At 68.4% G+C, this 54,527-nt stretch carries 56 protein-coding genes, 2 pseudogenes and 2 riboswitches (2 of these 60 only partly in view); of the genes and pseudogenes, 30 read left to right on the top strand and 28 right to left on the bottom strand.

What is annotated here, in order from left to right:
- A protein-coding gene (locus FGL25_RS12785; protein WP_138141900.1) for a methyl-accepting chemotaxis protein crosses the window boundary here: on the top strand, positions 1-1,606 show its 3' portion. 218 nt of this gene lie to the left of the window's left edge; only the last 1,606 of its 1,824 coding nucleotides appear in the window; its start codon lies off the left edge, out of view; its stop codon occupies positions 1,604-1,606.
- A gap of 49 nt (positions 1,607-1,655) precedes the next feature.
- On the opposite strand, the gene metB is transcribed toward FGL25_RS12785, so the two are convergent.
- A complete protein-coding gene (metB, locus tag FGL25_RS12780) occupies positions 1,656-2,834 on the bottom strand; it encodes a cystathionine gamma-synthase (protein WP_138141899.1) in 1,179 nt (392 codons plus the stop codon).
- The gene (gene metX, locus FGL25_RS12775; protein ID WP_138141898.1) at positions 2,831-3,940 is read right to left on the bottom strand and encodes a homoserine O-succinyltransferase MetX; all 1,110 of its coding nucleotides are present in this window, start codon (positions 3,938-3,940) and stop codon (positions 2,831-2,833) included. Before metX ends, metB begins: the two co-directional genes overlap by 4 nt.
- Before the next feature lie 76 nt (positions 3,941-4,016).
- Positions 4,017-4,143: riboswitch (SAM riboswitch) on the bottom strand.
- Positions 4,144-4,596: 453 nt separating this feature from the next.
- Here metX and FGL25_RS12770 point away from each other — a divergent pair.
- The 3 genes from FGL25_RS12770 to FGL25_RS12760 are packed head-to-tail and all read left to right on the top strand — an operon-like array spanning position 4,597 to position 7,814.
- Positions 4,597-6,333 (top strand): amino acid kinase family protein, encoded by a 1,737-nt coding sequence (locus FGL25_RS12770; RefSeq protein ID WP_138141897.1) that lies wholly within the window; start codon positions 4,597-4,599, stop codon positions 6,331-6,333.
- Positions 6,334-6,335: 2 nt separating this feature from the next.
- Positions 6,336-7,298 carry a homoserine kinase gene (locus tag FGL25_RS12765; protein ID WP_088411148.1) on the top strand — a complete coding sequence of 321 codons (963 nt, stop codon included), beginning with the start codon at positions 6,336-6,338 and terminating at the stop codon, positions 7,296-7,298.
- Positions 7,299-7,337: 39 nt separating this feature from the next.
- A complete protein-coding gene (locus tag FGL25_RS12760; RefSeq protein WP_138141896.1) occupies positions 7,338-7,814 on the top strand; it encodes a hypothetical protein in 477 nt (158 codons plus the stop codon).
- 20 nt (positions 7,815-7,834) lie between these two features.
- Here the strand turns inward: FGL25_RS12760 and thrC are convergent, their stop codons facing one another.
- Positions 7,835-9,223 (bottom strand): threonine synthase, encoded by a 1,389-nt coding sequence (thrC, locus tag FGL25_RS12755; protein ID WP_138141895.1) that lies wholly within the window; start codon positions 9,221-9,223, stop codon positions 7,835-7,837.
- A gap of 177 nt (positions 9,224-9,400) precedes the next feature.
- Here thrC and FGL25_RS12750 point away from each other — a divergent pair, with 177 nt between their 5' ends.
- Together FGL25_RS12750 and FGL25_RS12745 are read left to right on the top strand one after the other, a co-directional pair.
- Positions 9,401-10,345 (top strand): retropepsin-like aspartic protease, encoded by a 945-nt coding sequence (locus FGL25_RS12750; protein WP_167493348.1) that lies wholly within the window; start codon positions 9,401-9,403, stop codon positions 10,343-10,345.
- Between the two features lie 65 nt (positions 10,346-10,410).
- Positions 10,411-11,715: a DUF418 domain-containing protein gene (locus FGL25_RS12745; RefSeq protein WP_138141893.1), complete on the top strand. Its 1,305-nt coding sequence runs from the start codon at positions 10,411-10,413 to the stop codon at positions 11,713-11,715.
- A gap of 10 nt (positions 11,716-11,725) precedes the next feature.
- On the opposite strand, the gene ypfJ is transcribed toward FGL25_RS12745, so the two are convergent.
- From ypfJ to FGL25_RS12730, 3 genes are all read right to left on the bottom strand, one after another.
- Positions 11,726-12,577, bottom strand: a complete 852-nt coding sequence (gene ypfJ / locus FGL25_RS12740; RefSeq protein ID WP_003163749.1) for a KPN_02809 family neutral zinc metallopeptidase — start codon at positions 12,575-12,577, stop codon at positions 11,726-11,728.
- Between the two features lie 85 nt (positions 12,578-12,662).
- Positions 12,663-13,049: a hypothetical protein gene (locus FGL25_RS12735; RefSeq protein ID WP_252970175.1), complete on the bottom strand. Its 387-nt coding sequence runs from the start codon at positions 13,047-13,049 to the stop codon at positions 12,663-12,665.
- A gap of 54 nt (positions 13,050-13,103) precedes the next feature.
- The gene (locus FGL25_RS12730; protein ID WP_167493388.1) at positions 13,104-13,451 is read right to left on the bottom strand and encodes a HesB/IscA family protein; all 348 of its coding nucleotides are present in this window, start codon (positions 13,449-13,451) and stop codon (positions 13,104-13,106) included.
- Positions 13,452-13,559: 108 nt separating this feature from the next.
- On the opposite strand from FGL25_RS12730, the gene FGL25_RS12725 reads away from it, so the two are divergent.
- The 10 genes and pseudogenes from FGL25_RS12725 (at position 13,560) to FGL25_RS12680 (ending at position 20,992) form a co-directional block, all read left to right on the top strand.
- On the top strand, positions 13,560-14,747 hold the full coding sequence (locus FGL25_RS12725; RefSeq protein WP_088411153.1) for a deoxyguanosinetriphosphate triphosphohydrolase: 1,188 nt from the start codon (positions 13,560-13,562) through the stop codon (positions 14,745-14,747).
- An 87-nt stretch (positions 14,748-14,834) separates the two neighbouring features.
- Entirely contained in the window at positions 14,835-15,638 is an 804-nt protein-coding gene (locus tag FGL25_RS17815) for an SPOR domain-containing protein (RefSeq protein WP_138141891.1), read from the top strand.
- Between the two features lie 13 nt (positions 15,639-15,651).
- A complete protein-coding gene (gene nagZ, locus FGL25_RS12715; protein WP_138141890.1) occupies positions 15,652-16,701 on the top strand; it encodes a beta-N-acetylhexosaminidase in 1,050 nt (349 codons plus the stop codon).
- 17 nt (positions 16,702-16,718) lie between these two features.
- Positions 16,719-17,543 carry a segregation and condensation protein A gene (locus tag FGL25_RS12710; RefSeq protein WP_003163745.1) on the top strand — a complete coding sequence of 275 codons (825 nt, stop codon included), beginning with the start codon at positions 16,719-16,721 and terminating at the stop codon, positions 17,541-17,543.
- Positions 17,540-18,222 (top strand): annotated as a pseudogene (gene scpB / locus FGL25_RS12705) (SMC-Scp complex subunit ScpB). The gene FGL25_RS12710 and the pseudogene scpB overlap by 4 nt, the downstream one beginning before the upstream one ends.
- 154 nt (positions 18,223-18,376) lie before the next feature.
- Positions 18,377-18,748: an AtpZ/AtpI family protein gene (locus tag FGL25_RS12700; protein WP_138141889.1), complete on the top strand. Its 372-nt coding sequence runs from the start codon at positions 18,377-18,379 to the stop codon at positions 18,746-18,748.
- Between the two features lie 5 nt (positions 18,749-18,753).
- Complete coding sequence (locus tag FGL25_RS12695; protein ID WP_138141888.1) at positions 18,754-19,542, top strand: F0F1 ATP synthase subunit A; 789 nt, start codon at positions 18,754-18,756, stop codon at positions 19,540-19,542.
- A gap of 58 nt (positions 19,543-19,600) precedes the next feature.
- Positions 19,601-19,825: a F0F1 ATP synthase subunit C gene (locus tag FGL25_RS12690; RefSeq protein WP_003163741.1), complete on the top strand. Its 225-nt coding sequence runs from the start codon at positions 19,601-19,603 to the stop codon at positions 19,823-19,825.
- Positions 19,826-19,950: 125 nt separating this feature from the next.
- Positions 19,951-20,475 (top strand): F0F1 ATP synthase subunit B family protein, encoded by a 525-nt coding sequence (locus FGL25_RS12685; RefSeq protein WP_040344710.1) that lies wholly within the window; start codon positions 19,951-19,953, stop codon positions 20,473-20,475.
- 1 nt (position 20,476) lies between these two features.
- Positions 20,477-20,992 carry a F0F1 ATP synthase subunit B gene (locus tag FGL25_RS12680; protein WP_138141887.1) on the top strand — a complete coding sequence of 172 codons (516 nt, stop codon included), beginning with the start codon at positions 20,477-20,479 and terminating at the stop codon, positions 20,990-20,992.
- A 103-nt stretch (positions 20,993-21,095) separates the two neighbouring features.
- Here FGL25_RS12680 and FGL25_RS12675 read toward each other — a convergent pair whose 3' ends face one another.
- The 6 genes from FGL25_RS12675 to gcvT form a co-directional block, all read right to left on the bottom strand.
- The gene (locus tag FGL25_RS12675) at positions 21,096-21,563 is read right to left on the bottom strand and encodes a DUF6789 family protein (protein WP_312163102.1); all 468 of its coding nucleotides are present in this window, start codon (positions 21,561-21,563) and stop codon (positions 21,096-21,098) included.
- 121 nt (positions 21,564-21,684) lie between these two features.
- Positions 21,685-22,089, bottom strand: a complete 405-nt coding sequence (locus FGL25_RS12670) for a PGPGW domain-containing protein (RefSeq protein WP_052747942.1) — start codon at positions 22,087-22,089, stop codon at positions 21,685-21,687.
- A 174-nt stretch (positions 22,090-22,263) separates the two neighbouring features.
- A complete protein-coding gene (gene gcvPB / locus FGL25_RS12665; protein WP_164917997.1) occupies positions 22,264-23,841 on the bottom strand; it encodes an aminomethyl-transferring glycine dehydrogenase subunit GcvPB in 1,578 nt (525 codons plus the stop codon).
- 15 nt (positions 23,842-23,856) lie between these two features.
- The gene (gene gcvPA, locus FGL25_RS12660; RefSeq protein ID WP_138141886.1) at positions 23,857-25,203 is read right to left on the bottom strand and encodes an aminomethyl-transferring glycine dehydrogenase subunit GcvPA; all 1,347 of its coding nucleotides are present in this window, start codon (positions 25,201-25,203) and stop codon (positions 23,857-23,859) included.
- 121 nt (positions 25,204-25,324) lie between these two features.
- The gene (gcvH, locus tag FGL25_RS12655) at positions 25,325-25,690 is read right to left on the bottom strand and encodes a glycine cleavage system protein GcvH (RefSeq protein WP_123155206.1); all 366 of its coding nucleotides are present in this window, start codon (positions 25,688-25,690) and stop codon (positions 25,325-25,327) included.
- Positions 25,691-25,704: 14 nt separating this feature from the next.
- Positions 25,705-26,817 carry a glycine cleavage system aminomethyltransferase GcvT gene (gcvT, locus tag FGL25_RS12650; RefSeq protein ID WP_138141885.1) on the bottom strand — a complete coding sequence of 371 codons (1,113 nt, stop codon included), beginning with the start codon at positions 26,815-26,817 and terminating at the stop codon, positions 25,705-25,707.
- Between the two features lie 164 nt (positions 26,818-26,981).
- Positions 26,982-27,078: riboswitch (glycine riboswitch) on the bottom strand.
- 115 nt (positions 27,079-27,193) lie between these two features.
- Here gcvT and FGL25_RS12645 point away from each other — a divergent pair.
- Together FGL25_RS12645 and pncA are read left to right on the top strand one after the other, a co-directional pair.
- A complete protein-coding gene (locus FGL25_RS12645; RefSeq protein ID WP_138141884.1) occupies positions 27,194-28,162 on the top strand; it encodes a class 1 fructose-bisphosphatase in 969 nt (322 codons plus the stop codon).
- A 4-nt stretch (positions 28,163-28,166) separates the two neighbouring features.
- The gene (gene pncA / locus FGL25_RS12640) at positions 28,167-28,805 is read left to right on the top strand and encodes a bifunctional nicotinamidase/pyrazinamidase (protein WP_138141883.1); all 639 of its coding nucleotides are present in this window, start codon (positions 28,167-28,169) and stop codon (positions 28,803-28,805) included.
- Here pncA and FGL25_RS17645 read toward each other — a convergent pair.
- The 5 genes from FGL25_RS17645 to FGL25_RS12620 form a co-directional block, all read right to left on the bottom strand.
- A complete protein-coding gene (locus FGL25_RS17645) occupies positions 28,796-29,059 on the bottom strand; it encodes a DUF4113 domain-containing protein (RefSeq protein ID WP_252970173.1) in 264 nt (87 codons plus the stop codon). The genes pncA and FGL25_RS17645 overlap by 10 nt on opposite strands.
- Positions 28,992-30,098 (bottom strand): Y-family DNA polymerase, encoded by a 1,107-nt coding sequence (locus FGL25_RS12635; RefSeq protein ID WP_252970172.1) that lies wholly within the window; start codon positions 30,096-30,098, stop codon positions 28,992-28,994. Before FGL25_RS12635 ends, FGL25_RS17645 begins: the two co-directional genes overlap by 68 nt.
- A 71-nt stretch (positions 30,099-30,169) precedes the next feature.
- Positions 30,170-31,180 carry an adenosine deaminase gene (locus tag FGL25_RS12630; protein WP_138141882.1) on the bottom strand — a complete coding sequence of 337 codons (1,011 nt, stop codon included), beginning with the start codon at positions 31,178-31,180 and terminating at the stop codon, positions 30,170-30,172.
- A gap of 38 nt (positions 31,181-31,218) precedes the next feature.
- A complete protein-coding gene (gene argS / locus FGL25_RS12625) occupies positions 31,219-33,018 on the bottom strand; it encodes an arginine--tRNA ligase (protein WP_138141881.1) in 1,800 nt (599 codons plus the stop codon).
- Positions 33,015-33,671, bottom strand: a complete 657-nt coding sequence (locus FGL25_RS12620; protein ID WP_354702807.1) for a hypothetical protein — start codon at positions 33,669-33,671, stop codon at positions 33,015-33,017. The genes argS and FGL25_RS12620 overlap by 4 nt, the downstream gene beginning before the upstream one ends.
- Positions 33,672-33,830: 159 nt before the next feature.
- On the opposite strand from FGL25_RS12620, the gene ispH reads away from it, so the two are divergent.
- The 3 genes from ispH to FGL25_RS12605 all read left to right on the top strand — a co-directional run bounded on the left by ispH (position 33,831) and on the right by FGL25_RS12605 (position 35,642).
- Positions 33,831-34,802 carry a 4-hydroxy-3-methylbut-2-enyl diphosphate reductase gene (ispH, locus tag FGL25_RS12615; RefSeq protein WP_138141880.1) on the top strand — a complete coding sequence of 324 codons (972 nt, stop codon included), beginning with the start codon at positions 33,831-33,833 and terminating at the stop codon, positions 34,800-34,802.
- A gap of 34 nt (positions 34,803-34,836) precedes the next feature.
- Complete coding sequence (locus tag FGL25_RS12610; RefSeq protein WP_128719566.1) at positions 34,837-35,292, top strand: Lrp/AsnC family transcriptional regulator; 456 nt, start codon at positions 34,837-34,839, stop codon at positions 35,290-35,292.
- A gap of 110 nt (positions 35,293-35,402) precedes the next feature.
- The gene (locus FGL25_RS12605; protein WP_138141879.1) at positions 35,403-35,642 is read left to right on the top strand and encodes a DUF6356 family protein; all 240 of its coding nucleotides are present in this window, start codon (positions 35,403-35,405) and stop codon (positions 35,640-35,642) included.
- 47 nt (positions 35,643-35,689) lie between these two features.
- Here FGL25_RS12605 and hmpA read toward each other — a convergent pair whose 3' ends face one another.
- Both hmpA and FGL25_RS12595 read right to left on the bottom strand, forming a co-directional pair.
- Positions 35,690-36,892: an NO-inducible flavohemoprotein gene (gene hmpA, locus FGL25_RS12600; protein ID WP_128719568.1), complete on the bottom strand. Its 1,203-nt coding sequence runs from the start codon at positions 36,890-36,892 to the stop codon at positions 35,690-35,692.
- Positions 36,893-36,947: 55 nt separating this feature from the next.
- The gene (locus FGL25_RS12595) at positions 36,948-37,277 is read right to left on the bottom strand and encodes a DUF1971 domain-containing protein (protein WP_252970171.1); all 330 of its coding nucleotides are present in this window, start codon (positions 37,275-37,277) and stop codon (positions 36,948-36,950) included.
- A 124-nt stretch (positions 37,278-37,401) separates the two neighbouring features.
- Here FGL25_RS12595 and FGL25_RS12590 point away from each other — a divergent pair, with 124 nt between their 5' ends.
- From FGL25_RS12590 to adhP, 4 genes are all read left to right on the top strand, one after another.
- Positions 37,402-37,827 (top strand): RrF2 family transcriptional regulator, encoded by a 426-nt coding sequence (locus tag FGL25_RS12590; protein ID WP_088411165.1) that lies wholly within the window; start codon positions 37,402-37,404, stop codon positions 37,825-37,827.
- 75 nt (positions 37,828-37,902) lie between these two features.
- Positions 37,903-38,874 carry a GAF domain-containing protein gene (locus FGL25_RS12585; RefSeq protein ID WP_076223448.1) on the top strand — a complete coding sequence of 324 codons (972 nt, stop codon included), beginning with the start codon at positions 37,903-37,905 and terminating at the stop codon, positions 38,872-38,874.
- A gap of 148 nt (positions 38,875-39,022) precedes the next feature.
- On the top strand, positions 39,023-40,540 hold the full coding sequence (exaC, locus tag FGL25_RS12580; RefSeq protein ID WP_128116387.1) for an acetaldehyde dehydrogenase ExaC: 1,518 nt from the start codon (positions 39,023-39,025) through the stop codon (positions 40,538-40,540).
- Positions 40,541-40,607: 67 nt separating this feature from the next.
- A complete protein-coding gene (gene adhP, locus FGL25_RS12575) occupies positions 40,608-41,642 on the top strand; it encodes an alcohol dehydrogenase AdhP (protein ID WP_088411168.1) in 1,035 nt (344 codons plus the stop codon).
- Between the two features lie 40 nt (positions 41,643-41,682).
- On the opposite strand, the gene FGL25_RS12570 is transcribed toward adhP, so the two are convergent.
- The 5 genes and pseudogenes from FGL25_RS12570 to FGL25_RS12555 all read right to left on the bottom strand — a co-directional run bounded on the left by FGL25_RS12570 (position 41,683) and on the right by FGL25_RS12555 (position 45,183).
- Entirely contained in the window at positions 41,683-42,483 is an 801-nt protein-coding gene (locus tag FGL25_RS12570; protein WP_138141878.1) for a sulfite exporter TauE/SafE family protein, read from the bottom strand.
- Positions 42,483-43,760, bottom strand: coding sequence for an NAD(P)/FAD-dependent oxidoreductase (locus FGL25_RS12565; RefSeq protein ID WP_138141877.1), 1,278 nt, complete (start codon positions 43,758-43,760; stop codon positions 42,483-42,485). Before FGL25_RS12565 ends, FGL25_RS12570 begins: the two co-directional genes overlap by 1 nt.
- 3 nt (positions 43,761-43,763) lie before the next feature.
- Complete coding sequence (locus tag FGL25_RS12560) at positions 43,764-44,042, bottom strand: TIGR01244 family sulfur transferase (RefSeq protein WP_252970170.1); 279 nt, start codon at positions 44,040-44,042, stop codon at positions 43,764-43,766.
- Positions 44,043-44,118: 76 nt separating this feature from the next.
- Positions 44,119-44,178 (bottom strand): annotated as a pseudogene (locus FGL25_RS17640) (TIGR01244 family sulfur transferase); the annotation flags it as partial.
- A 48-nt stretch (positions 44,179-44,226) separates the two neighbouring features.
- A complete protein-coding gene (locus FGL25_RS12555) occupies positions 44,227-45,183 on the bottom strand; it encodes an MBL fold metallo-hydrolase (RefSeq protein WP_138141876.1) in 957 nt (318 codons plus the stop codon).
- A gap of 92 nt (positions 45,184-45,275) precedes the next feature.
- Between FGL25_RS12555 and FGL25_RS12550 the strand changes: the two genes are divergently transcribed.
- From FGL25_RS12550 to FGL25_RS12535, 4 genes are all read left to right on the top strand, one after another.
- Positions 45,276-45,917, top strand: a complete 642-nt coding sequence (locus FGL25_RS12550; protein ID WP_112999513.1) for a peroxiredoxin — start codon at positions 45,276-45,278, stop codon at positions 45,915-45,917.
- Positions 45,914-46,321 carry an ArsR/SmtB family transcription factor gene (locus FGL25_RS12545; RefSeq protein ID WP_138141875.1) on the top strand — a complete coding sequence of 136 codons (408 nt, stop codon included), beginning with the start codon at positions 45,914-45,916 and terminating at the stop codon, positions 46,319-46,321. Before FGL25_RS12550 ends, FGL25_RS12545 begins: the two co-directional genes overlap by 4 nt.
- A gap of 113 nt (positions 46,322-46,434) precedes the next feature.
- Positions 46,435-47,574 (top strand): ABC transporter substrate-binding protein, encoded by a 1,140-nt coding sequence (locus FGL25_RS12540; RefSeq protein WP_138141874.1) that lies wholly within the window; start codon positions 46,435-46,437, stop codon positions 47,572-47,574.
- 20 nt (positions 47,575-47,594) lie between these two features.
- Positions 47,595-48,665: a YncE family protein gene (locus tag FGL25_RS12535; RefSeq protein ID WP_138141873.1), complete on the top strand. Its 1,071-nt coding sequence runs from the start codon at positions 47,595-47,597 to the stop codon at positions 48,663-48,665.
- Between the two features lie 233 nt (positions 48,666-48,898).
- Here FGL25_RS12535 and FGL25_RS12530 read toward each other — a convergent pair whose 3' ends face one another.
- Together FGL25_RS12530 and FGL25_RS12525 are read right to left on the bottom strand one after the other, a co-directional pair.
- Positions 48,899-49,684, bottom strand: a complete 786-nt coding sequence (locus FGL25_RS12530) for an ABC transporter ATP-binding protein (protein WP_138141872.1) — start codon at positions 49,682-49,684, stop codon at positions 48,899-48,901.
- The gene (locus FGL25_RS12525) at positions 49,681-50,739 is read right to left on the bottom strand and encodes a FecCD family ABC transporter permease (protein ID WP_138141871.1); all 1,059 of its coding nucleotides are present in this window, start codon (positions 50,737-50,739) and stop codon (positions 49,681-49,683) included. The genes FGL25_RS12530 and FGL25_RS12525 overlap by 4 nt, the downstream gene beginning before the upstream one ends.
- 356 nt (positions 50,740-51,095) lie before the next feature.
- Between FGL25_RS12525 and FGL25_RS12520 the strand changes: the two genes are divergently transcribed.
- Complete coding sequence (locus FGL25_RS12520) at positions 51,096-51,578, top strand: hypothetical protein (protein ID WP_138141870.1); 483 nt, start codon at positions 51,096-51,098, stop codon at positions 51,576-51,578.
- A gap of 50 nt (positions 51,579-51,628) precedes the next feature.
- Here the strand turns inward: FGL25_RS12520 and FGL25_RS12515 are convergent, their stop codons facing one another.
- Both FGL25_RS12515 and FGL25_RS12510 read right to left on the bottom strand, forming a co-directional pair.
- On the bottom strand, positions 51,629-53,050 hold the full coding sequence (locus FGL25_RS12515) for a YncE family protein (RefSeq protein ID WP_138141869.1): 1,422 nt from the start codon (positions 53,048-53,050) through the stop codon (positions 51,629-51,631).
- Between the two features lie 18 nt (positions 53,051-53,068).
- On the bottom strand, positions 53,069-54,527 hold the 3' portion of the coding sequence (locus FGL25_RS12510; RefSeq protein ID WP_138141868.1) for a TonB-dependent receptor domain-containing protein. 647 nt of this gene lie beyond the right edge of the window; 1,459 of the gene's 2,106 nt are visible here — the last part of the coding sequence; its start codon lies beyond the right edge, outside the window; it ends in the stop codon at positions 53,069-53,071.

The raw sequence follows: 54,527 nt of genomic DNA, 5'->3' as shown, positions 1-54,527 counted from the left end.
CCGCGATCCCGGCTTCATCGAGTCCTTCAACCAGGGCGGCGCCGACGTGAAGTCGCGGATGGCGGACCTGGCTGCGTCCGATGTCGAGGGCGCCTACGCCGCCGAGCAGACGGCGCTGATCGCCGCCACGGCCGACTTCGAGAAGAGCGCGGAAGGCGTCATGGCCCTGGCGCGCGACCCGGCGACGCATCAGGAGGCCCTGGCTCAACTGGCCACGGCGGCGCGCCTGTCGGACATTCGCCAGGCGGTCGGTTCGATCCGCGAGAAGGAGGCCGTTCACGCCCAGGCTCGCGCCGAGGCCAAGGCCTTCGCCTTCACTGAGGCCTATGTCGCCTTTGCTGTGGGCGGGGTGCTGGCCCTGGGCATCGCCGTGGGCGCGGCCCTGTGGCTGATCGGGGCGTTGAGCCGCCCTGTCGAGGCCATGACGCGCGCCATGACCCGTCTGGCCGGCGGCGATCTGAACGTCGCCATTCCGGCGATCGGCCGTCGCGACGAGATCGGCCGCATGGCCGACGCCGTCCTGACCTTCAAACAGAACGCCGAGGAGAAGGTGCGCTTGGAAGCCGAGGCCGAGGCCGCCCGCGCCGCCGCCGAGGTCGAACGCCAGGCCCAGGCCGAACGCGACGCCGAGGCCGCCCGCCAGCAGGCGCGCGTGGTCGAGGGCGTGGCCAAGGGGCTGGACCGGTTGTCGCACGGCCAACTGGCCTTCCGCCTCAATGATCCGTTCGCGCCTGAGTATGAGGGGCTGCGCGCCGACTTCAACGCGGCGATGGACAAGCTGCAGGGCGTGATGCGGGTGATCGTCGAGCGCGCCGCCGCCATCGGCGCCAGCGCCCGTGAGATCTCACAGGCGTCCGACGACCTGTCGCGCCGCACCGAACAGCAGGCCGCCAGCCTGGAAGAAACCGCCGCCGCCCTGGAGCAGATCACCGCCACCGTAGCCCGTTCGGCCGAAGGGGCGATTGAGGCGGGCGGCGTGGTTCGCGGCGCTCAGTCTGAAGCCGTCGAAGGACAGGCCGTGGTGGGTCGCGCCATCGCCGCCATGGGCGAGATCGAACGCTCTTCCTCCGAGATCGGCGCCATCATCGGCGTGATCGACGAGATCGCCTTCCAGACCAACCTGCTGGCGCTGAACGCGGGCGTCGAGGCGGCGCGGGCGGGCGACGCGGGGCGCGGCTTCGCCGTTGTGGCGTCGGAGGTTCGCGCCCTGGCTCAGCGTTCGGCCTCGGCCGCCAAGGAGATCAAGACCCTGATCACCGAGTCGGGTCGTCAGGTCGGCGTGGGCGTGGCCCTGGTCGGCGACACCGGCCATGCGCTGGAACGGATCGCCGGTCAGATCCAGCGCCTGACGGTCATCGCCGAAGAGATCGCCGCTTCCTCGCACGAGCAGTCCAGCGGCCTGCAGCAGGTCAACATCGCCGTGAACCAGATGGATCAGGTGACGCAGCAGAATGCGGCCATGGTCGAGGAATCGACCGCCGCCAGCCACGCCCTGGCCTCCGACGCGGTCGAGTTGGACCGCATGATGGGTCAGTTCGCTCTGGACGATGCGCGCGACCTGGATGCGCGCGGACGGATGGAAGCCCTGGCGCGAGCCGTGGCTTAAGCGAGGAATTCTCCCTCCCGATCATGGGAGGGAGAAGCGCGCCTCGCGCTTACGCGGCCGCCTTCAGCGTCACCGCGTCCAGGGCCTGGGTCAGGTCGGCCAGGATGTCGTCCTGATCCTCCAGCCCGACTGACAGGCGCAGCAGGCCGTCGGTGATGCCGGCCGTCACGCGGGCCTCGGGCGTCATGGCGGCGTGGGTCATGGTGGCCGGGTGGGCGACCAGGCTTTCGACGCCGCCCAGGGATTCCGCCAGGGTGAAGACCTCCAGCCGTTCGATCACCTGGCGCACCGCCTCGGTCCCGCCGTTCAGTTCGAAGCTGAGCATGGCGCCCGGCCCCGACTGTTGCCGCGCAGCCAGGTCGTGGCCAGGGTGGCTGGTCAGGCCCGGATAGTGGACGGCCTTGACCGCCGGGTGCAGCTCCAGCACCGCCGCGACCAGGCCGGCCGTCGCCTGCTGGCGCTCGATGCGGGTGAACAGGGTCCGCAGGCCGCGCAGGGTCTGATAGGCGTCGAACGGCGAGCCGGTGACGCCCAGACAGTTGGCCCACCAGGCCAGCTTTTCATGATCGGCCGGATCTGCCGCGACCACGGCGCCGCCGACCACGTCGGAATGGCCGTTGATGTATTTGGTGGTCGAGTGGACCACGATGTCGGCGCCCAGCTCCAGCGGCCGTTGCAGGGCGGGCGACAGGAAGGTGTTGTCGCACGCCACCTTGGCCCCCGCGGCATGGGCGCGGCGACAGACCTCGGCGATGTCGGTGACGCGCAGAAGGGGGTTGGACGGCGTCTCGACCAGCACCAGCTTGCACCCGTCGGCCAGGGCGGCGTCCAGGGCGGGGCCGTCGTTCTGATCGACGAAGGCGACGCGGAAGTGGCCCTTTTTCGCGCGGGCGGTCAGCAGGCGGTGGGTGCCGCCGTAACAGTCATGGGGGGCGATCAGCAGGTCGTCCGGCTCCAGCAGGCTGAGCGGCAGGTCGACCGCCGCCATGCCGGTGGCGGTGATGACGGCGCCGGCGCCGCCTTCCAGCTCGGCCAGGGTCTCGGCCAGCACGTCGCGGGTCGGATTGCCCGAGCGCGAATAGTCGTATTTGCGCGGCTGGCCGAAGGCGGCGAAGGAGTAGTTGGACGACAGATACAGCGCCGGCATGACCGCGCCGTGAGCCGTGTCCGTATCGACGCCCGAGCGGGCGGCGATGGTGCGGGGATCGGCGGGACGGGCGCGGCTCATTGGTCGATGTCCTTCAGTACGGAGGTGAGGATGTCGGCGACCAGCTTGTCTTCCTTCAGGAAGGCGTCGTGGCCGTAGACGGAGGCGTGTTGTTCAAAGCGCCAGAGGTTGGGCAGGCGGTCGGCCAGCTCCCTCATGTCCTCGATCGGACACAGGCGGTCGGTGGTGAAGCCGATCAGGGTGACGGGGGCGCTGATGGCCTCGGGCTCGACGCGGTGGCGGTCGATGGAGTCCGACAGGCTGAGCCAGCGCGAGGGGGTGGTGCGGTCGCGATAGGCCCGGCCGCGCGCCTGCAGATAGTCGCACACCGGATAGGCCTGGCCCGCATGGCTGGGGGCTTCGGAATCGAAGCGGTCGCCGAACTCTTCCTGGGTGCGGTAGGTGGTCATGGCCAGTTCGCGCGCCAGACCGACGGCCTGATCGATGCGGCCGGTTTCAAGACCCAGTTGCAGGATGCGGCGCTGGATGCCGCGCCAGGCCGTGGCCAGCGGGTGCGGGCGGTGGGCGGCGGACACCACCACCAGCTGCTCGGCCCAGTCGGGAAACAGCTCGCCGAAGGCCAGGGCGATCATGCCGCCGTAGGAACAGCCGATGAAGGCGGCGACCTTCTCGACGCCCAGATGGTCCAGCAGCAGGGCCAGCAGCCGCGCCTGATCCTGGGTGGTGATGGTCAGCGGGGTCTTGGCGTCCTTGACGCCTTCGCCGAATTCCGGCGCGAAATCAAAGGCCAGGACGCGGAAACGGGTCAGGTCGATCGGGGCGCGCACGCCCACGGCGCCGGACCACCAGCCCAGCCCCTTGGTCTCGGTGCGGTGGACGTAGCGGTCGGCCGAGATGCCGCCCGCGACCACGATCAGCGGGGCGTTGGCCTTGCCGTGCAGGCGGCCGATGACTCGCTTCTGGGTCAGGGTTCCGCCGAAATCCAGTTCGAAGTCGTCGGGGATCGCAACCGCGACGTCATGGGCGCCGTCGCGCTGAAGCAGTTCCGACGGACGGCGCGCGGCCCGGGCGCCGATCTGGGCGCAGCCCTTGGGCGCAGGCGCAGCGACGGAGGCCTTACAGGAAGGCTCTTCGGTGGTTTCGGTGGAAATCAGGGCCAAGGTCATCGCATCACTCAAAGGTTCGGCTCACCGGCGAAACCCATGCGTGACAGACCTGTGGCGCGTCGCCTTATCGACGCTCCACCCATCTCTCGCGGTCCATTCAGGCAAGCCCGAAGAACCCCGCAGGAGTTGGCACCGTTTCGGGCGGAACCCGATGGTTGCCCCGGCGTCAAAGGGCCTAATCCCTCAGCCGGTCTTGATGAGTGAGCTTACGGTGCGGTTGCGAAGAGCGCCGGTCAAGCGAAAAATTTCACCCCATTTCGTCGCTGGTGGCACATGTAGGTGGCGAAAACGGCGTCCTGAGACGATGTTGCGAAAAATTCTTTCGAGACGGGGTTGACGCGGCGCGGCGCCCTGGCTCACCCTAAGGCACGATTTTCAACCGGACGCCGCCTGTGCCTTACCGCCTCGCCAGCATGAAGACGACCCTGATCGCCGCCTCGGCGACGGGCCTCTTCGCGTCCATGATTACCACCACCGGTACCACCACCATGCCCTTGCGGGCGGGGACCGGATGATGCGCGCCGTCTAGGCGAGAAAACGCAGAAAACCGATCACCCGCCCGGACCTCCGGGCGGGTTTTTTATTGGCCCGAACCCACCTCGATCACCCCCGACCCTCCCGAAATCCTCCCATACCCAGCCTTCAGGAAACCGCCCATGCCCGCCTCTCTCGCCCTCGTCGCCGATCAGTCGAAACCGGTCGAAGCCCTCGCTTCCGCCGCCGAAGTGGTGGTGCTGAAGTTCGGCTCCTCGGTCCTGCGCGACGCGTCCCAGGCCCCTGCGGTCGCCAGCGAAATCTACGGCCACGTCCGCGCCGGCCGTAAGGTTGTGGCGGTGGTCTCGGCCCTGGCCGGACAGACGGATCAGCTGCTGGCCGACGCCCGCAGCCTGGGTCTGGATCACGAGAACGAGCTGTTGCCCGCCTATGTCGTGCTGGGCGAGGAAAAAGCCGCCGCCCTGGTCGCTGTCGCCTGCGACCGGGTGGGGCTGGACGCGGTGGGTTTGTCGGTGCGCGAACTGGGCATCGTCGCCGAAGGCCCGGCCCAGCACGCTCGCCCCGTGTCGCTGAAGGGCGAGCGTCTGCATCAGGCCCTGGCCGAGCATGAGGTGGTGGTGGTGCCGGGCTTCGGCGCGGTGCGCGCGAACGGCCGGACAGCCCTGCTGGGGCGCGGCGGATCGGACCTGACTGCGGTGGTTCTGGCCGCTGAACTGGGCCTGAAGCGGGTGCGTCTGGTGAAGGACGTCGACGGCCTCTACGACCGCGATCCGGCCTCGGAAACGGGCACGCCGCTGCGCTATCGCCGGGCCAGCTGGGACACGGCGCGTCAGGTCGGCGGCGCCCTGGTCCAGCACGATGCGATCGACCTGGCCGAGGCGCGCGGCGTCGATATCGAGGTCGCCGCCCTGGGCCGCGCCGAGGGCACGATCGTCGGCGAACGCGGGGCGCCTCCGGGCCCAGTGCAGGCGGCGGCGCCGTTGAAGGTCGCCGTGGCCGGCTGCGGGGTCGTGGGCGGCGGCCTGCTCAGCCGCCTGCTGCCGGACGACCGCTTTGAAGTGGTCGGCGTCCTGGTGCGCAACCCGTTGAAAAAGCGCGACGTCTCGGCGCCCGCCGAACTGTTCACCAATGACGTCGAAGCCCTGCTGGCCAAGAAGCCGGATCTGGTGCTGGAGGCCCTGTCCGAGGGCGAGGCGGGCCACGCCCTGATCCGCCGTGCGCTGGAGGCGGGCTGCGACGTGGTCAGCGCTAACAAACAGGCGGTCGCCCGTGATCCCAAGGGGCTTCAGGCCCTGGCCGACGCCAACGGCTGTCGCGTCGCCTGGTCGGCCTCGGTCGGCGGCGGCTCGCCGATGATTGAGACGCTGCGCGCCGCCCGCGCTGCCGGTCCGGTGGCCGGTTTCGAGGCGGTGCTGAACGGCACGGTCAACTTCATGCTGCAACGTCTGGGCGAGGGGGCGACCTTCTCGGACGCCCTGGCCGACGCGCGCGCCGCCGGCTTCGCCGAAGAAGATCCCTCGTCCGATCTGGAAGGCTTCGACGCCGCGGCCAAGGTCAAGCTGCTGTCGTTCGAGGCGTTCGGCCGCTCGCCCGACGATCTGCCGCGCGACGTGCTGGCGGCGGAGACGGTGCTGGGCGACCGCCCGGTGCGTCAGATCGGCGCCTGTTTCGAGCGCGACGGCGAACTGGACCCCTATGTGCGTCTTGACGGCGAACTGGAAGACGCGCTCTTCCTGTCGCTGAACGGAGAGCGCAACGCCTTGAAGGTCTATGGTCAGGACGGCCGGGTGTGGACGTGCAAGGGGCGCGGCGCCGGGCGCTGGGCCACGACCGAGAGCGTCCTGGCCGATGTGGCCGATGTCATGCGCGCCCGCCGCGCCGCTGCGGAGCTTGTCTAGTCATGGCCGTCTTCACGCCCGTCACGCCGCAACAGGCCGACGACTATCTCATGCGCTACCCTCTCGGCGGGCTGGTCGAACTGACCCCGATCGCCGAGGGGGTCGAGAACACCAACTATCGTCTGGTGACGGAGAAGGGCGCCTATGTCCTGACCCTGTTCGAGGGGCGGACCGAGGCCTCGGCCCTGCCGTTCTGCCTGGGCCTGACCGGGCGGTTGGCGACGCAGGGCTTTCCGACGCCCGCGCCCGTCGCGGATCATCGAGGCCAGGTGATCGGCCGTCTGAACGATCGCGCGGCCGCCATCGTCGAATGGACGCCCGGCGCCTGGAAGCGCCAGCCGACGGACAAGGATCAGTATCGCGCCGGTCAGGTGCTGGCCCTGCTGCATCTGGACGCGGCCGACTATGACGGCGTGCGCGAGAACCCGGTCGGGCCGCGCGCCTGGGCGGACCTGGCCGCGCGCTGCGATACGGTGGCCAGAGGCGAGGACCGCCGGATGCTGGAGCAGATGCAGCGCCTGCTGCCCGATCTGGCCCGGCCGTGGAGCGACCCTTCGCTGCCGCGCGGGCCGATCCACGCCGACTACTTTCCCGACAACGTCCTGTTCGCGACCAACGAGCATGGGGCGACGGATGTGGGCGGGGTGATCGACTTCTATTTCGCCTGCGTCGACGTGCTGGCCTATGACCTCGCCATCGCGCTGAGCGCCTGGGGGTTCGACGCCGAGGGGCGGCCCATGCCCTCTGCCCTGCGCGCCTTCCAGAAGGGCTATGAGTCGGTGCGGCCTCTGTCGGACGCCGAGCGCCAGGCCCTGCCGGAACTCGGCGCGGCGGCGGCGGTGCGCTTCACCCTGACGCGTCTGCACGACCGCCTGTTCCACGACCCTTCCAACCTGGTCACGCCCAAGGATCCGGCGCCCTTCTTCCGGCGGCTGGACTACTGGAAGGCGGCGGAGCCGGCTTAGGCGCATCGGAGAGCGTATCGGCTAGACAGGCGCGAGCTGATGTTGGCGTATTCGTGGTTTCCAGCCAAGGGTATCACGATGGTCTGCTTTCGCCTGCCTCTAGTGGTTTTGTTTGTCGGAGCGAATCTCGCTTCGACGGCCTCCTTGGCGTCTTCAATATCCTTACAGGACGTGTCGGCGGCCCATATCCTGCAACTTCTTGATCTTACTTCGTTCCAGAACTCGACGGGGCCGTCGCGAGAGGCTGGCCGTAGACGCCCACGCGATTGGTCCTTCACGCAGATGAACGTTGCAGATGGTGTCGCAACGCTGGAGCGGCCGAATGATTGGGCATTGAGTTTGCGCATCATCCGAATAACGCCAGACGGCGTCATCGCTTGTTTTCAGGATCGCGCCCTGAATGGCGGATCATACGCGACCCAGTCGGCGCTTCGAGTTGTCGGCGACAGCTTGGCCGGATACCGCGTTGCCGAAGAGGGGCTTGTCGAACCGACCTGTTCGACGCTGCCCGGCTAAGGCTGAAACTGGACTGTTTCTTACCCGGCGAACCCCTTCACCGCCGCCAGGGCCGCTTCGGGCGTGTTCTCGATCACCGTCAGGCGCTCCGGCCGGTCGCCGAGGGCGCGGATGACGGGGGCCGGTTCCGGCTCGACGCCGATGACGTCGGAGACGAAGGCGCCGAACTTGGAGGGATGGGCGGTGGACAGGGCGACGATGGGCGCGCCGTTGCGGTCCAGCCGGCGCGCAGCGGCCAGGGCCACGGCCGTGTGCGGACAGACGACGCGGCCCCAGGCGGCGTGGGCGTGGGCGATTTCGGCCTTGGTCGTCGCCTCGTCGACCGAGACGGCCGAGACCTCGGCGCGCAGGGCGGCCAGCAGGTCGGAGGACAGGGCGACAGACCCCTCGCGGGCGAAGGTCTCGAATACGGCGCGGGTCGTCTCGGCGTCGCGGCCGGAGGCTTCATAGACCAGCCGTTCAAAATTGGACGGCGCCTGCACGTCCATCGACACGCTGCCGCTCTCGACCGCCGGGCGGCGGGCGTAGACGCCGTCGTTGATGGCGCGGGCCAGGGCGTCGTTCTGGTTGACGGCGGCGACGAAGCCGGCGGCGGGCAGGCCCATCTTCTTGGCGGCGATCCCGGCGAAGGCGTCGCCGAAATTGCCGGTCGGCACCACGAAGGTCGCGGCCTGGCCCAGCTGGGCGGTGGCCGAGACGTAATAGGGAATCTGACCCGCCAGACGGCCCCAGTTGATCGAGTTGACCGAGGACAGGCGGCCCTGTTCGCGCAAGGATTCCTCGGCCAGCAGCCCCTTCACCAGACGCTGGCAGTCGTCGAAGTCGCCGCGCACGGCCAGGTTCAGGACGTTGTCGGCCTGGACCGTCGTCATCTGCTTGCGCTGCACCGGCGAGACGCGGTCCAGCGGGTGCAGGACGATCAGCTTGATGCGTTCGGCGCTCGCGAAGGCGCGCACGGCGGCGGCGCCGGTGTCGCCGCTGGTGGCGGTCAGCAGGGTCAGGGTCTCGCCCGTCGCGGCCAGGGCCTCGTCCGACAGGGCGGCGACCAACTGCATGGCAAGATCCTTGAACGCCGCCGTGGGGCCGTGGAACAGCTCCAGTACGAACAGGCCCGGCTCCAGCTCGACCAGGGGCGTCACCAGCGGATGGTCGAAGCCCTTGGTCAGGCGTTCCAGAGCGCGGTCCAGCGCGCCCGCAGGCAGGGCGTCGCCGATGAAGGGCGCCATCGCCGCCTTGGCGATCTCGGCGTAGCCGCGGCCGGGACGTGTCGCGTCGGCGGGCAGGGAGGGCCAGGCTTGCGGCATGTAGAGGCCGCCGTCCGGCGCGATGCCGCGCAACAGGGCGTCGCTGAAGCGGGTGGGAGCGGCGTCGCCGCGCGTCGAGATGTAGCGATCAGGGGAGGTCGTCATATCGGGGTCGTTTCTATCCGCGATCCAGCGCTTCGTCATGATTATTTTGCGCATGCGAAAGGAATTTTCGCGCGATGACGCAACAACCTGGCTCAGTCGACGACGGGCGTGCGCCTTGATCACGCGGCGCCGGAAAAGGGGCTGGCGTCGCGCGGCCGCCCGGTTCATGTCAGGCGAATGAACCGCCGTACCCTCCTCATTCGCGCCGGGGCCGTCGCCGCCGCCGTCGGCGGCGGGCTGTGGCTGAAAGATCATGTGCTGTGGCGGCGACCCAGCGTGACCTTCGGCGCCGACGGGACGAGCGGCTGGTTGGGTTTCGTCGCGCCACGGACCCTGTTGCCGACGGTGCGGGTGCGGCTGGCGGGGCGGGAGTTGACCGCCCTGATCGACAGCGGGGCGCAGTATTCGGTGATCGATCGACGGCTGGTGGCGGAGCTGGGGCTGGACGACCTCTTCGACATGCCGCTGATCGCCTATGGCGTGGACGGGCGCCCCCAGATGGGGCGAGGCGTGACGCTGGATCTTGCGGTAGGGACGGCGCGCGTGGGGCGTCTACGCGCGGGCATACTGGACCTGGGACCGTTGGGGGGCGACGAGGGATTGGGCGCGCCGCTGATCCTGGGCCAGGATCTGCTGATGGAGGCGGCGCTGGAGATGGACCTGCGTCGACGGCGGTTGCGGCTGCTCGACGAGGCCCGGACGGCGCTGGCGCCCGCCTACCGGCCCTTGCCCGTTCGGCGCTCGGGCACGGCTCTGATCGCCGAGGTCGTGGTCGAGGGCGCGCCAGTCAGGGCGGTGGTGGACACCGGCTCGTCTTCGCTTCTGGCGCTCAGCGACGAGGCGGCGCGGACCGCGGGCCTGCTGGACGGACGGCCCGAGGAGTCGGGGTCCAGCATCGTCCTGGGCGGGGTGGCCAGGACGCGGATGGTCCGGGCGCAAAGCGTGGCGCTGGGCGGCGAGGCGTGGCGCAATGTGGCGACCGCCGTCTATACCGACCGGGCGCTGCCCAACTACCCCGAGGCCCTGCTGGGCATGGAGGCTTTCGCCGGGCGGAACGTTATTTTGAACTTGGGCGACGGACGGCTGCACCTCGCGCCGTTGATGGATGTGACCATTGTTTAGTTTTGATAGGTTTCCATCTGAAAAATCCGTTTCATCCGCGGCCTGAAGGGGGATAAGCGGCCCGTATGACCGCCCTGCCGCCTCGCATGACATCAGTGTCGCCCAATCAACGTCTGGAGAGCCTGGATCTCCTGCGCGGGTTCGCCCTGTGCGGCATCCTGTTGGTCAACATCATGATGATGGGCGGACTCTGGGGGCAGTATCATCCGGAGTTGCCGCCGACCCTGGCCAATCCCGACTGGTCGGCGTGGATAATCCAGCACCTGTTCGTGCAGGGCTCGATGCGGGGCCTGTTCACCTTGCTGTTCGGGGCGGGGATGCTGCTGATCACCCTGCGCGGCGAAGACGGGCGCGGGACGATCCAGGCAGCCGACGTCTACTTCCGGCGCTGCATGGCCTTGTTGGCGCTGGGCGTGTTCAACGCCACCGTCCTGCTGTTTCCGGGGGACATTCTCTATGTCTACGGCCTGTCGGGATTCTTGTTGTTCGTCTTTCGCGCGGTTCGGCCGCGCACGCTGATCGCCCTGTCGGCCGCTCTGCTTCTGCTGTTGACACTCGAGTCGGCCGTGGTCGGCGCCTATCAGGCCATGGAGGCGCGACGCGGCGCTGAACTGGCCAGTCAGGTCGAGACCGGGGCCGCCCTGTCGGTCGAGGACGCCGAGGCGTTGAAGCTCCATGTCCGCGCGCAAGAGGCGCAGACCCTGACGCCCGAGACCATCGTCGAGGAAACAGCCGCACGCACGGGAAGCGTCGTCGGTCTGCTGAAATGGAGCGTACGCACCTGGTTGGATTATGCGGCGTCCAGCTACACCATCACCCTGGTCATTGAATCGGTCGCCTTCATGCTGCTGGGCATGGCGCTCTTCAAGCTGGGGGTGTTGGGCGGGGCGCGTTCGCTCGGATTCTATCTGGCGCTGGCCGGGGGCGGTTACGCCCTGGGTCTGGCGGTGAACGGCGCCCAGGCCGTGATGTTGTGGACCAGCCAGTTCTCGTCCGAGTCCTGGACGGCGCAGACCAGCTATGAACTGGGTCGCTGCGCCATGACCCTGGGGCACGTCGGCCTGCTTCTGTCGCTGTGGAAGATGAACGCGCTCGGTTTCGTGGGGCGCGCCCTAAGGAATCTGGGGCGCATGGCCCTGACCAACTATCTGGCCCAGTCGGCGATCGCGGGCCTGCTGTTCTATGGCCTTGATCTGTGGGGCAGGCTGGACTGGTGGGGCCTGTGGGGCGTGGCGGCGGGCATCTGGGTGTTCCAGATGGCTTTCAGCGCCCTGTGGCTGCGGGTCTTCAGCATGGGCCCGCTGGAATGGGCGCTGCGCTGGTTCGCCTATGGACGGCCTTCGCCCCTGAAACGCACGAAGGCCGCCTGATCCATCAGGTCTAAAGCTGGGCGAAGGTGTCGCAGGCGGCGGGGTCGCCCGTCTGATAGCCGCGCTGCAGCCACTCGACCCGCTGGGCCGAAGAGCCGTGGGTGAAGCTTTCCGGCGAGACGCGGCCGCCGCCGCGGCGTTGCAGGGCGTCGTCGCCGATGGCCTGGGCCGTCTTCATGCCTTCCTCCAGATCGCCCGGCTCCAGCGCCACCTGACCGTTCGACACGGCGGCGGCGTTGCTGGCCCAGACCCCGGCGTAGCAGTCGGCTTGAAGCTCCAGAGCGACGGAATAGCGGTTGCCCTCGGCCTGCGACCGCGCCGATTGCTGGGCGCGCTGCACCTGCTGGCTGGCGCCGGTCAGGGTCTGGACGTGGTGGCCGAATTCATGTGCGATGACATAGGCCTTGGCGAAATCCGCGCCGGACGCGCCCAGCTTGCTTTCCATCTCGCGCCAGAAGCTGAGGTCCAGATAGACCTTCTGATCAGCCGGGCAGTAGAAGGGCCCCATCGCCGCCTGGCCGTAGCCGCAGCCGGTCTGGGTGCCTTGCTCATATAGGACGGTGGTCGGCGGGGTGTAGCCGCGCAGCTTGGTCTTCCACACGTCGTTGATGTTGGAGCCGATGACTTCGACGAATTGGCCGTCCTGATCCCCTGGCGAGCCCATCTGGCCCTGCTGCTCGGCCTGACCGGCGCCGCCGAACTGGCTGGCCAACTGCTGGGTGGTGTTCGGGTCGATGCCGAAGACGAAATAGCCGATGGCCGCCAGCACCAGCACGCCGATGCCGCCGCCCGCGACCGCGCCGCCGCCCATGCCGCGCCGGTCTTCGATCCCGCCGCCGCGCCGTCCGCCTTGCCAACGCATCTGTCGCTCTCCGCTTTCGTCGTCTGCTCCGAAGCTAGGCTGAAACGCAGGCGCAGGTGAAGAGATGCAAATGTAACGCTGTGGTTCAGTGCGGCGGACGGCTCAGCCAGGCGTCGATCTCCGTCACGCCGGGCGCGGTCTGGTCGAGCGGCGGCGTCAGGGGCGCCGGCGCGGGCAGGGTTGTCGAGCGCGGCGCATAGGCCGTCGCAGGCGGCGTCGCTGGGGCCGGCGATCGCGCGGCTTCAAGCCGCTGCAATGTCTGACTGGTCTGAAGCCTCATGCGGGCGGCCTCGGCCTCACGCTGGTCGGCCTGAAGGCGCAGACGCTCCATGGCCTGAGCGTGCTGTTCGGCGCGGGCGATGTGGGGATCGTAACCCGCAGGGGGAGGGCCGGGCCAGCCGGGCCAGGTCTGGGCCTGCGCCGACAAGGGGGCGGCGCAGAGCAACAGGGTTAGGACGAACAGGCGCGTCATGCCCATACAGATGGGTGTGTTGCGCCTCGCCGCCAAGCGAGACTTTATCGCGGCTCAGATCGCGAAGCTGACGCCGCAGCCGCAGCTGGAGGCGGCGTTGGGATTGCGGATCACGAACTGGGCGCCTGCCAGTTCATCCACGAAGGCGATCTCGGAATCTTTCAGGAAGGGGATGGAGACCGGGTCGATCACCACGGCCTGCCCGTCGCGACGCACCACCAGATCGTCGGCCTCGGGACCGTCGACCAGCTCGAAGCGGTACTGGAAGCCCGAGCAACCGCCGCCGTCGACGGCGACGCGCAGCAGGACCGGCTTGCCTTCCGCCTCGGACAGCTTGGCCAGGCGGCGCGCGCCGCTTTCGGCCAGGACAATGCCCTCGGGCGACCGGGTTGCGACCGACAGCGACAGGTCGCGGACTGATTCTGTAGATTGGACGGTGCTCACGGCCCTCTATATGAGGGGCCGACAGGCGTTCGCAAAGGCCTGTCGCCATCACGAAGTCCTGCCGCCTTGAGCCAGACCCGCGCCCCCTACGCCGAAAACCCCGCGGAAAGCCGCGGCCGCCATGTTTTCGAGCCCGCCAGCCGCACCCGCACCGCTTTCGCCCGCGACCGCGATCGCATCATCCACGCCACCGCCTTCCGCCGCCTGAAGGAGAAGACGCAGGTCTTCGTGGCGCATGAGGGCGACCACTACCGCACCCGGCTGACGCACAGTCTTGAGGTGGCGCAGATCGCCCGCTCGCTGGCCCATGCCCTGCGGCTGGACGACGATCTGGCCGAGACGGTCGCTCTGGCCCACGACCTGGGCCACCCGCCGTTCAGCCATGCGGGCGAGGACGAACTGCACGAACAGATGAAGGCGTTCGGCGGCTTCGATCACAACGTCCAGAGCTTCCGCGTCGTGACCGAGCTGGAGACCCGCTATCCCGGCTTCCCCGGCCTGAACCTCAGCTGGGAGACGGTCGAGGGCGTGGTCAAGCACAACGGCCCGGTGGCGCACCTGCTGTCGGATCCGGCTTGGAAGGCGGTCGCCGCCTATGCGCCGGGCGGGGCGGCCGACTGGGACCTGCGTCTGGGCACCTTCGCCTCGCTGGAGGCCCAGTGCGCGGCCATCGCCGACGACATCGCCTATAACAACCACGATGTGGACGACGGGGTGCAGGCGGGGCTGTTCAGCCTGTCGGATCTGGCAGACGTGCCGCTGATCGGACGCTGTATCGCCAGCGCGCGCGCCGACTGGCCCGACATCGACGAGCGGATGCTGCGGCTGGAGGCCGTGCGCCGGATGATCGGCGTCATGGTCGACGACGTTCTGGCCGAGACCGAGGCCCGTCTGGCCAAGCACCGCATCGAGACGGTCGAGGACGTCCGCAACGCGCCCGAGACCCTGGTGCAGTTCTCAAGCGGCATGATGGCGGAACTGGCGGTGCTGCGCCGTTTCCTGTTCGAGCGGATGTATCGCCACTACCGCGTCAACCGCACCCGCAGTCAGGCGCGCCGGGTGCTGGCCCAGCTGTTCCAGCTGTTCATGGCCGAGCCGGAGGTGATGCCGCCGGAATGGCAGGCCTCGGCCCTGACCGACGACCGGGACGCGCGGGCGCGGGCGGTGTGCGACTACATCGCCGGTATGACAGATCGTTACGCTATCGAGGTCCACAGGAAGCTGTTCAGCCTCGACCTCGCCCTCGATCTGTGATTCGAGAAGGGCTTCACGGCGCGTTAGACTGAGCGCCGACGCGCGCCGATTCGCGCGCGTGTCCCACGACCATCAAGGCGCGACCCAATGTCCTACGACGACGACCACCGAGGCAATCCCAACGCCGGGCCCAACGCCGGCCGCGACCGGGGCGCCTATACGCCGCCGACCGACGACGACCTGCCCTTCACGCGCGGCGGTTATGACCCGCGCCGGGCCCCGGCCGCCAAGTCGCCGCCGATCACCCTGATCATCAGCGCGGTCGTGCTGCTGCTGCTGATCGTGGCCGTGGTGGTCTTCTATCGCTCGGGCGTGCGCTCCTCGACGGATGCGCCGCCCGCCGTCGGCACGCCGGTCGAGAGCATGAAGGTCGAAGCCCCGCTGGACGCCCAGCCGGTCGACCCGGAAGCGGACATCCGCGTCTATCGCGACGGCGGCGCCCCGACCGACGCGGCGCCGACCTTCACCCCCGGTCCGGAAGAGGTGCTGCCGCGTCCCGCGCCGACGACCCCGGCCCCGCCGGTCGAATCCTCGACCCTGCCGCCCGCCGCGCCTGCGCCGGCGGCCAAGGCTCCGGTCGCGCCTGCGCCCGCAACCCCCGCTCCGGCGACCAAGGCCCCGGCTCCCGCGCCCGCTCCGGCCGCGACGGGCGGATCGTCGGGCGTGCAGATTGGCGCCTTCTCCTCGACCGCCATCGCCGACCGCGAATACGCCGCCGTCGCCGCCCGCTTCGGCCAGTACGCCTCGGGCGCCGAGAAGCGCGTGCAGGAAGTCACCGCCGCCAACGGCTCGACCGTCTACCGCACCACCTTCACCGGCATGAGCCGTGATCGCGCCGTCGCCTTCTGCAATGCGCTGAAGGCTGCGGGCCGCGACTGCATCGTCCGCTAAGGATCGCGCAAGCATGACCTCCGCCGCCATCTACGGCTGTTCCGGCCACCGGCTGACGGCGGAGGAACGCGCCTTCTACGCCGAGGCCAAGCCCTGGGGCTTCATCCTGTTCCGCCGCAATGTGGACAGCCCCGAGCAGGTCAAGGCGCTGGTCTCCGAACTGCGCGACAGCGTGGGCCGCGACGACGCCCCGGTTCTGATCGATCAGGAGGGCGGCCGGGTCCAGCGCCTCGGCCCGCCGCACTGGCCGAAATATCCGCCGGGCGCCGCCTATCTGAGGGCGACCAACGACCCGGCGTCGGCGCGCGAGCTGGTGCGTCTGGGCGCGCGGCTGATCGCCCATGACCTGCGCGAACTGGGGATCACCGTCGACTGCGTGCCGGTGCTGGACGTGCCGGTGCCGGGCGCCCACGACATCATCGGCGACCGCGCCTACGCCCAGGATCCGGCGACCGTGACCCAGCTGGGCCGCGCCGCCGCCGAGGGGCTTCTGGCCGGCGGCGTCTTGCCGATCATCAAGCACATTCCCGGCCACGGCCGCGCCTTTTCGGACAGCCACCACGATCTGCCGGTGGTCGAGACGGCGATCGAGGAACTGGACGCCTGGGACTTCGCCCCGTTCAAGGCCCTGTCGGACATGCCGATGGCGATGACGGCCCACGTCGTCTTCACCGCCGTCGACGCCAAAGGCCCGGCCACCACCTCCAAGAAGGCGATCCGCCTGATGCGCGAGCGGCTGGGCTTTTCCGGCCTGATCCTGTCGGACGACCTGTCGATGCAGGCCCTGTCGGGCGCGCTGACCGAGCGCGCCGAGCAGTCGTTGAAGGCAGGCTGCGACGTCGTGCTTCACTGCAACGGCGACCTGAAGGAGATGGCTGCCGTCGCCGACGGAACCAAGAAGCTGAAGGGCGAGGCCAAGCGCCGCGCCGAGGCCGCCTTGAACCGCATCGTCCGCGCGCCCGAGCCGCTGGACGTCGCCGAGGGGCGCGCCCGGCTGGAGGCGGCTCTGACCGGCCGCTTCGACGCCGCCAAGGGGCCGAACGTGGGCGAGGCGCAGGCCTAGATGGCCGGGGAGGGCGCATGAGCGAGGCCTTCCAGCCGAACCTCGACTTCACCGCCGTCGAACAGGTCGAGGCGCAGGAAGCCTTCGTCGTCGATCTGGAGGGTTATGAAGGCCCGCTGCACGTCCTTCTGGCCCTGGCGCGGACGCAGAAGGTGGACCTGCTGAAGCTGTCCATCACCCGTCTGGCGGAACAGTATCTAGCCTTCGTGCATGAGGCGCGGCGGAGGAATTTCGCGCTGGCGGCCGACTACCTCGTGATGGCGTCGTGGCTGGCCTATCTGAAGTCGCGCCTGCTGATCCCGCGAAACGAGAAGGACAAGCCGGAGGAGCCGCCCGCCGAAGAGATCGCCGCCGCCCTGGCCTTCCGCCTGCAGAAGCTGGAGGCCATGCGCACGGCGGTGGAGGCCATCACCGGCCGCCCGCAGCTGAAGCGCGACGTCTTTACGCGCGGAGATCCTCAGGCGACGGTCATCATCCCGTCTGACCGGGTGGACGCCAGCCTCTATGAACTGATGAGCGCCTATGTCGCCCAGCGCCGTCGCGAGGAGCGCCGCAAATACGCCCCCGGCCAGCGGGTCGAGGCCTTCCAGCTGGAGGCCGCGCGCGACTGGCTGCGCGAGATCATGCCGCGTCTGGCTGAATGGACGCCGCTGGAGCGCGTGGCGCCCCAGAAGCCGGAGGGGCAGGAAGGCCCCAGCCAGGCCAGCTATACCGCCTCCACCCTGTCGGCCAGTCTGGAACTGGTGAAGGAGGGCGGCATGGACATCCGGCAGGAGCGGCCATTCGACGCGGTCTGGCTGAAGCGCAGAGGGCTGGGGCAGCCGTTGGAGCTGACGCCGTGACCCTCGACTTCACCCCGGATCACCTCGAGATCGAACGCCGGGTCGAGGCCCTGCTGTTCGCCGCCGCCGCGCCGCTGTCGCTGGCCGAGATCGCGCGTCGTCTGCCCGAGGGCGCCGACGTCGGCGGGGGCGCTGACCGCGCTTCAGGAACGCTATCAGGGCCGCGGGGGTCGAGCTGGACTGCGTGGCCGAGCGTTGGCGGTTCCGCACGGCGCCCGACCTCGGCTTCCTGATGACCGAGGAGCGCGAGGAGCCGCGCCGCCTGTCCAAGGCCGCGCTCGAGACCCTGGCCATCATCGCCTACCACCAGCCCTGCACCCGCGCCGAAGTCGAGAGCGTGCGCGGCGTCTCCCTGTCCAAGGGCACGCTGGACCTGCTGCTGGAGATGGACTTCGTGCGCCTGCGTGGGCGTCGCCGCACGCCGGGACGGCCGGTGACTTACGCCACGACCGACCGCTTCCTCGAGCATTTCAGTCTCGCGAGTCTCTATGACCTGCCGGGCGTGCAGGAGATGAAGGCGGCGGGCCTGCTGGATCTGTCCATGCCGGTCGGTTTCGAGGTGCCCGACCCCTCGCGTGCAGGCGACGACGAAGGCGAGGATCTGCTGACCGGGCTGGACGACGCGGCGCCCGAGTTCGCCCAGGATTTCGTCAGCGAGGACGAAGAGTCGCAACCTTGATGGGGACGGATCGTCGCGCCCCCAAGAAGCGTCGGAAAGTCATGGACTTAAGTCCAAGGCGCGCCGCCTTGACCTGAGGCCGTCTCGCCTATAGGTTCCGCGCCGAAATTCAGACCCGTTCCGGCCCTGCGCCGGGCGCTGAGCGAACAGGCCCATGTCCCCGACGAAGGAATCGCGCGAAGAGGCGATCAAACGCCTCCACGAAAGCGCATCCGCATTGGAGGCGAAGGTCCAGGCGGACAAGTCCGTCGATGTCGTCGCGCAAAAGGTCGTCGGCCAGGCCTATCGCATCATCGCCGAATTGCTCGGCGGGGTGCTGATCGGTCTCGCACTTGGTTTTGGCGTCGACCGGCTGTTCGGGACGACGCCGATAGGCGTTGTGGGCGGGGTTCTTCTGGGCTTCGCCTTATCGGTTTATATGGCGCGCCGCACAGCCAATCGGCTGATGGCGCAGGCCAAGGCGGCGGGTTTGCCTCAACAGGGCGAACCTATCGTCGAGGCTGACGAAGAAAACAGGGAACGATAGGCTTTATGGCCGGTCCGATTGAACAATTTGAGGTCAAGCCGCTCGTAGAGTTCGGCACGGTCAATGTTCCCGTCCTGGGCGAGCAGGTGATCGCCATCACTAATTCGCACGTGGCCATGACCATCGCCTTCGTGGGCGTCGTCGGCTTCCTGGCCCTGGCGACCTCGGGCGCCAAGGTGGTGCCGGGCCGGATGCAGGCGGCGGGCGAAAGCCTGTTCGGCATGGTCGACAACCTGGCCAACTCCATCATCGGTCATGAAGGCCGGAAATATTTCCCCTTCGCCTTCACCATGTTCCTGATGGTTCTGTCGATGAACCTGCTGGGCATGTTCCTGACCTTCACCGCCACCTCGCAGCTGGCGATCACCCTGACCCTGGGCTTGATCACCTTCCTGACGGTCGTTGTCATCGGCGTGGTCAAGAACGGTTTCCGGTTCCTGGGGCTGTTCTGGCCGACCAGTGCGCCCCTGGCGCTGCGGCCGGTGGTCGGGGCCATTGAGCTGGTATCCTTCCTCCTTCGTCCCTTCACGCTCGCGCTTCGTCTGTTCGGCAACATGCTGGGCGGTCACGTGGCGCTGAAGATCTTCGCCCAGTTCGTGGTTCAATTGGGCGCCTTCGCCATCGCTGCCGGCGGATTCGCCTATGCGCTCATCGGCGTGGCGGCTCTGTCGCTGGGCATGACGGTCGCGATGACGGCGCTTGAGTTCCTCGTGGCCTTCCTTCAGGCCTTCGTTTTCACCGTTCTGACCTGCATTTACCTCAACGATGTGGTCAACCTGGGCGAGGGCCATTAAGGCCTACGTCCAGTCTGTAACCCTACCCTCCAACGCTCCAAGAAATTAGGAAATCATCATGGACGCTGAAGCCGCTAAGTACATCGGCGCTGGTCTCGCCACCCTGGGCATGATCGGCTCGGCCCTGGCCGTCGGCAACATCTTCGGCAACTTCCTGGCCGGCGCCCTGCGCAACCCGGCCGCCGCCGCCTCGCAAGTCGGCAACCTGTTCGTCGGCGCGGCCCTGGCCGAAGCCCTGGGCATCCTGGCCTTCGTGCTGGGCATCCTGATGTTCTTCCTCTGATCTGAGAAGATCACCAGTTTCGATGGCGCGCAGGCTCGTCCTGCGCGCCGTTGTCTTGATCTGAAATTAGACGGACCATGGCCGCACAAAGCACAAATGACACGCTGAACAACGTGTCCAGCGACGTGATCGCAGACACGCATGCTTCAGTGGAGCATGGCTCATCGGGGTTGCCTCAGCTGGAGTTCCAGCACTGGGCGGGCCAGATCGGCTATCTGCTGATCCTGTTCGTCGTCCTGTATGTGCTGGTCGCCAAGGTCTTCGCCCCGCGTCTGCGCAAGGTCATGGACGAGCGCGCCGAGACCATCGACAGCGCCGTCGCCGCCGCCCGCTCGGTCCAGACCGAAGCGGCCGCTCAGGCTGAGGCCGCCCGCGCCGAGGTTGAAAAGGCCCGCGCGGACGCCCGCGCGACCGCCGTGGCCGCCAAGCAGCGCGTCACCGAAGAATTCAACGCCCGCCTGGCGGCGGACGAAGCCGTGGTCAACGCGCGCATCGCCGAGGCCGAAGGGGCCATCGCCAAGACCCGCGACGCCGCCATGGCGAACGTCACGATCATCGCCTCGGACGCGGCGGGCGCCATGCTCGAGCGTCTGACCGGCTCGAAGGCCTCAGACGCCGAACTGGCCGCCGCTATCAAGGGAGCCGCCTGATATGCCCGCCTTCCTGACCGGTCATTTTTATGATGTCGCCAACCCTGAACTGTGGGTCGCGATCGGCCTGCTGATCTTCATCGCCATCGTGGTGATGGCGGGCGTGCCCAAGCTGGTCGCCACCAGCCTGGACGCCAAGGCCGCCAAGATCCAATCCGAACTGGACGAGGCCGCCCGCCTGCGCGCCGAAGCCGAAGCGATGCTGGCCCAGATCCGTCAGGAGAAGGCCGAGGCTGAAGCTCAGGCCGCCGACCTGCTGGCCACCGCCGAAGCCGACGCCAAGCGCCTGGAAGCCGACGCCAAGGCGCGCATCGAGGAATCGACCGCCCGCCGTCAGGCCCTGGCCGAGCGCCGCATCGCCCAGGCCGAGGCCGAGGCCACCCAAGAGGTCAAGGCTGCGGCCGCCGACCTGGCCGCCAAGGCCGCGCACCAGATCCTGACCGCCCGCATCGCCGGCGCCAAGACGGACGCGCTGATCGATCAGGCCATCGCCCAGATCGGCGGCAAGTTGAACTGATCGCTTCGGCGAACAGGCTTAGCCCCGAAAAGCAATCAGGCCCCGCCGGCGACGGCGGGGCCTTTTTGCTTGTCCGAAATCCTGTTGTCGGGACGGAGGACGGTCAGTGGGCGGGGGCGGCTCCAATCGGAGCTGCGCCGCGTTTCTCGCGCTCGACCAGGCGATAGTAGACGTTGCCCAGGACGGCGCCGAAGACCATGTGCAGCGCCAGAAGCCAGCCGATGGTGCCGAAGCCGGACGAGCCGGTGAAGGTCCGATAGTCGCCCACCATGGTGAGGAACAGCATCATCGCCACCCAGGCGCCGACGGCGAAGACGATGCCCTTTGTGATCGGCGTGGCGGTGGGCAGTCGCGGATAGACGACGCCGAACAGCGAACCAAGCACGAAGGTGCCCATCAGCAGGTGGATCACCCAACCGGCCGCCATATTGCCCGGCATGCCGAACATCTGGGCGATGATCCCCGGAAAGGGATCGAACATGTGATTGAGGAACAGGTTGGCTATTTCAAGCACGGAAACCGCAACCGTAGCGACGAAGCCGGCGATGATTCCCTTTTTTACGCGTGACATCATGTGAACAGCGCCTCCCAACGCATTCAACTTCGAGACTACGCAAGGCGGAGCATACGCCGATCCGCGCGGATGCGGCGTGAACCTCGTTCACATTACCGTGTTTGCCTTAGCTTGGCCTTTATCGCCGGAACGCGCGCCAGGCCCGGCGCAGGCGACGACGGAACCGCGCCAGGGGGCGGCGACGGCGACGCAGCACCATCTTTTCGGCGCGCAGGGTCTGCTGCCAGAAGACAGGGGCGATTTCGGGCTTTTTGCGCATCAGACGGCGGAAGGGATAGACCCATTTCGGCCGGGCGCGCTGGGCGCGGATGAACTGCCGCTTGGCCCACCAGGAGTTGCGCAGGACGATGACGAGGCCCAGGGCGATGACCGGCACGCCGCCGGGGCCGGGCAGGGGGGCGATCAATATGCCCAGCACGATGATGAGGAAACCGACCGCCATCAGCGCCAGGCGACGCAGACGCCGCGCCAGCCCCGGACGGGGCGGCGGAGGCGGGCGCAGCGAGGGCAGGACCAGGGTCACGGAGGCGGCGTCTCGAACAAGGGTTCGGCCAGGGAGGGCCGACGATCAGTAAACGCACGAGACAAGGCCGAAAGGCGGCGTCGCCATGACGCTTTCGTAAGTCGGTCCAGAAATGCAGAACGCCGTGTCCCGAAAGACACGGCGTTCCCGGTGTTCAGGCCTGTTCCGACCGGATCAGCCGGCGCGGTTGGAGCCTTCCGGCGCGGCCCAGCGCAGGCGCGGCGAGCGCGCGGCGCGGGTCTCGTCCAGACGCCGCAGGGGCGCATGGAAGGGGGCGCCCTTGAAGCGTTCCACGTCGCCGGCCTTGGCGGCGCCCGCCAGCAGGCGCATGGCCTCGATGAAGCGATCCAGTTCGGCTTTGGACTCCGTCTCGGTCGGCTCGATCAGCATGGCCCCGTGGACGACCAGCGGGAAATACATGGTCATCGGGTGGAAGCCCTCGTCGATCATCGCCTTGGCGAAGTCGAGCGTGGTGACATCCGTGCCCTTCAGCCATTCGTCGTCGAACAGGGCTTCGTGCATGCAGGGGCCGTCGGGGAAGGCCGGGCTCATCAGGTCTTCCAGACGGGCCTTGATGTAGTTGGCGTTCAGCACGGCGTCCTCGGCGACCTGACGCAGGCCGTCAGAGCCGTGGGACATCATGTAGCTGAGGGCGCGCACATACATGCCCATCTGGCCCTGGAAGGCGCACAGGCGGCCGAAGGCCTGTTCGGCCTCGTCTTCCTCGCGCTCGACCAGCTTGTAGCCGTCGCCGGTGTTCACCACCCACGGGGCGGGGGCGAAGGGGGCCAGGGCCTCCGACAGCACGACCGGACCGGCGCCCGGACCGCCGCCGCCGTGCGGCGTCGAGAAGGTCTTGTGCAGGTTGATGTGCATGGCGTCGACGCCCAGGTCGCCGGGGCGCACCCGACCGACGATGGCGTTGAAGTTGGCGCCGTCGCAATAGAAGTAGGCGCCCGCTTCGTGCGTCAGGCGGCTGATCTCCAGGATGTCGCGCTCGAACAGGCCGCAGGTGTTCGGGTTGGTGACCATGATGGCGGCCACGTCCGGACCCAGCTTGGACGCCAGATCGGCCACGTCGACGCGACCGTCGTCGGTCTGGGCGACTTCGACGACGGAGTAGCCGACGAAGGCGGCCGTGGCCGGGTTGGTGCCGTGGGCCGAGGTCGGGACCAGCACCTTGCGGCGCTGCTCATGCTCGCCCTTGGCTTCGTGGGCGGCGCGGATGGCCATCAGGCCGCACAGCTCGCCGTGGGCGCCCGCCTTGGGCGACAGGGCGACGGCGGGCATGCCCGTCAGCGTCGTCAGCCAGTGGGCCAGCTGGTCCATCAGCTCCAGCGCGCCCTGCACCGTCGACTGCGGCTGCAGCGGGTGGATGTCCGAGAAGCCCGGCAGACGCGCCATCTTTTCGTTCAGGCGCGGGTTGTGCTTCATCGTGCACGAGCCCAGCGGATACAGGGCCAGATCGATGGCGTGGTTCTTCTGGCTCAGGCGCACATAGTGGCGCATGGCCTCGGGCTCGCTGAGGCCGGGCAAGCCGATCGGATCCTTGCGGACCAGGTCGCCCAGGTCCGAGCCGTTGCCGGCGGGTTTCGGCAGGTCGACGCCGGTCTTGCCCCAGCCTTCGCCTTCGAAGATCAGCGGCTCGTCCTGCAGCAGGCCGCGCCCGCCGGTCAGGGTGGCGGGCTTGTAGGACGCGTCCGAGGCGGCGTTCGGGGCGGTCGGGCGGCCGACAGTGTTCATCGTGCTCATGGTTCCAATCTCCCCTTAGGCGGCCAGAACCTTGGCGAGCGCACCCGCCAGGATCTTGATGTCGGCGTCCAGCGTCGTCTCGGTGGCGGCGACCAGCAGGACGTCGTCGAGGCCCGCATCGGGCGCCAGACGGCTGTAGGGCACGCCGCACAGAATGCCGTGGTCGGCCATGGTCTGCACCACCTCAGCGGCGTTCTTCGGCAGCTTGACCGCGAACTCGTTGAAGAAGCGCGGGGTCAGCACCTCGACGCCCGGAATGGCGGCGAGCGCGTCGCGCGTGGCGAGCGCCTTCTCGTGGTTCAGCAGGGCCAGTTGGCGCAGGCCCGTCTCGCCCAGCAGGCTCATGTGGATGCTGAACGCCAGGCAGCACAGGCCGGAGTTGGTGCAGATGTTCGACGTCGCCTTGTCGCGGCGGATGTGCTGCTCGCGCGTCGACAGGGTCAGGACGAAGCCGCGCTTGCCCTCGGCGTCCACCGTTTCGCCGCAGTAGCGGCCGGGCGTCTGGCGCAGCAGCTTCTCACGGGTGGCGAACAGGCCGATGTAGGGGCCGCCGAAGTTCAGGGCGTTGCCGATCGACTGGCCTTCGGCCGCGACGATGTCGGCGCCCATTTCGCCGGGCGACTTCAGCAAGCCCATCGACACGGCTTCCGTCACCACGACGATCAGCAGGGCGCCCGCGGCGTGGGCGGCTTCGGCGATCTTCGTCACATCGGTGGCGGTGCCGAAGACGTTGGGGGTCTGGACGACGACGCAGGCCGTGTCCTTGTCGATGGCGGCGATGACGGCGTCTTCGGCGTCAACGGCGGCGGTCAGGGCCTGGGTCTCGACGCCGACGGCGTGAACCACTGTCTCGGTCGCCTTGACGTAGTGGGGGTGGACGCCGCCCGAGATGACGGCCTTGTTGCGGCGGGTCACGCGGGTGGCCATCAGCACGCCTTCGGCCATGGCGGTCGAACCGTCATAGAGTGAGGCGTTGGCGACTTCCATGCCGGTCAGGTTCGCGACCTGGGTCTGGAACTCGTACAGGTACTGCAGCGTGCCCTGGGCGATTTCCGGCTGATAGGGGGTGTAGCTGGTCAGGAACTCCGACCGCTGGATCACATGGTCTACGGTGGCCGGGATGTGGTGCTTATAGGCCCCGGCGCCGCAGAAGAAGGGCGCGGTTCCCGCCGTGGCGTTCTTGCTCGCCATGGCCGAGAGGGCGCGTTCGACCTCCAGCTCGCCCGCCACGCGGGGCAGGTCGACGAAGCCGTCGCGGCGCGCGGCCTGCGGCACGTCGATGAACAGGTCGTCGATGGATTTGGCGCCGATGGCGGCCAGCATGGCCTCACGGTCGTCGGGCGTCAGGGGGAGGTAGCGCATTACAAGTCCTCGGCGGCATCCCGGAGGTCGCGCGGGGCGACGCTCCGGGAGCGCTTCAAGCGGCGGGGAATCCGGCGATCCCGGATCGGCGCGCCGCGCCGTCCGGGGACGACGGCGGGTCTTAGAGGGTGGTCAGATAGGCGTCGTAGGCGGCCTGATCCATCAGGCCGTCCAGCACCGAGGCGTCGGACACCTTGATCTTGGCGAACCAGCCTTCGCCTTCGGGATCGGCGTTGACGGTTTCCGGGGCGTCGGCCAGGGCGGCGTTGCCCTCGATCACTTCGCCCGCGATGGGGGCGTAGACGTCCGAGGCGGCCTTGACCGATTCCACGACGGCGAAGCTGTCGCCGACCGAGACGGTCTTGCCGGCTTCCGGCGTCTCGACGAACACCACGTCGCCCAGGGCGTCAGCAGCGTGCTTGGAGATGCCGACCGTGGCGACGTCGCCGTCCAGGCGAACCCACTCGTGATCCTTGGTGAACTTCATGTACTGACCCCTCTTCAGGCCTTGGGTTTGCGATAATAGCGGGTCGCCACGAAAGGCGTGGCGATGACTTCGGCGGCGGCGGGACGGCCGCGCACCAGAACCTTCAGGGTTGTGCCCAGCTCGGCGAGAGCCGGCGGCACATAGCCCATGGCGATGTTGTGCCCCAGCGTCGGCGAGGGGCCGCCCGAGGTGATCTTGCCGATCACGGCGCCGTCGGCGTCGGCGATCTCGGCGCCTTCGCGGGCGGGGGCGCCTTCCTTGACGTGCAGGCCGACGCGGACGCGAGCCGGGCTCTCGGCCAGTTGTTTCAGGATGACGTCAGCCCCGGCGAAGTCGGCGCGTTCCTTGCGCGACTTGGACAGGGCGAAGGTCAGGGCGGCCTCGACCGGGGTGGTCTCGGCGTCGATGTCGTGGCCGTGCAGCGGCAGGCCGGCTTCCAGACGCAAGCTGTCGCGCGCGCCCAGGCCGACCGGCTTCACGCGGGCGTCGGTCAGCAGCAGGTTCCACACGCGCTCTGCGGCGGCGGCCGGAACCGAAATCTCATAGCCGTCCTCGCCGGTGTAGCCCGAGCGCGAGACGATGCAGTCTTCGTCGAACAGACGGATGGTGCGGCAGTCCATGAAGCCCATGTCGCCCAGCGCCGGTTCGTGCTTGGCCATGACTTCGGCGGCTTCCGGCCCCTGGATAGCCAGCAGGGCGCGGTCCAGCACCTCCAGCTTGGCGTCGCCCGACAGATTGGCGTTCAGGAAGGCGAAGTCGGCGTCCTTGTTGCCCGCGTTGACGACGACGTAGAGGCCGTCCTCGAACGGCTTGCCCGCCATCAGGTCGTCCATGATCCCGCCCTGGCCGTTCAGCAGCAGGGAGTATTTCTGCTTGCCGGGCTTCACGATCGCATAGTCGCCGGGCACGAAGCGCTCGAACTGGGCGATGGCGTCGGCGCCGGTGATGCGCGCCTGGCCCATGTGGGAGACGTCGAACAGGCCGGCGTGCTCGCGGGTCCAGCGGTGCTCGGCCAGCACCCCTTCATACTGGACCGGCATGTCATAGCCGCCGAAGCCGACCATGCGGGCGCCCAGCGCGCGATGCGCGGCGTTGAGGGGGGTAGTCTTAAGGGCCTGATCGCTCATGGCGTCGCCTCCGGGTCGCGGGTTGCGGCGATAGCTCCGCCGTCGTCGCGCCCCCGCTGTCCTGAAGCCTGAGAGATTCCGACCGTTCCCTCCCAAGGGGCGGCCTTGCTCCGTCGGCGCGCCCTCGGATTCTTGACGATCCTTCGGCGACTTTCCAGCGTCCGTGCGCTTTCGCGGTCCTTTTGCCTGAGCGTTTCCGGGGCGGTTGCGCCTTCGGCTCCGGGCGCCGCGAACGGACCCGATCTCTCCCGCGAGAGCGTTCGACCTAAGGCCCCGACTCCGGCGCGAAGTCAAGCGGCGCCGGACTTGCCGCGATCGATCCGAACGGCCATGAGGGGGTGGAACCGCGCTTCGCCCACAGGATTTCAAGGACGTCATGACCGCCCGCACCGATCTCGCCGCCCACCTCGCCTCCCTCGACCTGCCGCAGGGACTGGTCGAGACGCTGACGACGGCGGCCGCCGCCTGCGTCGAGATCCGTCAGGTGGTGGCGGGCGGCGCCCTGGTCGGGGCGCTGGGCGCGTCGGGCGCCGTCAATGTGCAGGACGAGGAGCAGAAGAAGCTCGACGTTATCGCCAACGACATCCTGACCGAGACCCTGCTGGCCAATCCGGCCGTGGCGGGCGTGGCGTCGGAAGAGATGGACACGGTGCAGCCGGCGACCAATCCGGCGGGCGAATATCTGGTGCTGTTCGATCCGCTGGACGGCTCGTCCAACATCGACATCAATGCGCCGGTCGGCACCATCGTCTCGGTGCTGAAGGCGCCGTCGGCCCAGCCGAGCGAGGCCGACTTCCTGCAACCCGGCCGTCAGCAGGTCGCGGCGCTCTACGCCGTCTACGCCGGTCAGGCCATGCTGGTGCTGACGACGGGCAAGGGGGTGGCGGGCTTCACCCTGGCGCCCGACGGCCGCTGGCTGATGACGCATGAGAACGTGCGCATTCCGGCGGACACCAAGGAGTTCGCCATCAACATGTCGAACCAGCGCCACTGGGCCGAGAGCGTCCAGCGTTACGTCGACGGCTGCCTGAAGGGTGCCGACGGCCCGCGCGGCAAGAATTTCAACATGCGCTGGGTCGCCGCCATGGTGGCCGACGTGCACCGCATCCTGATGCGCGGCGGCGTCTTCCTCTATCCGTGGGACAAGCGAGAGCCGAACAAGCCGGGCAAGCTGCGCCTGATGTACGAAGGCAACCCCATGTCCTTCCTGGTCGAGCAGGCGGGCGGCAAGTCCACCACCGACGGCAAGCAGGCCATCATGGACGTGACCCCCAGAGAACTGCACCAGCGGGTGCCGGTCGTGCTCGGCTCGGCCAACGAAGTCGACCAGATCGCGGCGGCCTGACGCCATGCAGATCGCCGCTTCTGACGCCCTTCTGGTCATCGACGCCCAGAACGACTTCTGCGAGGGCGGCGCCCTGGCGGTTCAGGGCGGGGCGGCGATCATGCCCCTGATCAACCGACTGGCCGAGCGGTTCACGACCGTCATCGCCACCCAGGACTGGCACACGCCGGACCAGATCAGCTTCGCCTCCAACCACGCAGGCGCGGCGCCTTTCACGCAGATCGAAGTCGCCTACGGTCCGCAGATGCTGTGGCCGGATCACTGCGTGCAGGGGACGCCGGGGGCGGACTTCCAGCCCGACGCAGCGCCTGCCGTGACCAAGGCGCTGGCCGTGGTCCGCAAGGGCTATAATCCTGCGGTCGACAGCTACTCTGGCTTCTATGAGAACGACCACAGGACGGCGACCGGTCTGGCGGGTCTGCTGCGCGATCTGGGCGTGAAGCGCGTCTTCCTGTGCGGTCTGGCCTATGACTACTGCGTCCGCTTCACCGCCGAGGACGCGGTGCGCGAAGGCTTTGAAGCCGTGGTCATCGAGGACGCCTGCCGCGCCATCGCCCCGGACACGGCGGCCGCCGCCAAGACCAGCTTCAGCGCGCTGAAGATCGCCGAGATCGCGGCTGCAGACCTGATTTCTCACTCATAGAAGTCCGCCTCGTCGGGGATGCGGGTGAAGGCGATCTTGGCGCCGATATAGTCGGGCAGGCCCGCCTTGGGGCCGATGCTGACCGTGTCCTTGCCATAACGTTTGTTCAACGCATCCAGCGCCTGCGACAGGCGTAAGGACGGCGCGTCGCCGCCCTGATCCGGGCCGATGTCGAACAGGTCGGCCTCAAAGGCGTCGCGCGCCTTCAGGCCGTGGACGCCGACGCCGACATAGCTCAGCCGTCCGGCCTCCAACTCCGGCTCGACCCGGCGCCACAGCACGTCCAGCGCGGCCAGCAGGGGCGAAGGTGTCCTGCGTCGGGGCGACGGCGCGGGTCAGGCCCGTGGTGTCCCAGCCGCGCTTGGCGCCCTTCGGTCCCATGTCGAGATGCAGGCTGATCCCGGCGCCCGTCAGCCCCATTCGCCGCAGCCGCGCCCCGCATTTGACCATCAGGCGCCGCGCCGCCGCTCGCGCCTTGTCCGGGTTGCGCATGGCCTGCGCCAGCACATGGCTGTGGCTGATGGAGGCGGGCGGTTTTTCCGGCGTCGGCTCGCTGTCGAGGCCGTGTAGGCCGCGCCAGATGCGCTCGCCTTCGATGCTGTTCCAGACCGCCCGCGCCTCCTTGGCGGTCATGTTCCACAGGCCCGCCGTGTCCGTGACGCCCGCCGCCGCCAGCCGCTCGCGCATCCGCGAGCCGACGCCCGGATACTGCGACAGCGGCAGGTGTAGGATGGCGCCGGGCAGTTCATGGGCGCGCAATATGGTCAGCCCGGCGGGCTTCTTCATGCCGCAGGCCGTCTTGGCCAGAAACCGCGAGGGCGCCAGTCCGATGGAGGACCGCAGACACCCGCCCACATTCTTCATGATCCCTGCCTGAATGCGCCGGGCCAGGGCGACGGCGTTGGCTTCCTGCCGCTCCGGCCCGATCAGCTGGCACGAGCATTCATCGATGGAGCCGACCTTCCACACCGGCACGTGCTGGTCGATCTCGTGCATGATCTGCTTGTGGACCTGAACATAGAGGTCGGGCCGCGCCTCGGCGACGATCAGGTCGGGGCACAGGCGACGCGCCTCGGCCACCTGCATCCCCGTGCGGACGCCGAAGGCCTTGCTCTCATAGCTGGCGGCGATGGCGCCGGAATATTCGCTCTCGACAGGGCGGACGATGACGGGCCTGCCGCGCCAGTCGGGGTTCTGCTGCTGTTCGACGCTGGCGAAGAAGGCGTTCAGGTCGACGAACAGCCAACGCAGGCCGGCGGCGTCTTCATCGGGCTGTCGGCCGAGGTGCTCCATGATGTGAACATATCAGGAACATTGGGCGCGTGGGAGTCGGATGTCGAATGACGGCGGGGGAGTGGAGCGCCTCAGTTCGCCGCCGCGTAGGCCTCGACCTCGGCGATGCGCGCGGCCTTGTCGGCGTCGCTGAGGAAGCTGCCCTCGAAGCTGTTCTTCGCCAGTTGCACCACCTGCTCCCGCGTCAGACCGACCGCCTCGGCCAACTGGCTGTAGTTGGCGTTCACATAGCCGCCGAAATAGGACGGGTCGTCTGAGTTCAGGGTGACGTGCAGGCCCCGGCGCAGCATCTCTGGTACGGGGTGGTCCTTCAGATCCTTGACCACGCACAGCTTCAGGTTCGACAGGGGGCAGACCGTCAGCGTCATCTGCTCGGCGGCCAGACGGGCGATCAGGGCCTCGTCCTCCATCGAGCGGTTGCCGTGGTCCATGCGGTCGATGTGCAGCAGGTCCAGCGCCTCGCGCACGTATTCGGGCGGGCCTTCCTCGCCCGCATGGGCGCACAGCTTCAGGCCCAGTTCGCGGGCGGCGGCGAAGACGCGTTGGAACTTCGACGGCGGGTGGCCGACCTCGGAGGAATCCAGGCCGACGCCGATGAAGTGATGCAGATAGGGCTTGGCGGCCTCCAGCGTGGCGAAGGCTTCGTCTTCGCTGAGGTGGCGCAGGAAGCTGAGGATCAGGCCGCTGGTGACGCCGAGTTCCGCCTTGGCGCGATCCATCCCCGCGATCAGGCCCTCGACCACGACGGCGAAGGGCACGCCCCGGTCGGTGTGGGTCTGGGGGTCGAAGAAGATCTCGGCGTGGCGGACGTTGTCGGCGGCGGCGCGCTGGAAATAGGCGAAGGCCAGATCCTCGAAATCCTGACGGGTCAGCAGCACGGCCGCGCCCGCATAATAGATGTCGAGGAAGTCCTGCAGGTTCGAGAAGTCATAGGCCGCGCGCACGGCCTCGACGCTGTCGTAGGGGATGGCGACGCCGTTGCGCTGCGCCAGTTCGAACATCAGTTCGGGCTCAAGCGAGCCCTCGATGTGCAGGTGCAATTCGGCCTTGGGCAGGCCGGTGATGAAGGCGTCGAGGGACATGGGGGAGGCTCCTTGGCGGTCGCCTCCCCCTTATCACATTACATCCGCTCGGGCGTCTCGATGCCCAGCAGGCGCAGCGCCGTCTCCAGCTGGTGCAGGGTCGCGGCGGCCAGGGCCAGGCGCGAACCCTTGGTCGCCTCGTCCGGCGCGACCAGGATCGGGCAGGCGGCGTAGAACTTCGAGAAGCTCTGCGCCAGCCGATAGGCGTGCTCGGCGATCAGATTGGGCGAACGCTTATCATAAGCGTCGGCCGTGGCCGCGTCGAAGGCGTCCAGCGTCAGGGCCAGATCGCGTTCGGCGGCTTCCTCGATGACGATGGAGGCCAGGGCCACGCCCTGTTCCGCCGCCTTGCGCAGCAGGGATTTCACCCGCACGGCCTGATACAGCAGATAGGGGCCGGTCTTGCCCTCGAAACTCATGAAGCGGTCGAGATCGAAGACGTAGCTGGTCGTGCGGTTGTTCGACAGGTCCGAGAACTTCAGCGCGGCGACCGCCACCTTGTGGGCGATGTCCTCGAACTCCTCGGCGGGCAGGTCGTCGCCCAGCTTGGCCTCGTGCAGACGCTCGCGCGCCTTTTCGGTCGCCATGTCGATCAGGTCTCGCAGCTTCAGCACGCCGCCGGCGCGGGTCTTGAACGGCTTGCCGTCGGCGCCGTTCATGGTGCCGAAGCCGAGGTGCTCCAGCGACTTCTCGGGCGCGTATCCGGCCAGATAGGCGGCGCGGAAGACCTGTTCGAAATGCTCGGCCTGACGCTCGTCGACGACGTAGAGGATCAGGTCCGGGCCGATCGACTTCTTGCGGTCCAGGATCGTCGCCAGATCGGTCGTGCCGTACATGGCCGACCCTTCCGAGCTGATGACCAGCAGGGGCGGAGGCGACGGGGCCTCGATCACCGAGCCGTCGGCCAGCTTCTTCTTGCGCGTCTCGCCGTCGCGGGCGACGTGGACCACCTGGGCGCCGTCGTCCTCGACCAGCAGGCCCTTGGCCTTCAGGTCGGCGATCATCTCGTCCATCAGGGGATCGGCGTCGCTCTCGCCGTTCCACAGGTCGAAGTCGACCGACAGATCGTCATATTCGCGCTTCAGCGCCTCGCGGCTGACGGCGACGAAATGCTGCCAAAGCGCGCGATAGCCGGGGCGGCCGCCCTGCAGTTCGGCGGTCGCCTTGCGGGCGCGATCGCGGAAGGCGGGGTCTTCCTTGGCCTTGCCCGCCGCCAGAGGATAGAGGCGGTCCAGATCGGCCAGCGTCACCGGCGTCTCGGCCGGGAAGGGACCGTCGCCCTCGACCATGAAGGCGTCCGCGAGCCCTTCGTCGCCGCAGGCGGTGATCAGCAGGCCCATCTGGAAGCCCCAGTCGCCGAAGTGGGCGTCGCCGGTGACGTCATCGCCGCGCAGGCGGAACAGCCGCTTCAGGCTCTCGCCGATGATGGCGCTGCGCAAATGGCCGACGTGCATGGGCTTGGCCACGTTCGGACCGCCGTAGTCGATGACCACCTTGCGCGGTTCGACGCGCGAGGCGCCGGCCAGTTCCTCGTCCGCCGCGACCTCGGCCGCGCGCTGGGCCAGGGCCGCGTTCGACAGCTTCATGTTGATGAAGCCGGGGCCCGCGACCTCGACCGAGGACAGGCGCGGATCGGCGGCCAGACGCTCGGCCACCTTGGCGGCCAGTTCGCGCGGATTGGCCTTCAGCACCTTGGCGGCGGCCAGGGCGCCGTTCGACTGGAAGTCGGCCAGATCGGGACGGTCGGACGCGGTGACGCGGGCCAGGGCCTTGTCCACGCCTTCGGCGGCGAAGGCGGACCCGACCGCTTCGCTGAGAGAAGTCTTGAGGTCGGTCATGTCTTAGTTGGTCTGTTGGCCCGCAGTCGGGCGGAAGCGGCTGCCGGATCGGTTGAACTCGGCCATCTGCGGCGTGGACGTCGAAGCCGATCAGAACTTCGAAATTGCCGCCGCTGGTGGTGGCGTCGGCGCGCGGGATGACGATGGTCTGGCTGGCCTCGGCCTGGGTGCGGTCGGCGCCGCCGAAGGTCACCGGCAGGTCGAAATATTCCTTGGCCAGGACGGCGGAGTTCCGCTCGGTCACGGCGATCCAGTAGCGATAGGTGCGGGGCGTCGCCCTCGGCCTGCGGGCCCTTGCCCAGGCTGAACAGCAGGTTGACGTCCAGACGGATCGGGTCGGACTCGCGATAGACGCAGTCGGAGCTGACGCCTTCGATCTCGCCGGTGAAGCCGACGCCGTTGGTCGTGGGCTGCTCATAGTTGGACAGTTCGACGAAGCGGGCCGCGTCGTAGAGAATCTTCACATAGGGGCACGGACCGGCGTTGGCGCGACGGCTCAGCGGCGCAATGCGCATGGGACGCGACGGCGCCTGCTCGGCCTTCTGGCCGCCCTGCTGGCCGCCTTGGGGGCGACCGCTCTGGGCCGCGGCGGCGTGAGGGATCAGCGCGGCCGTGAGGGAGAGGGCGGCGAGGGCGGTCAGGACGCGACGCATCAGGAGCTTTCCGGCAGTCGATGAAGGCGGGGCCGATCAGACGCCCGAACGGGCCACGCTGGGTGGTGATAGCGGCTAAAGCGAGGCGCGGCAAACGGCGCGCGCATCACCCGGCGATGAAGGTGGCGAGAGCGCGCGCGAAGGACTAGGTTCCGGGCCATGAACGCGCCTGTCCCGCCCTCACAGTTTCAACGCCGCCCCCTGTCCGTCCGCATGGCGACGCCACGGGGGTTCTGCGCGGGGGTGGACCGGGCCATCCAGATCGTCGAGCGCGCGATCGAGAAATACGGCGCCCCCGTCTATGTGCGCCATGAGATCGTCCACAACCGCCACGTCGTCGACCGGCTGAAGGGGCTGGGCGCCGTCTTCGTCAAGGAGCTGGACGAGTGTCCGGACGATCGGCCGGTCGTCTTCTCGGCCCACGGCGTGCCCAAGTCGGTGCCCGCGACGGCCCGCTCGCGCGAGATGCTGTTTCTGGACGCCACCTGCCCGCTGGTGTCCAAGGTCCACGTCGAGGCCGAGCGCAATTTCGCGGCGGGCCGCCACGTCATCCTGATCGGCCACGCGGGCCACCCCGAGGTCGTCGGCACCATGGGCCAGCTGCCCGCCGGGGCCATCAGCCTGGTCGAGACGGTCGAGGACGCGGAAGCCTTCCAGCGCCCCGGCGATCAGCCGCTGGCCTACGCCACCCAGACGACGCTGTCGGTGGACGACACGGCCGAGATTCTGGCGGCGCTGAAGCGGCGCTTCCCTGAACTGCCCGACCCGCACAAGGAAGACATCTGCTACGCCACCACCAATCGCCAGGAGGCGGTCAAGCGGCTGGGCGAGGGTTGCGGCCTGGTGCTGGTGGTCGGGTCGAAGAATTCGTCCAACTCGGCGCGGCTGGTGGATGTGGCGCTGAAGGCCGGGGCCGAGGACGCGCGGCTGGTCGATGACGCGGGCGATCTGGACTGGGCCTGGTTCGACGGGGTCGAGACGGTGGGCCTGACCGCCGGGGCCTCGGCGCCCGAACCGCTGGTGCAGGGCGTGATCGACGCCCTGCGCGCCCGTTTCGACGTGACCGTGACCGAGGACGACGGCGCCCGTGAGACCGTGACCTTCAAACTGCCCCGCGCCTTGACGACCTGAGGCGGCGCCTGGAACGGCCGGGGAGGGCCGGGACATGAGCGGACTGGACGCCATCGACCGTCGCCTGCTGGCCATACTGCAGGACGACGCCACCGTGCCCATCGCCGAGCTGGCCGAGCGGGTGGGCCTGACGCAGACGCCGTGCTGGAAGCGGGTGAAACGGCTTCAGGATACGGGGATCATCGCCTCGCGCGTGGCTCTTCTGGACCGCGAGGCGCTGGACCTGCCGCTGGTGGTCTTCGTTTCGGTGAAGACGCGGCGGCACGACGCCGAATGGCTGGAGACCTTCAAGCAGGCCGCCGCCCTGCCCGAGGTGGTCGAATTCTACCGGATGAGCGGCGAGGTCGACTATCTGCTCAAGGTGCTGGTCAAGGACATCGCCGCCTATGACCGCTTCTATCGCCGGTTGATCGCCATCGCCCCGCTGGACGACGTCTCCTCCAGCTTCGCCATGGAGCAGATCAAGTTTACGACGGCCTTGCCGCTCTGACCGGCCTGTGGAGAGAATAATATTCTCTATTCTGGCTGGTTTCGGAGATTGAAAAGAAATGATCCTCTCTGAAGATCGAGATATCCTCCGTCGCCTGTAGCGGAGGGTTCATGCTCAAGCGTCTGTTCGTCGATCACCCGGCCTCGGTCGGAGAGAGCTATACGGAGCACATGGGCGTCGCCGCCTCGTTCGGCGCGGCCATGTTCGTCGGCTCGCTGGCCTGTTTCGTCCACGCCGTATTTCCGGGCCTGTGCGTCAAGACGGGCAGCGGGGTGATCAACGATCTGCATCGCCGCATGGTGACGCACCGCGTCGACCCCGCTCGTCTGGCGGCGACCGAGCCGGATTGAGCGAAGCCTGGGCCGCCTCGTCGACGGCCCAGATTCGACGTGAGTTCTCAGGCGGCGAGGATTTCGTCCGCCGGGCCGAAGAACTCATAGTGGATGCGGTCGGCCGGGACGCCGGCGTCGCGCAGGTCCGAAACCAGGGCGCGCAGGAAGGGGCGCGGGCCGCACAGATAGTAGTCGGCTTCCTGGATCGGCGTCTGCTGGCTCAGCCAGGCGCCGGAGATGCGTCCCGCGTGATCATGGCCGTCGCCGTCATTGGCCGGGGCTTCATAGAAGACGGTGCTGCGCGCGCGCGGATGGGCCGCCGTCAGGGCGCGGATGTGCGGCCCCATGGCGTGGGCTCCTGCGTCATAGGCGCCGTGGACATAGTGGACCTCGGTGTCCGTCTTTTCCGCCACCAGCGTCTCCAGCATCGACACCATGGGCGTCAGGCCGACGCCGCCGGACAGCAGGACGACCGGGCGCTGCGGCGTCTCGGGCAGGAAGAAGTCGCCCGCCGGAGCCCCGACCTTCAGCACCATGCCCACGCGGGCGTTGTCGTGCAGCCAGCCCGAGGCCAGACCCTTGTCCTCGCGCTTGACCGAGATGCGATAGGTCTCGTCGTTCGGCGCGCAGGAGATGGAGTAGTTTCGCTTGATCGGCGCATGGCCGGGAACATCGAACCAGAAGGTCAGATACTGGCCCGGTCGGTGACGCAGCACCGGGCCGCCGTCCTTGGGCTTCAGCACGAAGGAGGTGATGACCGAGCTTTCGGGACGCACCTCGACCACCTCGAAGGCGCGCCAGCCGTTCCAGCCGCCGTGAGCCGCCGCCAGGTCTTCATAGATGGCCGCCTCGCGGGTGATCAGGATGTCGGCCAGGAACCAGTAGGCCTCGCCCCAGGCGGTCATGATCTCTTCGGTCGCGGCCTCGCCCAGCACATGGGCGATGGCGCCCAGCAGGGCGTTTCCGACATGGGGATAGTGTTCGGGCAGGATCTGCAGGCCGACGTGCTTCTGGGCGATGCGCTCGACCGCGGCGGCCAGGGCGCTCAGGTTGTCGATGTTCTTGGCGTAGGCCAGGATGGCGCCGGTCAGGGCGCGCGGTTGCGAGCCGACGTCGCCCTGGTGCGACTGGTTGAACAGGTCGCGGATCTCGGGGTTCTGGAACATCCGCGAATACATCTCGCGGACGATGTCGAGGCCGTGGGCCTCGAGCGCGGGGACAGTGGCTTTGACAAGCGCGATCGTGCGCTCGCTGAGGGCTTGAGCCATCAGGAAACTCCTAGGCGTTGCGATGTGGAAGGGGAGGAAGGGGGGAGGCCGCGCCCTAGCCGTCGGGCGGCCGGTCGTAGAATTCGACGCGCATCTTCATCGGCCCCAGCGGCTCGACGAAATGAACCTGCTGCGGCCCGATGCGGCCCGGCGTTCCGGGCTTCAGGACGGTGGTCATGTGCGGGTCGCTATAGGTCAAGCGAACTTCGCCCTCCAGCACCTGGATCTGCCCCCAGGTTCCGGCCTTGAGGCTGTGATCGGCTCGCAGGGCGGCGGGCAAGGTGGCGGCGTCGAACACCGGGGTGGAGCGATAGGGCGCTGGCGCAGAAGCGGCGTCGGGGCCGTCCGTCGGCTGTGATGTCTGACTGTGCGAGCGGCCGTTCATCGCCTTCGCTCCATTGATGCATTGATAATGCATCTATAGCCCGCGTTTGAAACATGCAACGAGGATGCATATAATTTTCTGCGGCGCGATGACGCGCTGATCGCCAAGGCTCACGAGAGGCTGAATGCGCCTGACGCGCTACACCGACTACGCCATGCGGGTGCTGCTCTATCTGGGGGCGCGGCAGGATCGGCTGTGCTCGATCGCGGAGATCGCCCAGGCCTACGGCATTTCGCAGAACCACCTGATGAAGGTGGTCAGCGACCTGGTGAACGCGGGCTATCTGGACAGCGTGCGCGGGCGGTTCGGCGGGGTGCGGCTGGCGCGTCCGCCGGATCAGATCAATGTCGGGGCCGTGGTGCGCCATACCGAGGACGGCTTCGATCTGGTCGACTGCGGCAGTTGCATCATCGCCCCGGCCTGCGGCCTGACGGGCGCCCTGCATCAGGCCCTGGCCGCCTTCATGAAGGTGCTGGACGGCTACACCCTGGAAGGCTTGCTCAGCCGCCGCGTCGACATGGCCGGTCTGTTCGAGCGGGCTGAGACCTAGAGCAAAGGTCGCATTGACGCTCGGCGCTCTTGGGGGTCTGATCGGGGTCGACCTTGACCCTGGGAGGCTGCGGCCATGGGCGATAGAGTGCGAGATGAACACGCCAGCCTGATCCGTCAGGCGCTGGACGACGAGGGCGCCGGGGCGCGCTCGGCTTTGGCGGCGTCGTGGCGTCGGTCCGTGACCCTGTACGGCCTGGACCCCAGCGAACACGGCGCGGTCGAGACCATCACCGAACAGCAGCTGCGCGAGGCGCGTCAGGCGATGGAGGCGATGACGCGCGCGGCCGAAGGCGTGCTGGACCGGCTGTTCCTGGCCGTCGGCGGGGTGGGGTGCTGCGTCCTGCTGACCAACGCCGAGGGCGTGCCGGTCGAGCGACGCGGGGCGGCCGCGGACGACGACACCTTCCACCGCTGGGGCCTGTGGCCCGGCGCCGTTTGGTCCGAGGCGGTCGAGGGCACCAACGGCATCGGCACGGCCCTGGCCGAGCATCGCGCCGTGACCATCCATCGCGAACAGCATTTCCACGCCCGCAACACGGGGCTGAGCTGCATCACCCACCCCATCCACGACCATATGGGGCGGCTGGCCGGGGCGCTGGACGTTTCGTCGTGCCGCGCCGACGCGACCGAGGCCATCCTGGGGCTGATCTCGGCGGCCGTGGCCGATGCGGCGCGGGCGATCGAGGCCCAGACCTTCCGCCAGGCCTTCGCCGATGCGCGCATCGTGCTGGCGGGCGGGGCCAGCGAGCGCAATGCGGCGGCCTTGCTGGCCGTCGACCGCGACGACCTGGTCGTCGGCGCCACGCGGGCGGCGCGGCTGTCCCTGTCCATCACCGACGAACGGATCGCGGCCCAGCTGCCGGCCTCGGACCTGCTGACGCCCGGCGGGGCCGAGATCGACCTGCTGGAGGCCGAGCGTGGGGCGGTGCGCCGCGCCCTGGCCCGCACCGGGGGCAATGTCTCGGCGGCGGCGCGGGCGCTGGGCGTCAGCCGCGCCACCCTGCACCGCAAGCTGCACCGTCTGGGCCTGATCGATCTGAACTGACCGATCTCGACGGAAACTGTCGCAAGTCTGCGACAGGTGTGCGCCGCACCATCCGGGCGGCGTCTGGAACAGGCCGCCGGGTCGACCGACCTTGCCTCAAACGACGCCGACAATCGGCGCCCAAGGAAACCGCAAGGAGGCCGTTCCCATGACCAAACCCGAATTCGTCCGCGCCGTGACGCCGAAATACAAGGCGCGCTACGACAACTTCATCGGCGGCCAGTGGGTCGCCCCGGTCAACGGCCGCTATTTCGAGAACACCTCCCCGGTGAACGGCCGCGTCCTGTGCGAGATCGCTCGTTCGGACGCGGCCGACGTCGAGCTGGCGCTGGATGCCGCACACGCGGCCAGGGACGGTTGGGGCAAGACCAGCGTCGCCCAGCGCGCCCTGATCCTGAACCGCGTCGCCGATCGCATGGAGCAGAACCTTCAGGCCATCGCCGAGGCCGAGACCTGGGACAACGGCAAGCCGGTGCGCGAAACGCTCGCGGCCGACATCCCGCTGGCCATCGACCACTTCCGCTATTTCGCCGGCTGCATCCGGGCGCAGGAAGGCGGCATTTCCGAGCTGGACAACGACACGGTCGCCTATCATTTCCACGAGCCGCTGGGCGTGGTCGGCCAGATCATTCCGTGGAACTTCCCCATCCTGATGGCGGCGTGGAAGATCGCCCCGGCTCTGGCGGCGGGCAACTGCATCGTGCTGAAGCCGGCCGAGCAGACGCCGGCCTCCATCCTGCTGCTGGCCGAGTTGATCCAGGACATCCTGCCGCCGGGCGTGCTGAACATCGTGTCGGGCACGGGGATCGAGGTCGGCGAGCCGCTGGCCACCAATCCGCGCATCGCCAAGATCGCCTTCACCGGCTCGACCGCCGTCGGCCAGAAGATCATGGAATACGCCACCCAGAACATCATTCCGGTGACGCTGGAGCTGGGCGGCAAGTCGCCGAACATCTTCTTCAAGGACGTGATGGACGCCGACGACGCCTTCCTCGACAAGGCGCTGGAAGGCTTCGCCATGTTCGCGCTCAATCAGGGCGAGGTCTGCACCTGCCCCAGCCGCGCCCTGATCCACGAAGACATCTATGAGGCCTTCATCGAGAAGGCGATCGCCCGCGTCGAGGCCATCAAGCAGGGCGACCCGCTGGACCCGACCACCCAGGTCGGCGCCCAGGCCTCGGACCAGCAGCTGAAGAAGATCCTGTCCTATCTGAAGATCGGCAAGGACGAAGGCGCCGAGGTGCTGACCGGCGGCGACCAAGCCGTGCTGAAGGACGATCTGGCGGGCGGTTATTATGTCAAGCCGACGGTGTTCAAGGGCACCAACGACATGCGCATCTTCCAGGAGGAGATCTTCGGCCCCGTCCTGGCCGTGACCACCTTCAAGACGCTGGAAGAGGCCATCGCCATCGCCAACGACACCGAATACGGCCTGGGCGCCGGGGTGTGGTCGCGCGACATGAATACCGCCTATCGCGCGGGCCGGGCCGTTCAGGCGGGCCGCGTCTGGACCAACTGCTACCACCAGTATCCGGCGCACGCGGCCTTCGGCGGCTACAAGAAGTCGGGCATCGGGCGTGAGAACCACCGCATGATGCTGGATCACTATCAGCAGACCAAGAACCTGCTGGTCAGCTACAGCCCGGACAAATTGGGCTTCTTCTGATTTCCATCAAGGCGCGGACTTCGGTTCGCGCCTTTTGTCTTGCGATTGCACCCCAGGAGGAAAGACCATGGCTGCAACCATGAAGGCCGCCGTCGTGCGGGAGTTCGGCAAGCCGCTGGTGATCGAGGACGCGCCGATCCCGACGCCGGGCCCCGGCATGATCCAGGTGAAGATCGAGGCCACCGGCGTCTGCCACACCGACCTGCACGCGGCCGAGGGCGACTGGCCGGTCAAGCCGAACCCGCCCTTCATTCCGGGCCACGAAGGCGTCGGCTACGTCTCGGGCGTCGGCGCCGGGGTCAAGCACGTCAAGGAAGGCGACCGCGTCGGCGTGCCGTGGCTCTACACCGCCTGCGGCCACTGCAAACACTGCCTCGGCGGCTGGGAGACCCTGTGCCACGAGCAGCAGAACACCGGCTACTCGGTCAACGGCAGCTTCGCCGAATATGTGGTGGCCGATCCGAACTTCGTCGGCCATCTGCCAGACAACATCGGCTTCGAGGAGATCGCGCCGATCCTGTGCGCCGGGGTCACGGTCTACAAGGGCCTGAAGATGACCGACACCAAGCCGGGCGACTGGATGGTGATCTCGGGCGTCGGCGGTCTGGGCCATCTGGCGGTGCAGTACGCCAAGGCGATGGGGCTCAACGTGGCGGCGGTCGACATCGACGACGCCAAGCTGGATCTGGCTCGGCGGTTGGGTGCGACGGTGACGGTCAACGCCAAGACCTCCAACGATCCCGCCGCCGACATCAAGCGCCAGACCGACGGCGGCGCCCAGGGCGTGCTGGTCACGGCCGTCTCGCCCAAGGCGTTCGAACAGGCCTTGGGGATGACGTCGCGTGGGGCGACCGTGGCGCTGAACGGTCTGCCGGCGGGCGATTTCCCGTTGTCGATCTTCGACATGGTGCTGAACGGGACGACGGTGCGCGGCTCGATCGTCGGCACGCGTCTGGACCTTCAGGAGGCGCTGGACTTCGCCGCCGACGGCAAGGTGAAGTCGATCAACACGATCGAGCCGCTGGACAACATCAACGACATCTTCGCCCGGATGCACAAGGGCCAGATCGAAGGCCGCGTGGTCATGTCCATCGGCGGATAGAAAGGCTGCGGGCCGTCGTGTCGCGCGGCGGCCCGCAGGCCTAGCCGATCAGATTCAGGGCTACGGCGCTCTGATACAGCATATAGAGGGCCACCACGAAGATCAGGCCCGCGAAGACGCTGTTCAGCAGGCCCTTGCGGCTGGACATCAGTTTGGCCAGCCGCGCGCCCGCCAACCCGCCCAGAACGCCGCCGCCGATGAAGACCGCCGCCAGCGGCCAGTCCACCCATCCCGCCAGCGCATAGTTGAAGGCGGTGGTCAGGCCGAAGGCGGTGACGCCGACCAGGGACGAGCCGACGGCGTAATAGATAGGCATGCCGGTCGACCCCATCAGGCTGGGCACGATCAGGAAGCCGCCGCCGATGCCGAAGAAGCCCGACAGCATCCCCGTGGCCGCGCCCGTGCCCACCAGCTTGGGCGCATTGCCCGCGTTCAGCGTCACGTGCGGGTCGCCCGCCGCAGAGCGGCCGCGCAGCATCAGGGCGCCGACGATCAGCATCAGCACGGCGAACAGGGCCAGCAGCTTATGCCCGTCCACGGCCTTGCCCAGGCTGGAGCCCAGCGCCGCCCCGACCACGCCCGCCGCCGCGAACAGCAGGGCGATCTTCCACTTCACCGCCCCGTGTCGGGCGTGGTTCAGCAGATTGGCGAAGGCGTTGGCCGCCACGGCGAAGGCGCTGGTGCCGATGGCCAGGTGCGGATCCTTCACCCCCACCAGATAGACGATCAGCGGCACGGCCAGGATCGAGCCGCCCCCGCCCACCAGGCCCAGGGTGAAGCCGACCAGCGACCCCGCCCCGGCGCCCAGGCCATACTGCAAAAGGCTGAGGGACTCGCTCATCACGCGGCCCTCGTTCGCGGGGCGACGCCCGGCTCGACGCAGTCGGGGGCGCAAAGCCATTCGCGGCCCTTCAGCATCCCGACCCAATAGATTTCCGGCAGGGCCTGCGCCTTCAGGTGCCAGGCGCGGCGCGTCGGCTGACGCCCGTCCAGCATCCACGCCGGGAAGCTGGGCAGCAGCTTGCCGCCATAGCCGAACTCGGCCAGCACGATCTTGCCGCGCTCGACCGTCAGGGGGCAGGAGCCGTAGCCGTCGTAGACCGCCTTCAGCGCCTTGCCGTCCAGCATGGAGATGACGTTTTCGGCCACGACGGGCGCCTGTTTGCGGGCGGCGGCGGCGGTCTTGGCGTTGGGCGCCGAGCAGGCGTCGCCCAGGCCGAAGACGTTGTCGAGGCGGTTGTGGTGCAGGGTGGCCTGATCGACGTCGATCCAGCCGCTGTCGGCCGCCAGCGGGCTGGCGCGGATGAAGTCGGGCGCGGTCTGCGGCGGGCAGACGTGGATCATGTCGAAGTCGCGGACGACTTCGCTGACGGCGCCGTCCGCGTCAGTGACGGCGAAGGTCGCGCGGCGAGCCTCGCCGTCGATGGCGGTCAGGCGCGAGTTGAAGCGCAGGTCGACGCCGTAACGCTCGATGTATTTCATCAGGGCGGGGACGTAGTCCTTGACCCCGAACAGCACGGCCCCGGCGTTGTGGAACTCGATGTCCACATTCTTGAGGGCGCCGGTGCGCTGCCAGTGGTCGGCCGACAGATAGAGGGCTTTCTGCGGCGCGCCCGCGCATTTGATCGGCATGGGCGGCTGGGTGAACAGGGCGCGGCCGCCCTTAAGCTCCTGCACCAGCTTCCACGTATAGGGCGCCAGATCGAAGCGGTAGTTGGAGGTCACGCCGTTGCGGCCCAGCGTTTCACTCAGGCCGGGGATGGCGTCCCAGTCCAGCTTGATGCCGGGCGCGGCGACCAGGGCGCGATAGCCGATGCGACGGCCGTCCGACAGGCGCACCTGATCGGCTTCGGGCGCGAAGTCGACGACGCTGTCCTGAATCCAGCGGGCGCCCGTGGGGATCAGGCGGCAGGTCTCGCGCATGGTGCGCTCGGGCGTGAAGACGCCCGCGCCGACCAGCGTCCAGCCGGGCTGGTAATAGTGACGCTCGGACGGTTCGACGATCACGACGTCAAGGCCGGGGCGGCGGCGCAGCAGGCTGGCCGCCGTGGCGATCCCGGCGGCGCCGCCGCCGACGATCAGGACGTCGCAGGTCTGGGAAGCTTGCGGATGGGCCATGCCTCAGCCCTCCAGACGCGGGCCGAGCGGCGAGACGTCGTAGCCGGCGGCGGCGGCCAGGGCGACGATCTCTTCGGCCTGGCGCTCGCCCGCCTGCGACAGGGCCCACAGATAGGTGGTGCGGGTGCCCGAGCGGCAGTAGCCGAGGATGGGCTGGGGCAGTTCGGCCAGCGCCGCCTTGAAGCGCGCCACGTCGTCCGGCGTCATGGCCCCGCCGCGAATGGGGATGTGGACGAAGGTCAGGCCCGCGGCCTCGGCGGCGGCGCGGATGTCCTCGGTCATCGGCTGGCCCGGCTCTTCGGCCGTCGGGGCGGTTGGAGATGATGGCGCGATAGCCTTGATCGGCCGCTGTCTGGACCTCCTCAGGCAGGATCTGCGGCGAGACGTGCAGGCGGTCTTCCAGGGGGCGGATGTCCATGAGGCGGTTCTCTGGCTTTGAGGAAAGGGGCTTTAAAGGGCTTGGGGATCAGAGCGCGTTGATGGGCATTTTCAGGTAGCGGACGCCGTTGTCTTCCGGCTCGGGCATTCGGCCGCCGTTCATGTTGACCTGAACCGAAGGCAGGATCAGGCGCGGCATGGACAAGGTGGCGTCGCGGGCGGTCCGCATCTGGACGAACTCATCCTCTGTCACGCCGTCGTGGACGTGGATGTTGCAGGCGCACTGATCGCCGATGGTCGTCTCCCATGCGAACTCGGTGCGGGCGGGCGGCGCCTTGTAGTCGTGGCACAGGAAGACGCGCGCCGCGGCGGGCAGGGACAGCAGCCGCTTGATCGAGCGATACAGCGTCCGCGCGTCGCCGCCGGGGAAGTCGCAGCGCGCCGTGCCGTAATCGGGCATGAACAGGGTGTCGCCGGGGAAGACCGCGTCGCCGATCACATAGGCCAGACAGGCTGGGGTGTGGCCGGGCACGTGCAGGGCCGTGGCCTGAAGCTCGCCGATGGCGAAGCGGTCGCCGTCGTCGAACAGCTGGTCGAACTGGCTGCCGTCGCGGCGGAACTCGGTCCCCTCGTTGAATACTTTGCCGAAGACGTCCTGCACCTTGATGATGTCGCGGCCGATGGCCAGGCGGCCGCCGAGGCGTTCCTGCAGGTAGGGCGCGGCCGACAGGTGGTCGGCGTGAGCGTGGGTCTCCAGCAGCCAGTGAACCTCAAGGTCTTCGGCCTCGACATAGGCGATCAGGGCGTCGGCAGAGGCGGTCGAGGTGCGGCCAGAGGCGGGATCATAGTCCAGCACGCTGTCGATGATGGCGCAGGCCCTGGAGTTCGGGTCGCGCACGACATGGCTGACGGTGAAGGTGGCTTCGTCAAAGAAGGATTTAACGACCGGGCGGCGGCTGACTTCAGCCAGGGCGGCCTGGATCAAGTCCGCGGCGTGATCGCGGGCAGGGTCGATATGGGCGTCGGTCACGGCGTTTCTCCGCATTGATCTTTATCAAGCAATTAGATATTTACATATTATATACAAGTAATTGTTTTCAAGGTGCGCTGCACCCCGACTGCGCGTAGCCCTATGGCATGGAAACCGACTCGATGACGGACACGCCTTTCCTGCGGCCGCTGCGGATCAATGAGGCGGCGCCGGATTTCACCGCGCGCACGACGCGCGGCCAGCGTCGGCTGAGCGACTATCGCGGGCGGTGGCTGGCCTTCTTCTCGCACCCGGCGGATTTCACCCCGGTCTGCACCAGCGAGTTCATCGCCCTGGCCCGGCGTCAGGCGGACTTCAACGCCATCGGCTGCGAGCTGCTGGGGCTGTCGGTCGACAGCCTCTATTCCCACCTGGCCTGGTTGAAGGATATCCGCGACCGCTTCGGCGTGACGGTGGAGTTTCCGATCATCGAAGATCCCTCCATGGTCATCGCCCAGGCCTATGGGATGATCGACCCGGCGGCACCGGACAGCGCCTCGGTGCGCGCCACCTTCGTCATCGATCCGAACGGCGTGGTGCGGGCGATCAGCTGGTACCCGATGAACGTCGGCCGCTCGATCGAGGAGTTGCTGCGGCTGGTCACGGCCCTGCAGGCGGCGGATCGGGAAGGGGCTTCGGCGCCCGAGGGCTGGACGCCGGGCGCGCCCCTGCTTCAGGCGGCGCCGACCGACCTGGGCGATGTGCTGTCGGGCGATGACGCCTGGTATTATCAACCGGCGTCGCGATGACCCCCGGCGGCGATCTGGAACGGTTGAAGGCGGCCGCGCCCGAGGCGGCTGAACTGCTGCGGCAACTGGCCAACGCCAATCGCCTGCTGATCCTGTGCCATATCGCGCAGCAGGAGCGTTCGGTCGGTCAGTTGGAACAGGAGCTGGGCCTGCGCCAGCCGGGCCTGTCGCAACAGTTGGCCGAGCTGCGCCAGTCGGGGCTGGTGAAGACCCGGCGCGAGTCGCGCTCCATCTATTATTCGCTGGCTGACGAACGCGCCGAGGCCGTCATGGCCATGCTGCACCGCATCTTCTGCGACGATCCCAAGGCCCTGACCGAGGCCGTGCGTCAAGAAGCGGCGCCGGACCAGGCGCTTCTCCGCGGGGACGCCGCCCGTTTCGCCCGGATCATCCCGCCGCGCTGAACAATCGCGCCGCCTCATGCGACAAATCAGCGATTGAAGCTGACACTGATTATCATTAAGCGTCGAGGCGAAACGCCGCTGGCGTCGCTGATGAATGGGCGGAGAACGGGTCGATGGTCGAGGTGAGGTTGGGACGTCGGGCCCTGCTGATGGGCGCCGCCGCCCTGATGGCGACAGGGGCCGCCGCCTGTACGCGCCGCGATGCGGCCGGCCCGTCCTCGCTGCTGACCGACCTGCGCGACCGGCCGCTGGCGATCACCCCGCCGGTGACGAAGCTGTCGATCGACGACAGCCGCTTCCTGATCGCCCTGTCGCTGATCCATCCCGATCCGGTCAGCCTGCTGGCCGCCTGGGCGGGCGACGTGAACCGCCTCAGCCCGGACATCTACGCCGCCTATCTGGAAAAGTCGCCGACGCTGGCGAGCCTGCCCAAGACGCCGAGTTCGGCCGCCGCCTTCAACGTCGAGGCCGTGCTGGGCGCCCAGCCGCAGGTGGCCCTGGTGTCGCTGGATTCCGGCCCGACCGACGCCCAGACGGCCCAGTTGGAGCAGGCGGGCGTGCGCGTGGCCTATATCGACTTCTTCCAGCACCCGTTCGAGAACCAGCCGCGCAGCCTGTCCCTGCTGGGGGCCATGATCGGCCGCGAGGAACAGGCGGAAGCCTACAACGCCTTCCGCGCCTCCAGGCTGAAGACCATCTCCGACCGCGTGGCCGGTCTAAGGGACGAGCAGAAGCCGACCGTCTTCCTGGAGGCGCACGCGGGCAATGGGCCGGACTGCTGCAACTCGGTGGGCGCCGGGAACATCGGCGACTATCTGACCTTCGTCGGCGCCCGCAACATCGGCGCCGAGGTGCTGAAACAGCCGTCGGGCAAGCTGAACCTGGAGTTCGTGGTCGAGCGCGATCCCGACATCTACATCGCCACCGGCGGCCCGCATCTGGAGAAGACCGGCGGCTTCGTCGTCGGCCCGAAATACGACGTCGAGACCTCGCGCGCCTCGTTGCGCCGCGTGGCCGGGCGACGGGGCCTGTCGACCCTGAAGGCTGTGCGCGAGGGCAGGGTGCACGGCCTGTCGCACCAGTTGATCAATTCGCCCATCGACATCGTCGCTGCCGAAGTCCTGGCTAAGTGGATCCAGCCCGAGCTGTTCGCTGACCTGGATCCGCGCGCGACGCTGGACGCGATCAACAAGGACTTTCTGGCCGTCCCCTATCGCGGGGACTACTGGACCGACCTGGTCCCGGCCGCCTGATTTCACCCCGGAGAACCGCCATGATCACCCTTCGCAACGGCATCCTGACCGCCGCCGCCTTCGCCGCCCTGGCGATGGCGTCGACCGCCTCGGCCCAGACGATCGAGAAGACCGTCAAGGTCGCCCCCGGCGGCCTGTACGAGATCGTCTTCAACCCGGCCGACAACGACCTCTATGTCGCCGCCGTCGGCCCGCGCGGCGCCAACCAGGCCCAGATCGTCCGCCTGCAGGGCCAGACGCTGGAGCCGGAATCCTCGGTCGACGTCTCGGCCAATCCGCTGTTCGGCCTGAACCTGAACACCCGCACCCAGGTGCTGTACGGCACGGACACGCGTTCGGGCGTGATCACGGCCATCAACGCCCGCACCGGCGAAGTGATCGCCACCATCCGCAACGGCGACGAAGAGGGCGCCCACGTTCGCCAGGTCGTCGTCGATGAGGCGAACAACAAGGTCTACATCAGCGTCGTCGGCGGCGAGGCGGGCGACGCCTCCAAGCCGAACCTGATCTGGGTCATCGACGGCGCGACCAATACGGTCGAACGCACCATCACCGCCACGGTCGGTGGCCTGACCGGCGCGGCGCTCGATCCCGCGACCAACCGCCTCTACGTCACGGGCATGAGCAGCAATGAAGTCGCCGCCATCGACCTGGCCACCGGCGAGACGGTCGGCAAATGGCCGTCGCACGGCGACTCGACCATCAACGTCGCCGTCGATTCCGAAGGCCGCCGCCTGTTCGTCGCCAATCAGAAATCGGGCGAGCTGACGGTGCTGAACGCCGACACCGGCGCCCTGATCCAGAAGATCACCACTGGCGCGGGCGCCCTGAGCGTCGCCTACAACGGCGCGGTCAAGCAGATCTACGTCGCCAACCGTCAGGCGGGCACGGTGACGGTGATCGATTCCGACACCTATGCGGTGAAGGCGAACCTGGAGACGGGCACCTTCCCTCAGACCATCGCCATCGACCGCGCGACCAACGCCGTCTACGTCTCGAACAAGGCCCGCGGTCTGCCGCGCGGCGCCCCGGCGGGCACGCCGGTCCCGGTCGACCCGACCGGCGACGTGGTGACGCTGATCCGTCCGTAAGACGATTGGCAGCCCTCTCCCGGTGGGAGAGGGCTTGAGCGCGCGGCGGCGCAGCCGTCGCTCTTGCGCGAAAGGGTGAGGGTTCTGTCCATACCTTCGGCGCAAGCCGCCGCGCAAACTTCAGCACAACGGCCATTCGGCCGACTTCACCCGCGAACCCTCACCCTTTCGCCTGCGCCAATCGCCTCCGGCTCTTGGAGGCTCAAGCCCTCTCCCATCGGGAGAGGGAGCGCTTAGCTCAGCACGTCGTCGATCATGACCTGCAGCGCGCCGCGGTCGCAGCGCTGGACGCGGGCGGAGACGCGATAGACCTCGGCCAGAATGCCCGGCGTGATGGCCTCGTCCGGCGTTCCGAAAGCGACCAGTTTTCCCTTGGCCATGACGGCGATCCGGTCCGAGACGCGCGCGGCCGCCTGCAGGTCGTGCAGGACGATCATCACCGTCATGCCCCGTTCGGCCGCCGCCTCGCGCGCCAGGTCCAGCACGCGCAGCTGATAGTGCAGGTCCAGTGCGCTGGTCGGCTCGTCCAGCAGCAGCAGGCGCGGCTCGCGCGCCAGAGCCTGAGCCAGGCCCGCCAGCTGCTTCTGACCGCCCGACAGCCGGTCCAGACGCTGTCCGGCCAGAGCCTCGGCGTTGATCCGTTGCAGCACCTCATAGGCGCGCTCGGCCGCCTGGGCGTCGGTGTAGACGGCGCCGCGAAGGGGCGTGGCGCGGATCGAGGCCACCACCGTCTCCAGCACCGTCAGGGCCACGCCCTGCGGCAGGGTCTGCGGCATGTAGGTGACGCGCTTGGCCCGATCGGCCAGCGACAGCCGGGTCAGTTCGGCCTCGTCCAGACGGATCGAGCCGTGCGCCGGGATCAGGCCCGCCAGACTGCGCAGCAGGGTGCTCTTGCCCGCGCCGTTGGGGCCGACGACGGACACGACTTCGCCTGCGGTCAGGGGAGGCAGGCTGAAGCCGCTGATGATGGGTTGGCCGCCGTAGCCGGCGTCGAGGCCGCTGATCGACAGGTCGCTCATGCCCGGCCTCCGTTGCGGAAGATCAGCAGCAGGAAGACCGGCACCCCGATGACGGCGGTGACGATGCCGACGGGCATCAGCACGCCCGGCACGATGATCTTGGACGCCGCCGAGGCCAGCGACATGATGACCGCCCCGGCCAGCACGCTGGCGGGCAGGAAGTAGCGGTGATCCTCGCCCACCAGCAGGCGGGCGATGTGCGGTCCGACCAGGCCGATGAAGCCGATGGCGCCGACGAAGGCCACGGCCGTCGCCGACAGCAGGCTGACCCGCAACAGCGACAGGAAGCGCAGCCGCTTCACATCGACGCCGAAGCTCATGGCCCGGTCCTCGCCCAGCCGCAGGGCCGTCAGGGCGCGCGAGGACAGAAGCGAGAAGGGCGTCACCACGACCAGCACCACCGCCAGGGCCGCGACATTGCTCCATGTCGCGCGCGACAGCGATCCCATGGTCCAGAACACCAGTTGCTGCAGCGCCTCGGCCGAGGACAGGAACTGCACTAGGGCCGTCAGGGCGTTGAAGGCGAAAACGAGCGCGATGCCGAACAGGACGATGCTCTCGATCCCCGACCCCTTCATGCGCGCCAGAGCCTGCAGCGCCAGCACCGAACCGAAGGCGAAGACGAAGGCGTTCAGCGGCACCAGCCAGTCCGCTCCGATGAAGGAGGCGCCCAGGCCGAGCACGATCGCCAGCGACGCGCCGAACGACGCGGCCGAGGAGACGCCCAGCGTAAAGGGGCTGGCCAGCGGATTGTTCAGCACCGTCTGCATCTCGGCGCCCGCCAGGGCCAGGGCCGCCCCGACCATCATCGCCATCAGGGCGTAGGGCAGGCGCACCTGCCAGACGATGGCCTGCTGGGCCGTGGTCAGGCTGGACGGATCGAACACCCCTTGCAGCACCGTCAGGGGCGAGATCGACGAGGGGCCGGTGGCGATGTCGAGCAGCAGGGCCGCCGCCGCCAGCGCGGCCAAAACGGCGATGGCGAACAGCTTGGTCCGCACGCTTCTGGAATAGGCGACAACCGCCTCGGGCACGGCGTTTTCAGCGTTCGCCAATTCACGAACTCCACTCAGAGAATGCGTCGCAATACATATCTATGGCCAGATAGGCTAGGGTGGCCGTATGACGCTGACCTCGCCCGCCCCTGCAGACCCGTCCCAGAAGGACGCGGCTCCCGACACGACCCAGCCCTACGCCATCCGCCTGCCCGCTGTCGATGGCGCGCCGGCCGTGGATGTGCGGGTGGCGACGCCGCAGGGCGAACGGCCGCCCGGCGGCTGGCCGGTTCTGGTGCTGCTGGAGGGGGAGGCCTTTTTCGATACGGCCGCCCAGGTCGCCGGACGGCTGCTGCGGCGCTCGGCCAAGACGCGGGTGGATGCGATGATGACGGCGGGGCGTCAGCCTGTCGGGCGTGGCCGATCGCGTGGCCGCCTACGCCTTCACGCCGGGGCCGCAGAGCCAGGCGCCCGAGCCGCGCGGCGCGGCCCTGCTGGCGCGCCTGAGTTCGGAGGTGTTGCCGCAACTGGCGGCCCTCGGCGCCGATCCCGAGCAGGCGGTGCTGATGGGACATTCCATGTCGGGCCTTTTCGTTCTGGAGGCGCGCGCCGCCGGAGCGCCCTTCGTCCGTTACGCTGCGATCAGCCCGTCGATCTGGTGGAACCCGGCGGTGGTCGCCGCCCAGCCCGAGAGCGCGAACCTGCTGGTCGCGGTCGGCGCCCGCGAGGAGATGGAGGGGCTGCCGTTCGCGCACCTGGCCCGGCGTATGGTCTCCAACGCCCGCGATCTGGAGGCCCGTGGGGCGAGCCTGCGGGTGCTGGAGGACGAGGATCACGGCTCGACGCCCTATGCGGCCTTGCCGACTGTGCTGCGCTTCGCCGCGCCTTATCGAGGCTAGTCGCGGCGGCAAGAAAAAAGCCCCCGCGCCGGGCGCGGGGGCTGTTCGGATCAACGCGCCGGGCGGATGCGCAGCACGGAGTCGTTTCCGTCCGTGGTCCAGCCGGACTTGACCGCGACATAGACGTTGCCGCGACCATCGGTCGAGACGTGGTTCGCCACCGGCGGGGCGGGCAGGTTGGCGACGATGCGGCCGTCGACGTCCGTCACCGTCACCGTGCCCGCGCCGAAGGTGCTGACGAAGGCGCGACGCGACTTCGGCTCGAACACCACGTTCAGGGCGCCCGCGCCGACCGGGGTGTCGGCCACGACCGAGCCGTCCGAACCGTTCAGCACCACCAGGTTGTCGGTGCCCTGGGCCGCGACGAAGATGCGGTCGGTCTGCGGATCGTGCGAGACGCCGATCACGCTGCGCGCGCCGGGCACGCGGAAGACGTTCAGCACGGTGTCGGCGGCCGCGTCGATGACCGCGACCTCATTGGTCGAGTTGGAGGCGACGTACAGGCGACGCGCTTCGCGGTCGTAGGAGACGCTGGCGGCCGAGAAGGTCTCGCCGCGCACGGTCGAGTCGATCTTGATGCGCTTGGCGACCGTCAGGGCGGCGGTGTCGAACACCACGACCTCGGGCTCGAAGGTGGCGCTGGCGTAGGCCTTGCCGTGCTCTTCGTCGATGACGACGTCGCGGGCGTGGTTGACCGTGCCCGGCTCGAACTGACGCACCAGCGACAGGTCCGACTGGCGATAGACGGCGACCGTGTTCTGACGGCTGTTCGAGACCCAGACGGTGTCGTTGGCGTCATCGACGCCGACGCCGTAGACGGCGAAGACGCCGCCGTCCTGGGGCTGGCCGTCGCGGCCGGCGCGGCCCGGCGCAGCGGCCGGGGTGATGCGGGCCTCGACCGCCAGGGTGTCGGCGTTCAGGCGCAGCAGCTCCGACTGGCGCACCGGCGGGCGGCCGACCGCCGAGGTGGCGAAGACGGCGTTGCGCTTGGCGCTATAGGCGGTCTGGTACAGGCCGCGCGTGGGCTGGATGCTGGTGATCCGATAGGCCGCTTCATTCGACAGCGGCACGTTCGGCGAGATCTTCAGATCGGCCAGGACGGCGTTATAGGGCGACTGCGACACCGCCACGATCGGGTGGTTGCCGGGCTGGGCGTTCGCCGGCAGCGTCAGGCGCGCTTCGAAGCCGCCCTCGGCGTTCGCCGTGATCGGGCCGGTCGACAGCGGCGTCTGGCCGTACATCAGGACGATGCTCTGGCCCGGATGGAAGCCGCGGCCATTGGCCACGACCGGGCCGCCCGGCAGGACGGGCTTGCCGCGTTCGCCGGACGAGAAGCCGACCTGGCCGCCGTCCAGGCGTTCGGGCGCCGAGAACAGGGCCTGGGCCGAAGCCAGGGTCGGAACGGCGACGGCCGAAGCCGCCAGGAGCGCGCCGAGGGCGGCGCCGCGAAGGGATTTGCGTAGGGTCGTCATGATCGCAGTTTCTCCGGATCAGAAGCGGGTGGTCAGGCCAAGGAAGAAGCGGCGGCCGGGCGAGTAGTAGCCATCGCCGGCGGTGCCGCTGACCTTCTCGTTGAAGAGGTTGGAGACCCCGGCGCGCAGGGTCACCGTGTCGGACGCCTCATAGGCGGAGGTCAGGTCGAACTCGGTGCGGGCGTTGGTCAGGGTCGAGCCGCCGCTCAGCTGTTCGCCGGTGTACTGGGCCGATAGCATGAGCCCCAGGCGGTCCGTCGCCCGCCAGTCCAGCGAGGCGTAACCCGACCATTCCGGCGTGGTGATCAGGCTGGCCCCGGTGTCCAGGTTCTTGGCCTCGATCATCCAGGTGGCGTTGCCGCGCAGGGTCAGGTCGTAGGGCAGGGCCGCCGAACCGCTGAGCTCCAGGCCCTTGGTGCGGGCGCGCTGGACGTTCTCGTTCTTGGTCCACCAGCGGCCTTCGAAATAGCCCAGCGGCGCGTACTGGATCTTGTTCTCGAAGTCGGTGTGGAAATAGGTGGCGGCGAAGCTGTAGGCGGCGCCGTCATAGGCGAAGCCGAACTCGTAGCTGGTGCTTTCCTCGGGCTTGAGGTTCGGATTGCCCGCCATCCAGCAGCCGCCTGAGGTGTAGACCAGCGGATTGCCGTTTCCGTCCAGGATCGGATTGCCGTTCTTGTCCTTGGCGGCCATGCCGATCAGGCCCCGGCAGCCGTTGCCGCCGGACTGGGTCGCGGCGCCGGCGCTGTTCTCCTTCAGGGACGGGGCGCGGAAGCCCTTGGAGACGCCGCCGCGCAGGGTCCAGGCCTCGGCCGGATGCCAGACCAGATAGGCGCGCGGGCTGAAGTGCTCGCCGTACTTGTCGTGGCTGTCCAGGCGGCCGCCCAGCGTCAGCAGCAGGCTTTCGCGCAGGGTGATCTGGTCCTCGGCGAAGATCGCCGCCGTGTCGCCCTTCAGCGTGGCCCCGGTGATGACGTTGCCGTCATAGTCGATCGGCACCGTGCCGATGGTGTCGGTGTTGGTCAGCTCTTCCTGACGGTACTGGGCGCCGATGGCGAACTTGTGCAGCCAGACGAAGGTCTTTTCGAAATTCCACAGGCCGTCGACGATCCACTCCTCGAATTCGCCGGAGCCGCCGTACTCGCCCATCGCCTTGTTCTCGAAGGCGTTGCGATAGACGTCCAGGCGCGTCTTGCCGAAGGACCATTCGCCTTCGTGGCTGGCGCGGAAGTTGGTGCGTTCGGTTTCCGAGCCGAAGGCCCCCTGCGGCGTCAGCACGCCGTTGCGGTTCGGCACCAGCAGCTTGGGAGCCAGGGGCTCCTCCACCCCATAGTTGGCCTCGAACGAGAGGTTGTGGTTCTCGACGGGCGCCCAGTTCAGCACGCCGTTCAGGCTCTTGTTGACGACGCCGCCCGTGCCGTTGGCGCCGGAGAGGTTCACTTCGTCGGGATTGGTGCGGGCGTAGGTCGCGCCCAGGCGC

The organism is Brevundimonas vancanneytii (assembly GCF_901421975.1).
GTDB lineage: Bacteria > Pseudomonadota > Alphaproteobacteria > Caulobacterales > Caulobacteraceae > Brevundimonas > Brevundimonas diminuta.
This window is presented reverse-complemented; position numbering and strand designations above follow the sequence as displayed.

Excerpts from the sequence above, each read along its gene's own strand:
- FGL25_RS12610 (WP_128719566.1), top strand. The coding sequence starts at position 34,837 with ATGAGCGGACTGGACGCCATCGACCGTCGCCTGCTGGCCATACTGCAG.
- adhP (WP_088411168.1), top strand. The coding sequence starts at position 40,608 with ATGGCTGCAACCATGAAGGCCGCCGTCGTGCGGGAGTTCGGCAAGCCG.
- FGL25_RS12700 (WP_138141889.1), top strand. The coding sequence starts at position 18,377 with ATGTCCCCGACGAAGGAATCGCGCGAAGAGGCGATCAAACGCCTCCAC.
- FGL25_RS12570 (WP_138141878.1), bottom strand. The coding sequence starts at position 42,483 with ATGAGCGAGTCCCTCAGCCTTTTGCAGTATGGCCTGGGCGCCGGGGCG.
- FGL25_RS12515 (WP_138141869.1), bottom strand. The coding sequence starts at position 53,050 with ATGACGACCCTACGCAAATCCCTTCGCGGCGCCGCCCTCGGCGCGCTC.
- FGL25_RS12555 (WP_138141876.1), bottom strand. The coding sequence starts at position 45,183 with ATGCGGAGAAACGCCGTGACCGACGCCCATATCGACCCTGCCCGCGAT.
- thrC (WP_138141895.1), bottom strand. The coding sequence starts at position 9,223 with ATGACGACCTCCCCTGATCGCTACATCTCGACGCGCGGCGACGCCGCT.
- FGL25_RS12585 (WP_076223448.1), top strand. The coding sequence starts at position 37,903 with ATGGGCGATAGAGTGCGAGATGAACACGCCAGCCTGATCCGTCAGGCG.
- FGL25_RS12620 (WP_354702807.1), bottom strand. The coding sequence starts at position 33,671 with ATGCGTCGCGTCCTGACCGCCCTCGCCGCCCTCTCCCTCACGGCCGCG.
- FGL25_RS12745 (WP_138141893.1), top strand. The coding sequence starts at position 10,411 with ATGACCGCCCTGCCGCCTCGCATGACATCAGTGTCGCCCAATCAACGT.
- FGL25_RS12710 (WP_003163745.1), top strand. The coding sequence starts at position 16,719 with ATGAGCGAGGCCTTCCAGCCGAACCTCGACTTCACCGCCGTCGAACAG.
- FGL25_RS12545 (WP_138141875.1), top strand. The coding sequence starts at position 45,914 with ATGACCCCCGGCGGCGATCTGGAACGGTTGAAGGCGGCCGCGCCCGAG.
- FGL25_RS12645 (WP_138141884.1), top strand. The coding sequence starts at position 27,194 with ATGACCGCCCGCACCGATCTCGCCGCCCACCTCGCCTCCCTCGACCTG.
- FGL25_RS12765 (WP_088411148.1), top strand. The coding sequence starts at position 6,336 with ATGGCCGTCTTCACGCCCGTCACGCCGCAACAGGCCGACGACTATCTC.
- FGL25_RS12590 (WP_088411165.1), top strand. The coding sequence starts at position 37,402 with ATGCGCCTGACGCGCTACACCGACTACGCCATGCGGGTGCTGCTCTAT.
- FGL25_RS12750 (WP_167493348.1), top strand. The coding sequence starts at position 9,401 with ATGAACCGCCGTACCCTCCTCATTCGCGCCGGGGCCGTCGCCGCCGCC.
- FGL25_RS12550 (WP_112999513.1), top strand. The coding sequence starts at position 45,276 with ATGGAAACCGACTCGATGACGGACACGCCTTTCCTGCGGCCGCTGCGG.
- nagZ (WP_138141890.1), top strand. The coding sequence starts at position 15,652 with ATGACCTCCGCCGCCATCTACGGCTGTTCCGGCCACCGGCTGACGGCG.
- exaC (WP_128116387.1), top strand. The coding sequence starts at position 39,023 with ATGACCAAACCCGAATTCGTCCGCGCCGTGACGCCGAAATACAAGGCG.
- FGL25_RS12770 (WP_138141897.1), top strand. The coding sequence starts at position 4,597 with ATGCCCGCCTCTCTCGCCCTCGTCGCCGATCAGTCGAAACCGGTCGAA.
- FGL25_RS12695 (WP_138141888.1), top strand. The coding sequence starts at position 18,754 with ATGGCCGGTCCGATTGAACAATTTGAGGTCAAGCCGCTCGTAGAGTTC.
- FGL25_RS12535 (WP_138141873.1), top strand. The coding sequence starts at position 47,595 with ATGATCACCCTTCGCAACGGCATCCTGACCGCCGCCGCCTTCGCCGCC.
- gcvPA (WP_138141886.1), bottom strand. The coding sequence starts at position 25,203 with ATGCGCTACCTCCCCCTGACGCCCGACGACCGTGAGGCCATGCTGGCC.
- FGL25_RS12735 (WP_252970175.1), bottom strand. The coding sequence starts at position 13,049 with ATGACGCGCCTGTTCGTCCTAACCCTGTTGCTCTGCGCCGCCCCCTTG.
- FGL25_RS17815 (WP_138141891.1), top strand. The coding sequence starts at position 14,835 with ATGTCCTACGACGACGACCACCGAGGCAATCCCAACGCCGGGCCCAAC.
- FGL25_RS12760 (WP_138141896.1), top strand. The coding sequence starts at position 7,338 with ATGTTGGCGTATTCGTGGTTTCCAGCCAAGGGTATCACGATGGTCTGC.
- FGL25_RS12605 (WP_138141879.1), top strand. The coding sequence starts at position 35,403 with ATGCTCAAGCGTCTGTTCGTCGATCACCCGGCCTCGGTCGGAGAGAGC.
- gcvT (WP_138141885.1), bottom strand. The coding sequence starts at position 26,817 with ATGAGCGATCAGGCCCTTAAGACTACCCCCCTCAACGCCGCGCATCGC.
- metB (WP_138141899.1), bottom strand. The coding sequence starts at position 2,834 with ATGAGCCGCGCCCGTCCCGCCGATCCCCGCACCATCGCCGCCCGCTCG.
- hmpA (WP_128719568.1), bottom strand. The coding sequence starts at position 36,892 with ATGGCTCAAGCCCTCAGCGAGCGCACGATCGCGCTTGTCAAAGCCACT.
- FGL25_RS12630 (WP_138141882.1), bottom strand. The coding sequence starts at position 31,180 with ATGTCCCTCGACGCCTTCATCACCGGCCTGCCCAAGGCCGAATTGCAC.
- FGL25_RS12530 (WP_138141872.1), bottom strand. The coding sequence starts at position 49,684 with ATGAGCGACCTGTCGATCAGCGGCCTCGACGCCGGCTACGGCGGCCAA.
- gcvH (WP_123155206.1), bottom strand. The coding sequence starts at position 25,690 with ATGAAGTTCACCAAGGATCACGAGTGGGTTCGCCTGGACGGCGACGTC.
- ypfJ (WP_003163749.1), bottom strand. The coding sequence starts at position 12,577 with ATGCGTTGGCAAGGCGGACGGCGCGGCGGCGGGATCGAAGACCGGCGC.
- argS (WP_138141881.1), bottom strand. The coding sequence starts at position 33,018 with ATGACCGACCTCAAGACTTCTCTCAGCGAAGCGGTCGGGTCCGCCTTC.
- ispH (WP_138141880.1), top strand. The coding sequence starts at position 33,831 with ATGAACGCGCCTGTCCCGCCCTCACAGTTTCAACGCCGCCCCCTGTCC.
- FGL25_RS12560 (WP_252970170.1), bottom strand. The coding sequence starts at position 44,042 with ATGACCGAGGACATCCGCGCCGCCGCCGAGGCCGCGGGCCTGACCTTC.
- FGL25_RS12565 (WP_138141877.1), bottom strand. The coding sequence starts at position 43,760 with ATGGCCCATCCGCAAGCTTCCCAGACCTGCGACGTCCTGATCGTCGGC.
- FGL25_RS12635 (WP_252970172.1), bottom strand. The coding sequence starts at position 30,098 with ATGGAGCACCTCGGCCGACAGCCCGATGAAGACGCCGCCGGCCTGCGT.
- FGL25_RS12690 (WP_003163741.1), top strand. The coding sequence starts at position 19,601 with ATGGACGCTGAAGCCGCTAAGTACATCGGCGCTGGTCTCGCCACCCTG.
- FGL25_RS12595 (WP_252970171.1), bottom strand. The coding sequence starts at position 37,277 with ATGAACGGCCGCTCGCACAGTCAGACATCACAGCCGACGGACGGCCCC.
- pncA (WP_138141883.1), top strand. The coding sequence starts at position 28,167 with ATGCAGATCGCCGCTTCTGACGCCCTTCTGGTCATCGACGCCCAGAAC.
- metX (WP_138141898.1), bottom strand. The coding sequence starts at position 3,940 with ATGACCTTGGCCCTGATTTCCACCGAAACCACCGAAGAGCCTTCCTGT.
- FGL25_RS12540 (WP_138141874.1), top strand. The coding sequence starts at position 46,435 with ATGGTCGAGGTGAGGTTGGGACGTCGGGCCCTGCTGATGGGCGCCGCC.
- FGL25_RS12680 (WP_138141887.1), top strand. The coding sequence starts at position 20,477 with ATGCCCGCCTTCCTGACCGGTCATTTTTATGATGTCGCCAACCCTGAA.
- FGL25_RS12675 (WP_312163102.1), bottom strand. The coding sequence starts at position 21,563 with ATGTCACGCGTAAAAAAGGGAATCATCGCCGGCTTCGTCGCTACGGTT.
- gcvPB (WP_164917997.1), bottom strand. The coding sequence starts at position 23,841 with ATGAGCACGATGAACACTGTCGGCCGCCCGACCGCCCCGAACGCCGCC.